This window comes from Paenarthrobacter sp. TRD_SC_7, assembly GCF_056156245.1.
Genome location: NZ_CM149587.1, coordinates 1921858 through 1978481, shown reverse-complemented (window position 1 = coordinate 1978481; position 56624 = coordinate 1921858). Strand labels below are relative to the sequence as shown.

The window sequence follows — 56624 nt, the reverse complement described above, 5'->3', positions numbered from 1 at the left end:
TCGTGGGTCCCCCGTCGGAGTTGGCCAACTGGCAGGCCTCGCTGGACGGATCAATTTGCGAGAACAGGCCGGGGAAAAGAGATACCACCACAACGGCCAGAATCATGATCGCCGAGATGATGAACAGTGGCTGCTTGCGCAGATTCTTCCATGCCTCGCCCCACAGACTTGAAGGGGCACTGTCTTCTTTGACCTTGTCCGTGGCCTGAAGCGGCGTCTCGTCAAGGTCGGCAACGAAGTGCTCGATGTGTCCCCGGGCGGTGTCCTGCCCGGTCAGATTACTTTCAGGAGTCATAACGGATCCTCGGGTCAAGCCAGGCGTATAGGAGGTCAACAAGCAAGTTGGAGAGGCAATAGATCAACACCAACACCGTGACAATGGAGACCACCGTGGGTCCCTCACCCGACAAGACGGCCCGATAAAGCCTGTTGCCCACGCCGGGAACGTTGAAGATACCTTCTGTGACAATCGCGCCACCCATGAGGGTCCCCAGGTCTGCGCCCAGGAATGTCACCACTGGAATAAGGGAGTTCCTCAGAATGTGGACGTTCACAACCCTGAAACGGGACAGTCCCTTAGCCGTCGCTGTCCGGACATAGTCGGCGTTCATGTTCTCGATGACGCTGGTTCGGGTCAAGCGCAGAACGTACGCGAAGGAAGCCAAACCAAGAACGATTGCCGGCAGGATCAAATCCTGCACGGTCGCAGCCGCACTGACAGTCGGTTTCGCCCAGCCCAGCTGCACACCAATGAAGAACTGAAGAATGAAGCCAAGGACAAAGATCGGGATGCCGATGACGATCAGCGAGGCGATCAAAACGGTTCCGTCGAAGAACTTGCCCTTGCGAAGACCTGCGATGAGCCCGAAAGCAATGCCGAAGACAGCTTCAAAGATTAGAGCCATCACTGCAAGCCGGGCCGTGACAGGGAAAACCTCGCCTAGAACGGCGGCAATGGGCCGGCCGGAGAAGTCCTGGCCGAGGTCAAAAGTGAAGATGCTCTTGAGGTAGAGCAAGTACTGGATGATGAAGGGCTGGTCCAGGTTGTACTGAGCCCTCAGCTTCGCAGCAACAGCTTCGTTAACAGGCTTATCGCCAAACAGAGCGGCAATGGGGTCGCCGGGAAGACTGAAAACCAGGAAATAGACCAGCAGTGTAGCTCCCAGGAAAACGGGAATCAGCTGGAGGAATCGCTTAAGGATGTATGTGGCCATCAGCGCATCACACCCCGATCAGCAGGCACCCGGTCCAAGGGTGCAGCGGAGTTGTTCATTGAAGAACCTTTTCGTCTGATGTGCAAACGTTCCCTGCCAAGGCAAAGTAAGCCTGCACAAGGACGCCCAACCGGAGTTGGGCGTCATTGATTTGCAACGTGATACGGCGACGAAGGCACTCAACTGAGCACCCTCGCCGCCGTTTCGCTTACTTGCCTGTGATGTTGTAGTACAGCGGGACGCCGTCCCAGCCGTAGTCAACGTTCGTGACACCGTCGCTCCAGCCACCCTGGGATACCTGGTACCACAGCGGAATAGCCGGCAGGTCCTGCAAGAGGATTTCCTGGGCCTTGTTCATGGCCTTGTTGCCTTCAGCCACAGAAGGTGCAGACAGTCCATCGGAAATGGCCTTGTCAAAGGTCGGGTTCTCATAGCGGGCATCGTTCGAGCCAGCACCGGTCTTGTAGATCGGGCCGAGGAAGTTGTACAGCGACGGGTAGTCTGCCTGCCAACCAGCACGGATGGAACCGGTCAACGTACCGGTCGTGGCGAGGTCGCGGGCTTCCTTGAAGGTAGCGAACGGCAGTCCCTCAGCCTTGATACCCAAGTTGTTCTTCAGCTGGTTGGTAACAGCCTCAACCCAAGCCTTGTGGCCACCCTTGTCGGCGTTGTACGCGATGGTGAAGACCGTGTTCGGGTCCCACCTCTGGATAGCGTCTGCCTTGGCCCAGAGTTCCTTGGCCTTGGTGGCGTCAAACTTCAGGTTTTCAGAGCCGGGGATGCTGTCGCTGTAGCCATCCAGCACGGGAGCAGTGAAGTCCTTTGCGGGCTGGCGGCCACCACTGAAGATCACCTTGGTAATCTCTTCGCGGTCCATTGCCATGGAAATAGCCTGGCGACGGAGCTTGCCGGCCTCTCCGCTCCACTCCGGAAGGTATTCCGGAATAGCGATGGTCTGGTTGCCGGCGTAAGGCTTCTCAATGAAGCGGTCACCCAGATCCGACTTAAAGTTCTTCAGCGCGCTCGTGGGAATGACCTGCAGGATGTCCAGGTTGTTGGACAGGAGATCCTGGTATGCGGCGTCGTCGTTCTGGAAGATCTTGAACGTCACACCGCCGTTCTTTGCCTTACGAGGACCGTTGTAGTCGGGGTTCGGGACCAGCTGGATCTGCACGTTGTGCTGCCAACCGTTTTCCGCCATCTTGTACGGGCCGTTGCCTACCGGCTTTTCGCCGTAGGTCTTGGGGTCGGCAAGTGCCGCTGCCGGAACAGGCATGAACGCGGTGTAACCGAGACGCAGCGGCCAGTCAGATTCAGGTTGCTTAAGTTCTACCGTGAAGGTGGTGTCGTCCACGACCTTGAGGCCGGACAGTGTGTCCACCGTGGAACCCTCTGCACTGGCTTCGTCGTAACCCTTGATGCTCTCAAAGAAGGTAGCGCTCAGGTTCCCGTTCTTTGCTGCTGCTCCGTAGTTCCAAGAGTCAACGAACGTCTTAGCCGTGATGGTGTCACCGTTGGTGAACTTCTGATCCTTCTTGATCTTGATGGTGAAGTTCTGGGCGTCCGGTGCCTCGATGGACTCCGCCAGCTCGTTAACCGGCTTACCCGATGGGTCGTAGCTAACAAGGCCGGAGAAGATCAGCGTGGCAATCTTGCCGCCGCCGACCTCGTTAATGTCTGCCGGCATGAGCGGGCGCTGAGGTTCTGAACCGTCAGCAATGATGACCTTGTTCGGGTCGCCCGCGGATGTACCGGAGTCGTTGCTGCCGCCGCCACCGCAACCGGTAGCTGCGAGGGCGATGATCGCCGCTACGCCTAGAGCTTTGGAAGTGCGCGAGAAACGCATTCCGCCTCCTATGAGTCGTGGAGTTGAGCAGGGAAAATTCGTGATCTCCCCCAGGCAAAGGCACAGTTTCCTACTGTGACGTTGCCTACATGTGGGTGTAAGCCTACCCACATTGTGTCCGGATGTTGGGACTTGCTGGCCAAACTGTAACCGTTCCGCAACCTCCAGATGCCTAAATTGTCAGGGATTTCAAGTCAAACCCTACTCGGTGGTAATATTCGCTGTCTGACAGCAGGACAGGACGTTTTTTGCGCAAAAAAGGCCCCTGATTCACTGACTGAATGTTGTTCTTGAAGAAGGTGCGGCTGTACCATCCAACGTCAAGGCCATAGGTCGCACCGATGGTGAAGTTTGAGGCCACTTGGTACCGGCTATTGAAGCTGACTCCCGGGATATCCCCAACGTCCCGCAATTCGATGTCTTCAAAAGGACTGAGGCTGTAGAGGCTCCCCCTCGTAGCCAAGCCCACAACCGATCCATTTTAGAAAGGTTCTTTTGCGGCGAAGGCGTCAGAGCATCTTGGGACTGCACAGGGGCTAGCCCGCGCTCACGTAGGCGTGAATCGCCTGAGGGCGGCAGCTTTTTGCTTCTGGGCCGAGTATGCGACCCGGCATTGCGTCGTCGCCCATCCGGCGTCCCGGTAGGCGCCCCACTGTCGACGGGCAGGTGTGGCAACGATGAAAAGGATCAAGGCCACAACGAACGCAACGATCTGGCCAAGGCCTGCAAACAGGAGACCGAAGCCAGCAATGTTGGCCACCATCTCCGGATCCGTATGTAGTTGGCAGCCGTGCTGAGGCGCCAAGCCATCCTCTTATGAGGGTTGCTGCATCGGCGAGGTCGTCAATGCGTGGGCCATTGGACGATCCATTCCATGTCCGTCTCTCATAGCCGAGCTTGCCGAGGGCGACGTCCTCCAGGTGCTGTTCGGATGCTTTGCCAAGCTGCGCGTCAAGGGCCCATTGGATCTTCTCTGGGTCGCGGACAGCTAGCCGTCGGGCCAGTTCCAGAGTGTCATCGAGAGGGACTATCAATGCTCCGTCGTGCTCGAAGCATAAGCTACCGATGAACTCTTGAAAGCGAATCGAGTGCCGCACCTCGAATGAGGGTGGGCAAGCTCAACCACTTCGGCCTGTACGTCGGAAGCATGAGCAGAAGCGTCTGCTACGGCCGCCCACTTCGCTTCGATTTCCTTGAAGTGTTTGACGTCCTCCCATCGGCATTTGAGCCTGCCGATAGGAGTCCATGCCTCTTCGCCGTCTTCTTCGATGACGAAATTGGGATCCGCGATCGGGGTGCAGGATGCAGCCAGCCACCTCACTGCGTCGGGCCACCGCACTGTTGAGCGCTGCCACGGCCAGGCGGGACTTCATCGGTGAGTCGATCGAATAGCCGACGATCCTGTTGGAATGAACATCCATGACCGCGCACAGGTAGAGCTTGCCTTCGGCGGTGGGGTGATCAATGATGTCCGAGAGCCACAACCGGTTCGGGGCGCTGGCGGTGAACTCGTGCCGGGTCCGGCCTGTGCTGTCGGTCACCGCGCACAGGTCATCGTCGACCGGCGGGCCGGGCTTCTTGGACTTGCCGCGTTTCTTCCCAAAGACCGACCACCAGCCGTTATCCGGGCAGATCCGCCACGCGGTCCGCTCAGACATCGGCTCACCCGAGGCGCGAGCTTCATCGACCAGAAACCGGTACCCGAACTCGGGGTCCTCCCGGTGGGCATCAAACAAAGCATTGGCCCGATAGGCCTGCTCATACTCGGCAACGGTAACCGGGTTGGCCAGCCAGCGGTAGTAAAGCGGACGGGCGGTCTTCAGCACCTGGCACGTCACCGTGACAGGCAATACCGTCAGCGGCAAGGTCCTGAACGAGCGGGTAGCTCATTTGGTTCGATTAGCATGCTATGTGGGCATGTTTTATGAAAGTGTGATGACATCCTCATGCAGCATGGACACCAAGCTGAATGCCAACGCCAATGCCGCCTTGGCTCCGTCAATAGACACGTGCTGGTAGGTGTCCGATCCGTGCCTTTCGCCACCCTCCCAGAGTGTCCTCATCATCGAGATGATGACCTTCTCGTGAGGAACGTTCTTGGCCAGAAGGGGGAGGCTGACAGTTTTCTGTTCGATGTGGCCGATGATTGCCCCGAGCGTTGCGCGCCCACTGTTTGGCAGGAGGCGAGGGCAGCCGATGGTCTCAACCGCTTTGACGCTCAACCCGTAGGACTCGTTGGGGCTGGGGTGCGCTCCGTAGATTGCGTTGAAAGCCTCTGCCAATAGTCCGCCAGCGGCTTCGGTCTTCGCCACGACGTCGCGGTAGGCAACGTCAACGCCTTCCGGGATTCGGCGGGTCATTCGAGGTTTACCCGGTTCAAGCTCGGTTACGGTCCATTCGGACCTGCCGAGGTCAAGCATGTTCTTCAGTTCGAAGTGCTTTGCTGCTACCTGACTGACTTTGTGATACATAAGCCAGTCGATTACGGAGACAAGCACATCGTCTTCCAGGTGTTCAATTTCCTGTATGAAGTTATAGCCATATTCGGAGAACTGTTGCTTGAATACGAGGGTCAAAGAGCGGGCGATACTGCCGTTCAAGTACGACGTCCCACCGCATTGGTCGGTTATCCACTGGGCGAGTTGCGGGCGCATGTATTCAGGGATGCCGGGTTCGATCGCGGTCATTTCCGCGAATTCGTCCTCGTCCAGCGCTGGTGAAACCCATCCGGTCATTTTTGCTCCTGCCGCCTTTGAATTAGTACGGCAATTTTACTAGGCGGGTACCCTGTGGATGGCAACATTCCGGCGACACTGAGGGTTGTTCGCTATAGGCCTAACGTGTTGGGCCCTCGCAGCCACATTTACTTGCACCTTCCGTTATCGGATGGTGTGTGATTGCTGTGCAGCGGTCGCTATGGTGGTGGCCGCATGCGGCGCAGTGGAAGGTGCGGGCGCTGGTCGACTCGCCAGCGCGTTACTATTTCGCATGCACATCACTCCTGAATTCGCCGGGCTCATCGCGCAGGTTTTCCCGGCACTATTGATCGCTCTCCTCGTTGAAGGCCGTGTGTCACCAATGAGCCGAGAAGCCCGCTGGACACTACTGCTCGTCTACTGCGTTCGGTACGTCGCCGTAATCGGGGCTACCTTATCCACCTTCTTGTGCCTTCATGCTGCTGGGACGAAGACGGAGTCCGGAAGCAATGACTGGGTTGTCTCGATAAGCGGCGTGTTCTTGTTTCTGTCGCTTTCATTCATGAATGGAACGGTCATGGGAAGCGAGCAGTCCGGCGTGATGTCGCTGTTCAAGAAGCCGAGTAAGGAACCACAGCCAGAGCTAACCCGCTGAGTCCTGATGCACTGATCCGTGCTTCTCACAGTCTGGATTGGTTGGTTTGGGGTGGGCTGGGTTGTACCGCCATGCGGGGCAAGAACAGCCCGGGTATGTGTTGGTCCGCCTCGCCCACGCGTCCGGGGCGCCCATGCCCGGGAGGATGTCAGCCATTGGAGCAGCGGCAGGAGCTATGCAGGCACCGCCCCCAAGCTTTGGCTTGTTCGCGCCGGTACGCCCGTTCTTCAAGGCGCCCGTCCAGCAGGAATGACTTGGCGAGGCCGTGCCAGTCAAGGAACTTCCCTTGATCGATGGTCAAGCGTCGGCTTTCGTGGCGCTCACGGGCCAGTAGGATCGCATAACGGAGGCGGAGCGCGTGGCGTGCCTTCATTATTCCTGCCCGCCTGCGTACCGATTCTCGATTTCGTCGGCCTGCTTGTTGAGTTTGGTGGCGCGTTCCTTGCACCATTGGGCGAACTCGCGGCGTGCGTCGTCGTCCAGGATGATTTCCTCTTCGGGACGATCGTGGCTGGGGTTTCGCCGGAACCAGCGGCCCTTCTTGACCTTGATTTCGCTTACGGTGCCTGGGTACTCACACTCAAGCAGGATCCCAAGCCCATCAGCGGCGCGGGCCTGCTTGCGGTAGTGGTCCGCGTACCGCAGGTCCGCACGCATCCTTTCAGCAGCGCTCACTGTTCCTCCTTGACGGCGGCAGCCAGCACGGCACGGACGATGGCGCGATCCTCGTCGTCAACCTTCAGTGTCTTGTCGTCATAGAAGGCATCCAGCAAAGCTTGTGCGCCCCGTTCAACGGCGGCTTCGGAGAACACCACGCGCCTGGCAGGTCTTCCAGCGTTGCGATCAACCTGGCTGCTTCTCTGCGGGTGTTGTCGCTCATAGCTGCAGCTCCATCTGGTTAGGGTCAGGTTCCGGCGTTAGTTCCCAGTCGTCGGTTTTCCCGGCAGATGAGACTGGGCGAAATACGCCGCTGCCCGACGCAGAATCTCAACCTCATGCTCCAACGTCCTTATTCGCCGCTTCGCGGCCGCGAGCTCCGCGGCCTGCTCACCCGTGATCCCAGGACGGTCCCCCCGCCTCACCCTCGGCCTTCTTCATCCACCCCTACAACGTCGCGAAATGGACCCCGAAATCCTTCGGGATCTGGGCCAGCTCAACCCCCGGCTCGCTTGGTCATAGTAGGCATCCTTCCAACCCAGTCCTGTTGACTAGGCACAACAGATGTCACCTATCCCTGCAGCAGTCCCGCCACCACTGGCCCGGATATCTGTGATTTCGTCGGATACCCGCGGTGCGTTCAGGGTTTCACTTTGCGCCGCTTGGCCTGTCATTAAGGGAAGCGTTAGTTAGCGCGGCGGCATGCGGAGTGCTCCGTCCATGCGGATGGTTTCCCCGTTGAGGTAGTCGTTGTCGATGATCGCCAGTGCGAGCAGGGCGAATTCCTCGGGCCGGGCCAGTCGCTTGGGGAAGGGAACGCCAGCAGCAAGGCCGGCTCGGAAGTCGTCCCTGACGGAAGCCATCATTGGTGTTTCCACCACGCCTGGAGCGATTGAATTTACCCGTATTCCATGCTGAGCCAGATCTCTGGCCGCAGGAAGGGTCATTCCGACGACGCCGGCTTTGGACGCAGCATAGGCAATCTGGCCGATTTGTCCTTCAAAGGCAGCCACAGAGGCGGTGTTGATGATGACTCCCCGCTGTCCGTGGGTATCGGCCTCGGTCTGGGCTATCGCTTCCGCGGCGCAGGCGAGGACGTTGAACGATCCTATGAGGTTTATGTCGAGGACTTTGGCGAATAGTGCAAGATCATGCACACCCTCTCCACTGAGGATCCGCGCAGTGGGCAGGATACCGGCGCAGTTGATGATAGTGCGGAGCGGCAGCTTGTAGGCCGTTGCAGCTGCTACCGCAGCGCGGACGGCATCGGCATTTGTGACGTCGGCCTCGAAATAGGTTATTCCGTCCATTTTTTCGGCTTTTCCAATGGCATCTTTGAGATCGACTGCGAGAACCTGAGTTCCGTGTTTGGCGAGGGCACGGGCGGTGGCCGAGCCGAGCCCTGACGCGCCGCCGGTTACTATCGCGGAGGTATTGCCCAGCTCCATGAAAATTTCCTTCTTTCCGGGCAGTACGCCCGTCCTAGCGTTCGGGCCGGGGCCTGCTCCAAGTCAGTTCAGCCGGTGGGCCTTGAAGCCCTGATTGCGTCAGGCAAACGCCGAGATTTCGGTCATCGCCGGCCCACCAGCAGGGTGTGATCTGGTGACTTCCTTCGTAGGCGGAGATAGCCCCGCATTGGGGACGATCTTGGTTTTTCGAAGTCGGTGCTGATGCCGTCGGCGCCAAGGAACGATCGTCGGGTGCACCTGATTCACGCATGCGCTCCGTGCAGTTCACTTTCGCCGGAGCACGACACTGCACGGAGCGCCTCGCTGAATCCGCCCACCGGGATACGGATCGCTTGATCGCAGATTGATCCCATGCCTCAGGGCAGAATCACCGCTTAGACGCCTCACCACCAACGTCGAAATGCGCCATCATCCAGCGATCAATCCGGGCGGCCGCGAGCGAATTTCCCGTGGGTGCGCCCGGCTCGATGGCTCCGCCAAAGTGCGTACCCGCGACCGCCTCCACCGTGAGGTCTGGGGAACCCAGGGCCTCGCTCATTCGGACGATGTCCCCAGGGAAGCAAGCCTGATCTCCGGTGTACTCGAGTAATAGTGTCGGTGCCGTTACGCCTGGGGCGCAACGGATGAAGTCGGCATTCGTGGACAGACCGGACCAGGTCGAAAGCCAGGCTTCGGCCGTCGACAGTCGGCCGAAGCCGACCAAGCCGTAATTTGTGAGGTCCGGTCGGCGTCCGAACACCGAGCCATAAGGCCTCGCGTTGGGGTCCAGGGATAGGTCGACAGTGCGGAGATCGGCATCAGTGCGGAATACCGTCACAACCCGGGGTGCCAAGGCGAGCCGGCGATCCTCCGGCTTGCCGGAGGCCTTGAACTCGCGATTAGCCGTCTGCGACCCGGTCACCCAGCCCCGTGCCAGCTCGTCGATTCGGCGAACCCGGGCGAGCTGCGCCTCACGGTAGCGGGTGATGAATGCCTGCTCGTAGCGGCTGTGCTCGGGCGCTGGTATGAAACCGTTGTCCGGATTGAACGGATCCAGCTCGGGGTCCACGGAGAGGGGATCGGACTCGTCGGTGACGGACGGGTCGATCACCCGTAAGAGCAAGGCTCCCTGGCCCGGGTGGGGGGCTAGGAAGATGCAGCCATCCGGAAGCGGCATCTCTGTATCCGCCAGCGGCACCTGGCGACCTGATGGTGCCCGGGACAGACGATCATATGCGGGCAGACCGGCCTGCTCGCAGTAGAAAGCGGCCAGAGTGCCGCCACCGGAGTGCCCCAAGGAGACGCGGTAGTCGAAGCCGAGGTTCTCAAGTAGCACCTGCCCTGCGGCGTAATCAATGATCGCCTGCTCGTGGATAAGCGTGAGGTCATTGTTCGGCGAGCGTGAACCCTGGGTCCAGACGGCGTACCCGGAGGCCAGCAGGTACGGCACCATGGCGTGGTGGGTGACGTCCGCGCGAGGGTGCATGATGGTGACCACTGCCCGCGCTCCGCGTGGTTTACGAAGCACCCCACTGACCTTGGCGCCGTCGCTCGTCGTAAGCTCGTGAACGCGTTCGGCGATGCCTTCAGGGGCGTCGATGGTTGCGGCGTAGCGGCCTGCACCTAGCTTGTTGGCGATGCCGGTCATCGTGCCTCCAGGCGAAGGGCGTTCTTGTCCCACTGAACAATCCGGCAGCCAGCCAGCCCGGCCACATAGCTGTACCAAACAGAATGACGGACGCCCGTCGCACGGCGGTCGATGACGATCGGCCCATCGGATTCGATCGCAAAGTAAGGTCCCACCCTGCCGATCCGCACGCCTTCAACCTTGGAGGCCACTTCGGCTACGGTCGTATTTTCGGGCACATCGAGGACGAATAGTGTATGTGTCATGCCCGCACCGGGCCTTCCGGAGACTCGGCATAGGCGGGATCCGAAGGCTGGGGCCCAAAGGCCTCGGCCCGTTCGATGATGAGCTCGGCCTTGCGCACCAAGAGATCGTCCATGGTGTGGCCGGGGCGCTGAGCTATGTCGACCAGGGCGTCGATCGTCAGGTTCGCGTCCAGATCTTCCTGCGGGGTCACCGGCCGCAGAGCACGGGTAATCTCGAACATGTAACCGTTGGGGTCGTGAGTGTAGATCGACTCGATCGTCTCGTGTTGGATCTGCATCTCGACCGGCCACTCGCTCTGATCAAGCCGCCTCCTGTACTCCAGCAGTGACGCTTCCGAGTCCACATGGAGCGCAAGGTGGCGGGACTTGACGAAGAATTCTGGCGTATCCTCCGGGAATCGAGCGTGGACATCGCCCTTACCCTCAGCGCTCGGCCCGGCAAGCCCGAAGTAATAGAAAAACGCGATCCGGTCGTTGTTTCCGATATCGAAAAAGAAATGGATAAAGTCCGGGTGGTCCTCGGGACCCCAACCCGCTGCGCAGATTGAATGGACCGCCGGGAAACCAAGGACGTCTCGATAGAAACGCACCGTTGCGACCGGATCGAAGGTGGGGAAGGCGACATGGTCGACTCCACGGACGAGATGCCTGCGGCTCAGTGAACTCGAGGGCGTGATGTGGGCTGCTGATTCAATCAACGCACTGTCCTTTCTGTGGTAGTTCCTATGAATCGGTTACGGTTCCTGCAATGCGGAACTTACCCATCGACTCGCCGCGAAGCAGCGAGCCTCCCGTGCCCAGGGTTAGTGGCAATTGTGCGGCGAGCAAGATACTGTGCGCACTGGCTGAAGCAGGGGAGATCATGGGAATCCCGAGCTCGCATTCGGCGGCGTCGAGGAAACCTGAGTCAAGAGGCAGGCTCGGGAGCGACACGACGCCGGCGTCAATCGGACCACCTGCAGTCCGGAGGAGGGCCTGGGCGTCGCTAAGGAGCCGCGAGCCGAGGTGGTCCCCGGCAGCGAGCTGTTCGGGGAGCGTGAGCCTTTTAACCGCAGCGACCTCGAAGGCCGCGGCCTCAAGGCAGGCGATCAGTGCCTCATCGACCGGACCCGCGTGCCCGGTGAGCAGCATTATGCGCTGTGCGCCCACGGCCTGGATGGCACCGACGAGCGCACCAACGGTGGATCGGACCAGCGCCTCGCTGCCGCCGGTGGCTAGTTGTTCCGCGATGAGCGACTCGGTGTAGCGGTATTCTTCTGGCCCTGTTGCCACCATAGCGGCGAAGCAGCCATGGAGAATCATGTGCGGTTTCGCGTCACCTAATTCGAGGATGGAGCGCACTTGCTGCACCCGGGCCGCCGAGAGATGCGCGGGCGAGAGCCCGGTGAGCCGTATCCGGCTGCTGTGGAAAGAGAACCCAACCTGTGGGTGGGAGGACAAGAATCTGGGCAGCTCCGTCTCCAACACGATGTCATTGCTCGGCACAATCAGTCCGATCCGAACGCCTTTCATGGACACTCCCTTTCCTCAATCTCATTGTTTGACGACTGTGACGAAAAGTCAACGCGTGTGTTGATGTGTTGTTCTGGGTCACGGATGCGGCGGAAGCGTCCTGGACCAGTTTTTTCGACATGAATGACGAACTATTGACGCTTGCGTTGTTAGTTGGTAATACTCTCCTATGACTTCTCGATCCATCAACGTGATCGGAGGCGGACCCGCAGGACTCTTCTCCGCCCAGCTGATCAAAACTGCTCATCCTGACTGGACGATTGATCTCTACGAGAACCTTCCCAGCACAGAAACCTTCGGATTCGGAATAGGCCTGACGGGCGCGCTCCTCGAAGCCATTCAGCAGGCTGACGAGACCACCCACGCCGAGCTTCTCGAGGCGGGTCTGGAATTCTCCACGGCTGCCTTCGTCTTGCCCACTGAGTCGGTTGAGATCTCGGGCTTCCACCGTGGCGTGAGCATCCAGCGCAAGCGTCTGGTGCAGGTACTCCAGGACGGGGCGGTGCGGGCGGGGGTCCGGGTGCACCAGGAATTCGCACCACCCCTGAGTGAACTCCTCGAAGCAGACTTGGTGATCGCGGCAGACGGTGTCTCGAGCGGGACCCGCTCCGCACTCGCCAAGGAACTCGGGGCCACGACTGTGCACGGCCGCGGCCTGTTCATTTGGTGTGGCAGCAACGTTGAGCTTTCGGGTACCGAATTCGTTCCCGTGACCACGGAGCACGGGACCTTCGTGGCCCACGCCTACCCCTATGCTCCGGGCAAATCGACCCTCGTGATCGAGACGGATCGTGAGACTTGGAAGCGCGCCGGGCTCGATCAGTGGACCCCCGACAGTCCCAGCAGCTCGGACAAAACGGGCCTCGCGTACTTGTCCCGCGCCTTCGAATCGCTCCTCCGCGGCACCGCTCTGGTGGGGAACAAGTCGCGGTGGTCGAGTTTTCGTACCGTGCAGTGCGAACGCTGGTCTCACGAGAATGTTGTCTTGATTGGTGACGCCGCAGCCTCCGCCCACCCATCGCTGGGTTCTGGCACGAAGTTGGCCCTGGAATCCGCGATCGCACTGGCCAGGTCACTTGATGATCCGGGCCTGACGATTCACGAGGCACTGGCGCACTTTGAGAAGGTACGCCGGCCTTATGTTGACAGGCTTCAGCAGCGGGCCATACGCAGCCAACTGTGGTGGGAGTCCTTCCCAAGCCGCCTAGACTTGGCGCCGAGCCGGCTTGCCGTGGCGTACCTGACCAGGGCCGGCGCCGTAACGATGGAGGATCTGAACACGTCGGCGCCTAAATTGGTCGGCGATGCCCTGAGGGAATATCTGGGTGCGGCACTTGGGTCAGCACAAAACGATATCCCAGCGCAGGATGGCCAGTTGCAGGCCTGGATCTTGTCTCGGCCATTCGCGTCCTCCGCCTTCAACTCTCCGGGCAGAGTGATCGACCGGGAGAGTATCCCCGCCGATGCCTGTGTCGTCCACGTCGCGGATGGGGATGCTTGGGGGCCAGACGGTGACCGAGTTCGACGGCAGGTGGAGGAGCGTTCAGAGGAACGTTTCACGCTCTTGACCGGCCAGCCGGGCTGCGACGCCGTAATGGACCGGGTGACCGTTGCCGAGCGGATCCGCCGTGAGTGCCGCTCGGTCGTGGCGGTGACGGCGAGGGAGCAGGATCTCCCGGCAATCGCAGACGCCTTGGTAGCCGGGCGGATCGACTTAGCGGTAATGGAGGCCGACCTGTGACCGTGAAACGACCTGGCCCAGGCCACTGATGCAACGTCCCCTTTATTCGTAAATTCCTATCTCTCACTTTCATTTGTGATTCACCCCCATATCTGCATAGCCCAGAGCAATAATCTCAAGGAGGAGATCATGCCATTTGTCATTGGCATCGACGTTGGCGGCACGTTCACCGACGCGGTGGCGGCCGATGATGGAGGGACGGTGGTCGGCGCTAAGTCCCCATCTACCCCGGAGAACTACGGCGAGGGGGTGATGAATGCGGTCCGTGGCTTGGCCGAGACCCTGGGACAGACCCCGGAACAACTTCTCCAGGACACGGAATACATCGCCCACGGCACCACCGCGAGTATCAACGCCTTGGTAACCGGAAATGTGGAGCAGGTCGGCTTTTTGACCACCCGCGGACACGGCGACTCCATCGCCATCATGAATGCCGAAGGCCGTTATCTCGGCCTCTCCCCGGAAGAGGTCCAGGACCTCGTCAAGACAGGTAAACCCCGGGCCTTGGTTGCTAAGAACTTCGTGGAGGAGATCACCGAACGCATTGGCAGCTCGGGGGAAGTCATCGTTTCCGTCGCCGAGGATGAGGTTCGGGCCGCGGTCGAGCGCTTCAAGGCACGAGGCGTCGGGGCAATTGCTGTGTCCTTGCTGTGGTCCTTCAAGAATCCCGCACACGAGCAGCGCATCCGTGAGTTGATACGGGAGATCGCCCCGGAGATGTTCGTCTCTCTCTCCAGCGACGTCTCTCCTCGCATCCGAGAATTCTCACGGAATGTCACCACCATCATGAACGCCCAGCTTGGGCCGCCCCTTGAGCGCTACCTGCGGCCCCTCGGACAGGAACTCGATGACCTTGGCCTCGCGGGTCCGCTGCTGATCATGCAGAGCTCCGGCGGAACGATCTCCGCGGAAGAGGCACCGGCTTCAGCAATCACCACGGTTGGATCGGTCCTGAGCGGAGGGGTGGTCGGCGCGGCCCGCCTCGCGGAGCAGTTGGGACACTCCAATGTGATCACTGCGGACATCGGGGGGACCACGTTCCTTGTTGGTCTGATTATCGACGGTGAGCCCGTACGGGCATCCACCACCGTAATCAACCAGAATCCGGTGAACGTTTCGGCGGTCAAGGTGACGGCGATCGGCTCCGGAGGCGGGGCGATCGCCTGGCTCGACGCCGGGGGCAATCTTCGCGTTGGCCCCAAGAGCGCTCAGGCGGTTCCCGGACCAGCGGCATACGGGACCGGCGGGACTCTGCCAACAGTCACCGACGCCGACCTGGTCCTCGGAATCATCGATCCCGATTTCTTTATGGGGGGCCGGCGGAAGTTGTCCAGGGAACTGGCGGAGGCTGCACTCCTGACGCATGTTGGCAAGCCCCTCGGGCTGACCACCCAAGAAGCGGCGGCCGCCGTCTATGAGGTACAGAATTCGCAGACGGCTGACCTTGCCCGCAAGGTGGTGGTCGAATCCGGTCATGACCCTCGTGGCTTCGCGGTGTATGCCTTCGGCGGGGCTGGTCCCATCCATGCCTCGTCGTTCACGAATCGGTTGGGCGCCACGGAATTGGTCGTTCCGCTGGGGGCGGCAGCCTCTGGCTTCTCCGCCTACGGCTTGGCCGCTTCAGACCTCATGTCGGTGGCCGAAATCTCCGAACCGGCGCCGTTCCCGCTCGATCCGAGGAGGGTTCAGGAAATCTACGATCGGCTCGAGCTGCAGGTTCGGGACGCCCTGGAACGCCAAGGGATTGGCCTGGGCTCACTAGAGATCGAGCGTGAGTTCGACGCGCGTTTCTCTGCACAGATGTTTGAAGTCACGACGCCGGCGCCCAAGGGGCCGGTCGATGCCCGGGCCATCGGTGGGATGGCTGAAGCATTCGAGCGTCGCTATGCAGAGATCTACGGGGAGGGCGCCGGCTTCAGCGCAGCAGGCATCCAGGTGATCTCCTACCGGGTCCGCGGCGTGGGCAAGCTGCCCTTCCAGCCTAAGTTGCCGTTGCACCCCATGGCGGCAAGCCATAACCCTGCAGCGGCGATCAAGAGTCGCCGCCCGGTACTTCTCGACGTGGCGCGCGGCTTTGCCGAGACCACAATTTACGATTACGAACTACTCCAGTCCGGGCACGTCGTCTCCGGGCCTGCAGTCATCGAAGTGCCGACGACGACAGTCACGGTCCCCCTAGGCGTCGACGCGCGCGTCGACGCCTGGGGCAACGTCCACATGGAAATCGGATAGGAGCCACGTCATGGCTGACTTCACCCCGCTCATGGCCGTGCCCGGCTCGGAGGTCTTCTCCAGCCGCGCACTCCCCATGGATGAGCTGCGCGCCAAGATTTCGCCGAAGGTTCGGCTTCACGAGCCGAGCGGAAGCGAAACGATCGATCCACTGACCTACGAAGTGGTCCGGCACCGAGTATGGTCGGTCACCGATGAGATGGGCGAGACCCTGAAGAAGATGTCCGGCTCGCCGGGTGTCACGGAGTCCAATGACTTCGACTTCGCGGTCTGCGACGAGCTCGGACAGGAGGTGCAGGTGGGTCTATACAACACGGGCCTCGTGGCCAGCATCGACCTCGCCATCTACTGGATTTTGCAGCACCGCAGTGACAACCCGGGCATCAAACCGGGGGATATGTTCATCAACAACGACCCCTGGGTGGGTGGTGGGCTTCACCAGAACGACACAGCCATCCTTGCCCCCTTCTTCTGGGATGGCGAACTCTTCGGATGGACCAGCGCTGTCTGCCACCTCATCGACGTCGGCGGCGCAAAGCCCGGCTCCTCGGACTTGGCCGCGACGAGTGCCTTCACCGAAGGGCCCTGCACGCCACCGACGAAGATCGTCAGGGACGGTGAACTGCAGGCGGACGTCCTCGAGGCCTTTACCCGCGGTTCGCGAATGCCAACGCTGATCAACTTCGACATCAGGGCCATGATTGCGGCCAACAACGTCGGCCACGCGAGATTGCGCCGGCTAATCGAGGAATACGGGCCAGATGTGGTCAAACGCGTCATGAAGAACATGATGGACGATGCGGAGAAGCGGCTCCGCAACCGGCTGGCCGGAATTCCCGACGGAAGCTGGAGCAGCACCGGGTACATGGAACAGGCCTCGATCGGTGACCGAGGGATCCACAAGATCGAACTGACCATGACCAAGATCGAGGACCGGCTCGTCTTTGATTTCACCGGCACGGACCCGCAAGTCGGCATGATCAATTGCCCCTACGCAGGAATGCGCGCCGGCGTTACCTTCGCGATGCTCCCCTTGCTCTGCGGAGACATTCCGTGGTCAGCGGGCGGATTGATGCGGTGCTTTGAGCTCATCAGCGAAGAAGGCACCATCAACAACGCGAGCTACCCGGCCGCCGTCGGATGGGCGCCGGTCACGGCGGGGTGGGCCACGTCAAATCTGGTCTCTCAATGCCTGAGCCAGATGTTGGATACCACCGTGGAGACGCGCGAACGGGTCCAGTCATGTTGCACCGGTTCCTTCGACGTCGTGACCCTCGCCGGCCTGGATCAGCACGGCAACCCATCTGTATCCTTGATGATCGACTGCATGGCCGGTGGTTACGGTGCTCGGCCGAACAACGACGGAGCAGACACCGCGGGCATCCTCCCAATCCAGATGGGCCGCTCGCCCGACGTCGAGATGCAGGAGCTTGTTGCCCCGCTGCTAATCCTCTGGCGACGCGAGGAGATCGATTCCGGCGGCCCCGGACGGCAGCGCGGTGGGCTCTCCATCTCCGATTGCGTGATCCCCTACGGGACCCCCGCCCCGCTCGCGGGGGCCTTCAACAGCAACGGCAAGGCCCGCGCCGAAGCCGGAGGTCTGGCTGGCGGCTATCCGGGCGGCGCGGGGCGGGACTACATCGTTCGCGGCTCGTCCGCGAAGCGACTGCTCGAAGCGGGCAGCATCCCGCAATCACTGGAGCAACTCGAGGGGCAGGTCGAGATCGTGGGCAACCGGGTCGAGACCCTCATCGGGCTCGACGATGCGATCATCATCCACCCAGGCGGCGGGGGTGGCTACGGCGACCCGCTGCTGCGGGAACCGGAGGCCGTGGCCCTCGATCTGGGCATTGGGCGGGTCTCCCCAGGTGTAGCCCGGTCGATCTACGGTGTCGTGGTGGATCAGAATTGTGTCGTCGACATCGATGGCACAAAGAAGCGCCGCGAGGAGATCCGGCGTGAGCGGGGCGCTTCTGGTAGTTCCGACCTTCTGGTGAACGTCCTCGATACGGCGAACGGGACACCGATCGACGACAATCTGATTGTCGTGAGAGACGGCCAATCTTCGACGGTCTTATGCCGTCAGTGCGGCAGTAAGGTCGGGGACGATGTCTCCGATTACCATTCCGGCCTCACCTCGCGCGAGACAGACATTCGAGACTGCGGTAACCCGGCCTACAACGACCCAGTGGACTATGTAGATTCCGCCATGGTGCTGCGCCAGCTGAGTTGTCCACAATGCGGAACAGCAATGTGGACCGAGGTCGGTCCCCCGCAGCCCCTTCCGGCGGCGGGAGTTGCGTCACTCGACTTGATCGATGCAGTCCGTGTCGGTGTGGGCGAATAGCCGTCGGAGAGAGTAGCGTCGGGCCGTGACCAAAAGATCTTCCAAGGCTCCCGAAGCTGCCCGCACGACGGAGGGCCCGGGGCCCGGAGCTGAGCAGGCTCCGGGCCCCGAGCCTCGCGGCCGCTCGGGGATGCGCCGTGAGTTGGTTGAAAGCGAGATCTTCGAGACTGCCGCGCGCCTCTTCGCGAAGAAAGGCTACGGCGGGACCACGCTGCAAGACATCGCCGCCGCGATGGGCATGAGCCGGTCCGCACTCTATTACTACGTTCCGAGCAAGGAGGCGCTTCTTCACCAACTGGTTCACGAATTGACCGAGAAGGGCCTCGCCGTCGTCCTCGAACAAGCCGGAGAAACACCCCAGGACCGCCTTGCGCACATCGTGCGCAGCATGGTTCGGCTCGTTGGAAATCATCCGGCGCGGTTTCAGCTGCTCCTCCAAAGCGAGGCGGCGATGCCGCCCGAGCTCGCCGCGCAGCACCGGATCATGCGGCGCAAGACGTTAGATGGCCTCGTCGGAGCAATCGAGGAAGGACAGCGCACGGGAGTGTTCCGGCCAGTCGATCCGCGAGCGACCGCCCTGGCATTCCTCGGCATGTGGAACTGGACGGCCTTCTGGCTCCGCCCGGGCGACGCAGTCGATGAAATTGCCGATGCTTACGCGGACATTGCCGTCCGTGGAATCCTCCTCAGTGGCCGGGATGATCAGCCAGAACGCTCGCCAGCCTCGATCTTTGCCAGCATTTATGAGGGATTGAAGGCACTTGAGCTCATGAACGAGAAGCCGGAGAAGACCGCTCAGCCGGAGTAAATGCTTACCACCTATGCTCCAGCCGAGTTGCTCGGCAGTTGGACAATATGAACGAGTCCCAGGCTCGGGTTGGAACCCACGGTTCAAATAGATTCGCGGGTTGCTGTTCCCCACCGCCGGCCACCCGGTTTCCTAGGCAGCAACCGCACGGGAGACAACGAAATCCGGCAAACCAGAGACGGCGACCCATACGCCAAGGGCGCCCTGGGAATCGCAGCCTTGGCCTTGTCGAGCTCAAAGAATACGTATTTCGGTGCAAAGAACAGGCGACTCGCAGCCAGACGAGGCGCGATGAAAGCCTCGTGGCCGTTGAACACGTGATCCTCATTGCGAACTCTACAACGACCCCGGCCCGACTACTTCACCCGGCTGCAACCAGCCCAGACACGCTCCCGGGCCATCAGCCCGCTCCAAGGCATGGGCTACACAGTCACCCTGGAACCGGCACAACAAACCGGTTAGCACCGATGCCGGTCCGTTCCGACCCCACCAAAGCGGGTCCCACCACACGTGCCCACCTTAGTTTTCGTGAGAGAGTGACCACGCACATCGCAACAACACGCTAGACACTTCCATGAAGGACATGCCGGCCCACACAGGGTGAGCACCAAGGCATCCCAGCCCTGGCCCCTCACCAAAGGAAGCGGCACCCAGTGCAACTGGTCGGGACCGCTTCTCCACGCACTATTAACAATCACGCGCACATCTCAGTCGTGGTCGCGGGTCAGGACGATCTTGCCCGCCGTCGCCCCGTGAAGCATGAGGTCAAAGGCGTCGGCGGCGTCCAGCATCGGAAATTCAGCGCCGATCTGCGGGCGAGTTCCGGTCGCCGTGCAGAAGGCGAGAAGATCAGCAAGCTCGTCCCTGGTGCCCATGGTGGATCCGATGATCCGGTGCTGGAGGAGGAAGATTCGCTGAAGCTCAGTAGCCGTGGGGTCCCCGCTTGTAGCCCCACAACTGACGAGGACCCCACCCGGCTTGAGGGAACGCACGGAATGTGACCAGGTGGCTCGGCCGACGCTGTCGAACACCCCGTCCACCCGGTCTGGGAGCCGGGCACCGGGTTCTACGACGAGGTCGGCCCCGAGGCGCGCCGCCAGAGCGCGCTTCTCCTCGGTGCGGCTCGAAGCCCAGACACGGAATCCGGCGGCCGCGGCGAGCTGGATCAGGGCCGTGGAGACGCCGCCGGACGCACCCTGGACCAGGATCGTCTGACCCGGACGGAGACCGGACCTCGTGAACAACATGCGGTACGCGGTGAGCCACGCGGTGCCCATGCAGGCCGCCTCGGCGAACGACAGGCTGAGGGGCTTCGGCAGCACGTTCGCCTCCGGCACGACTACCCGGTCGGCAAACGTGCCCTGCAGTTCCTCGCTCAGGCACCGGTGGTGGGGATCTAGGGTTTCATCGCCCCGCCATTGCGGGGAAGCGATCACCGGATAGATGATCACCTCGCTCCCATCATCCAAGGTCCCGGCGCCATCCATCCCGAGGATCATGGGGAACTGCTCGGGACGGAGACCAAATCCACGCAGGGTCCATAGATCGTGCATGTTCAGGCTGGCGGCCTTGACGTGGACTGATACGAAGCCCTCCGGAACATTTGGGCTCGGCCGCTCACCGACCCGAAGCGCGGTGAGCGGATCGCTGGATGCGGGAGCGACGGCGTAGACCGCGAACATCGATGGCTCCTCGGCTACTTCTCGATGCCGATCACCTGCGAGGCCACGCATGTGAGCGCATCATGCTGGTTACGGATCTCCAGCTCCGCGTAGACCCGCGGAGCATCGGGCTGAGCCCCTATGCAGACGAAGTCCACCGAGAGCAGTTCGTCCACGAATACGGGCCGAATGTAGCAGACCCGGTCGTAGCCGACGGAGAGAATCTGCAAGCCCTCCCGCATAGCCCAGTTCGCGGCAGCCGCGGACATCAATCCCATCAGCAGGGAGCCGTGGGCAATCTGACGGCCGAGGGGATGGCCGGCCGCAAGATCGGGGTCCACGTGGATCGGATAGTGATCGCCGGAGAGCTCGGCGAAGGCCAGCCTCCTCGGCGCGATCTGCCGGGACAGTGTGACGCGCAACGGGTTCGAGGCGAGCCCGTCACTCATAGGGTTTCCGGGTGGACGATCGCCGTGTGCCGAGCTGCTCATGAGACGAGTTCGATCAGCGTGCCCGTGGCAAGGCCTCCACCACAGCACATCGTGGCGAAGCCGCGCCGCTGGTCAAGGTCTTCCATGGTGTGGAGAAGCGTGGTCACCAGCCTGGCGCCGGTTGCCCCCAAGGGGTGTCCCAGCGCCATCGCGCCCCCGCGCGGGTTGACCCGTCCCAGTGGCGCCCCCGTCTCGGCGAGCCAGGCCGCGACAACGGCTGCGAAAGCCTCGTTGATCTCGATCACATCGATATCCTCGATACTCAGGCCGTTACGCCCCAGCATCTGTGCGGTCAGTGGGATGGGCGCAGTCAGCATCAGCCGAGGGTCGTCGCCGGTGGCGCCCACGTCGCGGATCCGGGCCCGGATGGGCAGGCCCAATTCTTTGGCCCGCTGCGCCGTCGTTACCAGCAGGGCAGCGGCGCCGTCGGAGACCTGTGAGGAGGTAGCCGCAGTCGTGAGACCGCCCTCCCCGAAGGCGGGTTTCAGCACGGCCAGGCTCTCATTGGTGACCTGGGCGCGGATACTCTGGTCTTTGGACACCAGGCTTCCCTGGACCTCGAGCGGCAGGATCTCCCGGGAGAATTTTCCCGTTTCCGAAGCATCCAGGGCTAGAGCGTGGGAGCGGACCGCCAGATCCTCCAACTCCGTACGGCTGATGCCCCAACGCCTCGCAATCTCGTCGGCGGCACCCCCTTGACCCAGGAGATTATGCCGGGGAAGCAGGCCATAGGCCGAGATGAGTTCGTCGTTGATCGCGTCGCCGAACTCGTCATGGGCGCGGACGCCGTCGGCAAACGCCACTCGACTCATCTGCTCGACCCCGCCCACGGCAACGATGTCGTTGACACCTGAGCCCACCAGCGCGGCGGCGATCGTGAGGGCCTGCTGCGAGGAACCGCATTGGTTGTCCACCGTGCAGGCGGGCACCGTTTGAGGCAGCTTCGCCTGCAGCCAGGCATTCCGGCCGATGTTCGCCGCCTGAGGCCCGAGTTGCTGTACGCACCCGGTGACCACCTGCCCGATGAGGGACGGATCTACGCCGGTCTGGTCGACGAGTCCCGTGAACGCCGCCGCCAAGAGCTCATTGGGGTGCAGGGATGCGAGGACCCCGCGCTCGGGATGTCCCTTGCCGATCGGCGTGCGAATGGCGCCGGCAATCACGACGTTGGCATTCATGAGTGTGCTCACTTGGCTGCTCCTTGGGTTGCCTGTTGCTCTACAACGCGGCGACGCAGCTTTACTTTGTTGATCTTCCCGACCGAGGTGAGCGGCAGCACCGGAAAGTCCACGATCAGCTCGGGCCATTTGAATCGTGCAACCCCCAGTTTAGAAAGATGCGCGCGCAACTCATCGATCGTCAGGGGCTCTCGCCCGGGCTCAAGTTCCACGCATAGGCAGCCCTTCTCGCCGAGCCGCTCGTCGGGCACGGGGATGAGTGCGGAGCGGATCAGCCCGGGGATGGAGGAAACGAGGTTCTCGATCTCCGGAGCGCTCACCTTTTCCCCCCCACGGGAGACCACGTCTTTGATGCGTCCCTCGAAGAAATAGCTCGTCACTCCGGAGAGGTCCGCCTTCCGAACGAGGTCACCGCTGCGAAGAAACCCGCCCGGGAGGATGGTCTCGGCATTGCAATCAGGGGTACCGAGGTAGCCGTGGATTGTCGTCGGACCGCGGTACGTCAGTTCGCCGACGGTGCCCTCGGGGACTTCCTCCAGCGTCTCCGGATCGATGATCCTGATCTCGTCCCACGGCGATACCGGAGTGCCGATCGAATGGTTTCGGATCTCGGCCGGATCGTCGGGAGAGGTCAGGCAGATGAGACCTTCTCCGGCGCCGTAGAGGCCGAGGACTGTGATGCCCCGGCGTTCCAGTGTGGAGAAAAATTCTCCCGGCACGGTGGAGCCGGCCAGAATGATGCGCCGCAGTGACGCGACGGCGCTATCGAAGGCTGGATGGCTCTGCCAAGAAGACATCAAGCCTGGGGGCATCAGGGTATCCGTTACGCCCGCGCGCGCCATCAGCGGGAGGGTGCGGTCCGGCTCTGGGGTGCCGAGCACCACAGCGCCTCCCTGGCTATGGGCGGCCAGAACCGCGCAGACCATCCCGGCATTGTGGATGACGGGGATGGCATGCATCACCCGAACCGTGGAATCCCATTGTGCGCGTTCGGCATGGCTGCGGGCATTATACCAGTATTCGGCGTGCATCCGCGGGATGACCTTCGGCGTGCCAGTGGTCCCCCCGGAGAGCTGGAATATTGCGACGTCGTCGCAATCCACGGCGGATTCGGCGGCATCGAGAAGTGCCTTGATCCGGACAGCGCTAAGATCTTTTCCCAGGTCCTCGAATCGGCCGGGGATGCCGGGCTCGGCGCAGCTCGTGAAGACGCAGCGTTTGTTCTCGGAGAGTGCGGCCTGCTCCAATGCGAAGGTCCGCAGATCGAATTTCGCGTGGTCGCCCTGCACGAGGTGCCCGGTTGCCTTGGTGAGTTTTCCGATGGCGCCGATCTCGTGACCGCGGTGGGGCATCAATGTTGCAACTGGCAGGAGGCACGCCTTGAAGAGTGCATAGAGGGCCACCACCGTCTCAACGCGGTTCTCGACCTGAAGTAGGATCGCGTCGCCCGGAGTGAAACCCCGGTCCAGGAGTCCCGCGCCGATGCGATCGGTGACCTGGTTGAGCTCGCCGTATGTGAGGGTGCGGGCGTCGTCCTGAACGGCCAGGGCGTCGGAATGCTTCTCTGCGCGGAGGCGTAGCTGTTGGCTGATCAGGAGATCCTCCCATGCCCCGCTGTCCAGATATCGCTCGCGCTCTTCAGAAGACCATGCAGAGACCTCGCTCTGCCAGCGTCGTAGCTTCACCAACTGCTCCTCTTCTCGATGGACGCCAGTGTCCATCGGCACATATGGACATCATCCCGCAATTCGACTTAAGCGTCAAGTATTCGACACGTTGGAAAAATAGCGTACGTAGATTCAAGTACCCCCAAGCCATGGCACTCCCTGGCTGGTGATGCGCTGCAGGACGATTACAGAAACCAGACTGGATGCTGCAGAAATCCTGAATGGACGGACAGCGACTATCGCCATAGAGGAGCCGATTGGCCGCAAGGATTGATTCGGCTGTCAGGGCTTCATCAACGCCTGTCACGGTGACGTGCCGGGTGCTGAAGACCGCCCGTCCGCTTTACTACCGCTGGCTGGCCAACCCGGTTACCGATGCCGAGTATGAGCAGGCCTATCGGCCAATGCTTTGTTTGATGCCCACCGGCAAGTCCAAGAAGCCCGGCCCGCCGGTCGACGATGACCTGTGCGCGGTGACCGACAGCACAGGCCGGACCCGGCACGAGTTCACCGCCAGCGCCCCGAACCGGTTGTGGCTCTCGGACATCATTGATCACCCCACCGCCGAAGGCAAGCTCTACCTGTGCGCGGTCATGGATGTTCATTCCAACAGGATCGTCGGCTATTCGATCGACTCACCGATGAAGTCCCGCCTGGCCGTGGCAGCGCTCAACAGTGCGGTGGCCCGACGCAGTGAGGTGGCTGGCTGCATCCTGCACCCCGATCGCGGATCCCAATTTCGGTGCCGGAAACTCGTCCATGCCCTGAACCGTCATGGCATGACCGGGTTGATGGGCAGGGTCGGGGCGTGCGGGGACAACGCAGCGATGGAATCGTTCTTTGCCCTGCTGCAAAAGAATGTCCCGGTCCGGCGCTCCTGGGCCACCCGGGAGGACCTAAGGACCACGATCGTGACCTGGATCGAACGCACCTACCACCGCCGAAGACGCCAAGCCACGCTCGGCCGTTTGACCCCCATCGAATACGAGTCCATCGTGACTGTCACCTATCCCTGCAGCAGTCCCTTTTTATCCCGGCTGGTTGCCGCTACATGATCCACGTCCTGAGGGCTGATAGATCAATCCCTAGGACCTTCATAGCTGGACCACAGGGGGTTAGTTGTAGACCGTTATGACATAGTTCCAGCCCCAGTTTACGTTGGTCCTAAAGCAGCCACTGGCACTAATCGACTTGTTGGGCCAGAGCCGCTGGGCCCGCACGTACCGGGTCCAATGATCATTCTTGCAATTCTCCAGGCTGTGCAAATAAGGGCCACCAACCTCCTGGTAGCAGATCGAACCGGACCAACAATCGGCGGCCGAGGCCGGCGAAGCGGGAGCTGCCGCCACGCCAAACGTTGCTAAAACCATTGCGGCGGCGATGAGCAATCCAGATTTCTTTACGATTTTCACTACTGGCACCTTTCCCCTGACGAGAACCTGTGAGCACTTCGCTCGATAACAAAGGCATTGTTCACGTCAGCAGTTAAGTTGCCGATCTTCACGGATCGTGACGCAAGAAATGCCTTCCATCTTGATCTCTCCAAACAGCCGCAACAAGAGATCCATCAGTACGAATGTTGTAGCTAAGCCCTCAAAACAGTCGGCCTCCGCTAATACGACGACTTGAGGCGTAGCGTGACAGCACGGTGAGGAATCCCTCACCGTGCTGCTCCACTAGATCCCGGGTACGCCCAGACGTGTGGTGGGGGAACTTACTACCCTCCCAACTGGGTTCTTTAAGAAGGAAAAATGCGAAAAAACCTTGTCCTAGCGGGATCGGATCGAAAACTGTCAGGACCCCTCGGGTTCAGACTGCTGCTGATCACTGGGCTGGCCGCCAAGTACATCGCTCAAGGCATCTACGCCCTGACTGATCTGCTCCTCGAACCGGCCTCCGGTGAGCTTGTTAGCCGCTTCTTCAACCTGATCCAGTGCATTCTTCTTCAGGTCCTGACCTTCACTGGTTCCCAGGAAGTCTTTGGCCATCTCTTCTAGTCCCACGATGTTCTCCTATTGGTTGTGTCCCGGCGGTAGCCGCGACACAATCCCTGTCCTGGGGCCGATGGATCAACACTTCGCATCAGACACCCAGGTCGAGAGGAAACGCTCAGCGACAAGACGTCCCTAACGCGCCAGCGCATGATCTACCATGCGTCGTTACCAATATGTGCAGGTTCTCTCGGAGTCATGTCGCGAATCACGACAACTATCCGATATCGCCGGTGTCCTGAAAAACGTTGCCGCCAAGTCCCGCAATATGGAGCACTGGATTGCGGATCGGTTGGTTGAAAGCAACGGTGATAGTGCCAAGACCCGAACACCATCCACTGGCTGGGCCGTTGTTCGTGGCGTCCGTCCAGAAATCGACAGCGCGTGTAATGCCGGAGAAACCGTGCGAATAGTCAGAAGCGACATACCCACGGCTATCCAGCGTCGTCCTGAACGGCCAGCCCAGTAAACCCCGACTAGTCATAGATTGCGGTCATGCCTGAGCCCGACATCGTCAGCACGGGACCTCCGCCAGCAGTGTTCGCCGGCGCTGTGGCCATTTCGAGGCCTGTGCCGGCCGGAGAGCACCACCAAGACCGCAGCGGCGCCAATGACGCTTTCCGTCAAGCCCGTTTCTTAGAGTCTCCTCCATGAAGACCAACGCCTCAGGAGCTTCCCGCAAATCGCCAAACCAATCGAGGGCATCGTCATATCCGAAGCTACTGGTAAACCATGCACCCATCTCAAACTCCTGTAGTGGTTGTGTTCATCGTGCCGGCGAATCTCTCACAGTGCCGGAGCCTTGAAATCGGCAGAGAAGCTCCGATTTCTGTGGACGGGTTGTCCTGCATCGACTCTGACAGCCTCCGCACCCCCACCTGCGGCAGGCTCCGAATGCTAGGGACAGCCCGCGCCCGTCCCAGGACAGACGTACGGGGTGCAGCCAATTCGTTCTGCGAGAAAGGCCATGTTTAGCCCCTTCCGGGTTGATCCATCGTCCGATACACAAGATGGAAACCGAGGATGCACCGGCAAGGCGCAGTGCCATGGCCAGAGGACCACGTGTCGTCGATGAGCAAAACGTGAGCTTCGGCTGGCACGTCCCCCACGTGCACAAAGTGGGCCGGGTCGGCGTTCCGTAGCGCCTGCACAGTAGCAGCATTCCTCAGGTTAAGTTCTTGGCCCGGTGCGTGCGATTCGCGTGTTCGTGATCCTCTTGAGCGGATGGGCAAGGAAGGAACAGTCGACCCGTGAGCCAACTTGTTGCCGGTAAGCTTCAGGACGAATTTCCTGTAGCAAGGCCTCTCGTTTGGGTCAGTCCTGACATGATCTTCGTGTGCGAGGGGCCCGGGATGGTGTTCTCATATTTGATGAGGAGAGTGCCGCTTTGCTCTCCGCCGATCCCATAAGTCATGAATCCGACGCGGCTGCTGGGCAGATTTCCCCACTGAGCACGATGCCTTTGCAGGCGAAACATATGAACTCCCCGGATAGTCCAAGGGTGTCGAGCAGACGTCACAGGTGATGCCTGAAAATTTGGGCAACATTCTTGGCGTAGCCGCCAGCATTTTCATATAGGAAGTAAGACGTGGTTTTGAGTACTTGTTCCAATTCCTCATCCGGGTTTGTATCTGTCACGCGTTACGCCAGCACGAGAGGTCGAAGTACCGTGTCCATCTCTTTGCCCTCCGCCAGCCTCTACCTGTAGAGACCCAAGGACGTCAGAACAAGACCGAAGAGCATTCCAGCCCTTACGAGGTGCTGCGGAGTCCGGCCAGCCGGGTCCGGGACGCACCCCCAGCACCCACAGAAGCCCCAAGCCCACCACGCTGATAAAAGGGCATGAAGGAACGCACGGCTCTTGGTCACGGGTTTGGGCCGGGCGAAGCGGGATTGCCGGATCTTCCTTGGTGTCAGCCGGTGGACGAGTTGCTTGACTGGTTCCTTCTGGATCCGGTTGGCCAGGTCCTCGTCGTCTTTATCCGGGCCAAGGGTGTTGATACTGAAAGTCTTCCAGCACGCTGGACTCGCCGGCTCCGCAACGGCCGGGTGAGGCTGCGCAGCTTGATCGGCTGCCTCGGTGCCTCCAGCTGGCCCGGACGTTCCTCGGCCACGGTTTCTCTTCGCCAAAAAACGCTAGACGTGATCAGTGTCCAGATTCAGAGGGCCGGTCCCTCTGGAGCTGGACATACAGTGGGTCTTGACCTACTCCTTGCCCTGCTTTGCCGAACTAGACGTTGAAGCGGAACTCCACCACGTCGCCGTCGGCCATCACGTACTCTTTGCCTTCGATACGGACCTTGCCACGGGACTTTGCCTCAGCCATGGAACCGGCATCGATGAGGTCGTCGAAGGAGACAACCTCGGCCTTGATGAAGCCGCGCTGGAAGTCAGAGTGGATCACGCCGGCGGCCTGGGGAGCAGTGTCTCCCTGGCGGATGGTCCACGCACGGGTTTCCTTGGGACCTGCCGTGAGGTACGTCTGCAGGCCAAGGGTGTGGAAACCAACGCGCGCCAACTGGTCCAGGCCGGATTCGCTCTGGCCGTTCATTTCCAGCATCTCGCGGGCTTCTTCCTCGTCCAATTCAACAAGGTCGGCTTCGAGCTTGGCATCAAGGAAGACGGCATCGGCGGGGGCAACCAGGGCACGCAGTTCGTCTTGCTTTTCCTGGTCGCCGAGGATGCCTTCATCGGCGTTGAAGACGTAGATAAAGGGCTTGGCAGTGAGAAGTCCGAGCTCCTTGAGGTGCCCCATCTCCAACTTGTCGCTCTTGATCGAGGAGAAGATGGTGTCGCCGCGTTCCAGAACAGCCTGGGCTGCCTTGATAGCGGCCAGTTCGGCTGCTTCGCGCTTCTTGATCTTGACTTCTTTTTCGATACGCGGGATGGCGTTTTCGATGGTCTGAAGGTCTGCCAGAATCAGCTCGGTGTTGATGGTCTCCATATCGGAGCGCGGGTCAACCTTGCCGTCCACGTGGATGACATCGGGATCGTCAAATACGCGAACGACCTGCGCAATGGCCTCTGCCTCGCGGATGTTGGCAAGGAACTTGTTGCCCAGGCCTTCGCCCTCGGAGGCGCCCTTCACGATGCCGGCGATGTCCACGAAGGACACGGGAGCGGGAAGCAACTTCTGCGAACCGAAGATCTCCGCCAGCTTCGCCAGGCGGGGATCCGGGAGGTTGACCACTCCGACGTTCGGTTCAATCGTTGCGAACGGATAGTTCGCAGCGAGCACCTGATTGCGGGTCAGTGCGTTGAAAAGAGTTGATTTGCCGACGTTGGGCAGTCCGACGATGCCAATAGTAAGAGCCACGAGCATTGATTCTACCCGTTGGAACCATGTCCCCGGTTGTCCCCTCCCCCAAATCGACGCCCACGGCTGCAGCCTCGGTAAAACTGTCGTACCCCTGTGACAGGGTTGCCACATGGATGGATTTGGATTGGTATTGGCCCTGCTCATGCTGCTGATTGGCGCCGCTGTTGGCCTCGCGGCTGGCTATGTTGTCTTCCGACGCCGGGGCGCCGGCTTGGAAGAAGACTTCGACGCCGTTTCGTCGCGGCTCTCAGAGGTGACGGCACAGCTGGCAGCGGCCGACGCCGAACGCCGGCTCTTGTTTACACAGAACCGTGAGCTGAACGCAGCAAGGAACTCTGACGGCAGCGTCCTGCGCGCGCTCGCTCCCGTGGCTGAAAAGCTGACAGCAGTCCAGCAACAGGTTTCGCTCCTTGAACGGGACAGGGTAGAGCAATACGGCCAACTTGCCCAGCAGCTGCAGGATGCGCGTTCGTCCGACGAGCAGCTCTTGCGGTCAACGCACGCCTTGGCTTCAGCACTCCGTTCCAATAGCGCCCGCGGTCAGTGGGGCGAGGTTCAGCTCCGCAGGGTAGTGGAGGCCTCGGGAATGCTCCGGCATGTGGATTTCCATGAGCAGGTCCATTCCGGACGTAGCGACAACACGCTGCGACCGGACTTGGTGGTCCAGCTTCCCGGTGGTAAGCAACTGGTGGTGGATGCCAAAGTCCCGCTGGCTTCCTACCTCTCCGCGCAGGAACAACTCCACGGAGACGGTTCCTTCGGTGAGTCGGTGGGACCCGCAGTCAACCATGACTCCAAGACACTGCTGGCACAGCACGCAAAGGCGCTCAAGGCCCACATCGATGCTCTGGCGGCCAAGAAATACTGGGACATTCCAGGGAACTCCCCCGAGCTGGTGATCTGCTTCCTTCCGGCGGAGTCCATCCTGGCGTCAGCCCTCGAAGCCGATCCTGCCTTGCTGGAGCACGCCTTGTCCAGGAACGTGGTTCTGGCGTCGCCCGGCACCTTGCTGGCGGTCCTCAAGTCGGTTGCCTTCACTTGGCGTCAGGACGTCCTCACGGACAGCGCCCACGAACTCTTCGAGCTCGCCAAGCAACTGTACGAGCGCATGGGCACGCTAGGTGAGAACGTCGGCAAGCTGGGAAGCTCCTTGAAGACATCCGTGGATCGCTACAACGCGATGGTGGGCACGCTTGAGGCACGGGTACTCCCGACCGCACGAAAGCTCAACACCATGGACGATGCTGGTCTTGCCGCGCCGATGTCCGTTGAGGCTGTCCCCCGCGCTTTGGCAGCCCCGGAACTTCTTGCCGTCGACACCCATGGCCAAGAGGATTCAACCCGTGACCACGAGGACAGCGAAGACCAGGAGTCAGCCGCCTAAAGACATGCCGCTTAACGGATCTGGCCCGCGGTAGAAGCTTTCCTGAAGGAAGGCAACCACTGCGGGCCATCTTTAAGGAGTAAGGGCTACGACGCAGGCCGGCTTCCACGGCCACCAAGGGCACGTGTCACGTCGCCGGCCTTCTTCAAGGTGGCCCGCAGTTCCTTTGGAAGCGAGAAAAGCAGGTCTTCCTCTGCTGTCACCACTTCCTGGACCTCGCCGTAACCGTAGTCAGACAGAAGCCGCAGAACATCTTTGACGAGCACCTCAGGGACAGAAGCGCCGGAAGTCACGCCCACGGTGGCAACGCCCTCGAACCAGGCCTCATCCACCTCATTGGCGAAGTCCACACGGTACGAGCTCTTGGCGCCGTATTCCAGGGCTACCTCAACCAAGCGCACGGAGTTTGATGAGTTGGCCGAACCCACAACGATCACGAGGTCAGCCTGCGGTGCGATTTTCTTGATGGCCACCTGACGGTTGGTGGTGGCGTAGCAAATGTCGTCGCTGGGCGGATCCTGCAGCGTGGGGAACCGGTCCTTGAGGAGGCGAACCGTCTCCATCGTTTCGTCCACGCTGAGCGTGGTCTGCGAAAGCCAGATGGTCTTCTCCGGATCACGGACGGTGACCTTGTCTACCTCGTGCGGTCCGTTGATGATCTGGATGTGTTCCGGGGCTTCGCCGGCTGTTCCTTCGACTTCCTCATGACCCTCGTGGCCGATGAGCAGGATGTCGTAGTCTTCCTTGGCGAAGCGAACAGCTTCTTTGTGCACTTTGGTCACCAGAGGGCACGTGGCGTCGATGGTGCGCAAACCACGGTCCTCGGCTGATTGGACCACCGCGGGAGAGACACCGTGTGCGGAGAAAATCACCAAAGCGCCTTCGGGCACCTCGTCTGTTTCTTCGACGAAGATAGCTCCTTGTTCTTCCAGGGAGCTGACCACGTGCACGTTGTGGACGATCTGCTTGCGAACATAAACCGGCGGGCCGTAGTGTTCCAGGGCCTTCTCCACAGCAATGACAGCCCGGTCCACGCCAGCGCAATAACCTCGGGGAGCCGCCAGCAGAACCTTCTTGGGACCCGTGACGGGCGCCGCTGCCTGAACCTCTTCCGGAGAACGGCGTCTGCGGGGCACCGTGGGCATAGGAATGGAAACTGCTGTGCTGGTCATCTCTCCATGCTACCGGCCCGAACTTTAGCTGGGGGCCGAACGTGACCGTCGTCGCCCTGCCACAACGGAAGCTATGACGCCTGCCACAAAGACTGCACTGGAGACCATCGCCGCGATCACGATCCATTCCCCAAAGCCCGCCCTGGCTGCCGTGAGGAACTCCTGTTTGAACAGCTCAGCCACCCCGTTGGAGCTGGACAGGTTGCCAACCACTCCCCCGGCAAGGTCAGCACCGGCCGTCCAGAGCGCAGCAAGCGCCAAGCCTCCCAGTCCGAGGAAAACCAACACCAGGGAACGCCGGCGCGCGGCAACAAGCGCTAAGAGCACGGATATCAGGGCACCGAGTGCGGCCACCCACCACAGGGGAGCGAATGCCGCCACCCGCTCAACCAGTTGGCGGTGGGAGGGCTCCCCCAGGGACACCAAACTTTCCGCGGGAACATCAATCCGGATTCGGGTGGCCTCGGCGAAGTGATCGCGAATGAGCCTGACCAGAGGACTGATATCAAGGACCAGGGCAGTGGTGGTTGCGGCCTCCTCGGTTTGGTTCGCCGCGCCGAAGTTCAGCCTGTGGCTGTTGCGTACTGTCTCTTCCCACGCTTGAGGGTAGTCATCCCACGATTGCATGCCCGATGCAGCGCTGCGGAGTGCGTCCGCCGCCAAGGACTGGATAGGTCCTGGAAGTTCCACGGAGGACTCAAAGGTTCCAACAGCGGCAGTGGCCAGGCGGCTTTGGAATTCAGGATCATTGCCCAGTGCACCTGCTATGCGGACAAAGCCCTCTTCGTTGACGATGTTCCGGTCGACCCACGCGGTAGGAACGGCTACGGCTGTGAGAAGTAAGGCGAGGATCACGCCCAATGCTGAAACAAAAGTACGCAAGGTCATCCTTGGGCTCGGGGGCTACGCCACCATCCTAGGTCTGTCCACATGACAGAAAAAATGTCGGAGGCGTCGCCCAAGCTATGGATAGAGTTGGAAGGCCGGTTGGCTTCCACAGCCGCACCCCTGAGCGAGGACAATGACAATGCAGGTACAAACACGGCGACTGAACCAGGCACGGACCACCCATGTCCGCTGAAGCAACACCGGAATCCACGCTGCCGGGGACCGCCGCCGAAACGAGCCCGGATAACCCCTGGCCCCTGCAGTTGCTGTCCCGCAAGCTCAAGGCACACATTGAGCGGGCGCCTGCCGCATGGATCGAGGGTCAGGTCATTGAACTGAACCGCCGGGGTGGCAACGCGTTTCTGACACTGCGGGATGTTGACGCGGAAATTTCCCTACCGGCATCAGTCTGGTCAACGGTACTTGACCGTCAGAAGATACCCCTGGAACGAGGCTCCCGCGTTGTCGCTTTGGTGAAGGCTGACTTCTGGGTGAAGACGGGGCGACTGAACATGTCCGTGAAAGACATCCGTCCGGTGGGCCTCGGTGACCTGTTGGCAAGGATCGAACGGCTACGCCAAGCGTTGGCAGCCGAGGGCCTGTTCGCAGATTCCCGTAAGCGCAAGCTCCCTCTTCTCCCCCACCGTATCGGCCTCATCACCGGCCGGGATTCCGACGCCAAGAAGGACGTCATGCGCAACGCTGCCTTGCGTTGGCCAGCAGTTGAGTTCGACGTCCGGGAAGTCGCTGTCCAAGGCAACACCGCCGTTTCACAGATCATCGCGGCCTTGAAAAAACTGGATGCCGACCCGCACGTGGATGTCATTGTCCTCGCGCGTGGTGGCGGCGCGCTGGAAGATCTCCTGCCATTCAGCAACGAGGACCTCATCCGCGCCGTATCGGCAGCTACCACCCCGATCGTTAGTGCGATCGGTCACGAAGCCGACAGACCGATCCTGGACGACGTAGCGGACCTCCGGGCATCTACGCCCACGGATGCGGCCAAGCGCATAGTTCCGGACGTGGCCGAGGAACTGGCCATGGTCCGACAGGCCAGGGACCATCTGCGCCGAAGTATCAGCCGCATGGTGGACCGCGAGACAGATCGACTCCACGCGCTAAGGTCCCGGCCTGTATTGGCCGCGCCCGATTCAATGGTGGATGCGCGTTCCGAAGACATCCACCGCCTGCAGCGCAGGACCCATTCTGCTGTCAGTACCGCGGTCCTTAGGGCCTTGGACCAAGTCCACCACTTGCGTGCGCAGGTCCGCGCCCTGTCACCACAAAAGACCTTGGACCGCGGCTATGCCGTTGTTCAGCTCGTCGGGGAGGACCAAGCGGGGCACCACGTCGTCAGCAGCCCCGAAGAAGCGCCGGACGGGACACCATTGAGCATCCGCGTAGCTGAGGGCCGTTTCAGGGCTGTCTCCGCTGGTACAGGTCAACTCATCGAACACTGACAGCTCGTCGAACACCGACACTTCAACGAACACTGACCGCTGGTCGAACTATGATTTTGCCGGCTGGATCGTCATCACAAGCACAAAGGACCATCATGACCGAGAACAACCAGCCAGCATCGACTCCCGAGACAACACCGACGCCTGAATCCTTTGACGGCCTGAGCTACGAGGAAGCCCGCGAACAGCTCGTGGCGGTAGTGGGACGTTTGGAGGCGGGCGGAGCCAGCTTGGAGGAATCACTGGCGCTCTGGGAGCGTGGCGAAGCACTGGCCAAACGCTGCGAAGACTGGCTTGAGGGCGCCCGTAGGCGTCTGGCTACCGCCCGCGATGCAAGCAACGACGGCGGAGCTGCCGCCGGGACAAACTAGCAAGCGGCAGCATGCAGCTGCCGGCAACCAGACGGCCTACGATTCCACGACAAGGGCCCGCTCGGCGGCGACATCGAAGTCAGCTTTTGGCCAGTCCAGTTGCAACCCGCCGAGGGCATCCAGCAGCAGCTGCTGGACTGCGATGCGCGCGTACCACTTCTTGTTGGCCGGTACCACGTGCCACGGAGCAATCTCCGTTGAGGTCTTCTCAAATGCTGTGCTGTAGGCGTCCATGTAGTCGTCCCAGTACGCACGTTCCGCGAGGTCACCCCGGCTGTATTTCCAGTGCTTGCCGGGATCGTCCAAGCGAGCAATAAGACGCTTTTTCTGTTCGTCCTTGCTGATGTTGAGCATGACCTTGACGATGGTGGTCCCCTGCTCGTGCAGGCGCGACTCGAAGTCGTTGATCGCGGCATAGCGCCGCTCCAGCTCGGAAGGTTCAGCCCAACCATGGACGCGGTGAATCAGGACGTCCTCGTACTGTGAGCGGTCAAAAACCCCCACCATTCCTTCGGCAGGTGCCTGTTTCTCGATCCTCCAAAGGAAGTCGTGAGACTTTTCCTCGTCTGTGGGCGCTTTGAAGGCTGTCAGCTGAACACCCTGCGGGTCCATGGCACCCACCACATGGCTGACAATGCCGCCTTTGCCCGCAGTATCCATGGCCTGCAGGATCAGTAGGAGCCGTTTGGGGCTGCCAAATTTTCCTTCGGCGAAGAGCTTCTCCTGCAGTTCCGCAAGGCGCTCGTCCTGGGCGGCCAGCAGCGCCTTGCCGTCAGCTTTCAGGCCGGAATAGCCGGGGGTGGATTCGGGATCCACGCCTGCCAGCGAAAACCCCGGCCCCACCCTCAGCACTTCGGCCGGACTCTTGGCGAACTCAACTGCAACTGCCATCGGAGGCCTTTCTGCCCGGCCGCGCCCTCATGGCGCGGCTATGGACCTCAGGCTAGTTGCCCGGGTACCTCGACAGGAAGTCCGCCATGCGGCCAATGGCTTCTTCGATGTCCTTCACGTTGGGCAGGGTCACCATACGGAAATGGTCAGGGCGGACCCAGTTGAACGCACGCCCATGGGACACCAGGATTTTCTGTTCCTTCAGCAGGTCAAGCACAAACTTCTCGTCATCCCGGATGTGGTAAACCTCGGGGTCCAACTTCGGGAACAGATAAAGGGCGCCCCTGGCCTGCTGGGTGCTGACACCGGGAATGGCGTTCAGGAGGTCGTAGGCCTTGTTGCGCTGCTCCAGGAGCCTGCCGCCGGGAAGGATGAGATCGTTGATGCTCTGGTAGCCGCCGAGCGCGGTTTGGATGGCGTGCTGTGCCGGTACGTTTGCACACAAGCGCATGTTGGCCAGCAGGTTGATGCCCTCAAGGTAATCAGCGGCATCCTTCTTTGGTCCGGAAATCGCCATCCAGCCCGCGCGGTAGCCGCAGACGCGGTACGCCTTGGACAGCCCACTGAACGTCAGGCAGAGGACGTCATCACCGGTAAGCCCGGCGAGGTTAACGTGAACGGCGTCTTCGTAGAGTATTTTCTCGTAGATCTCGTCAGCGAAAAGAACCAGTCCGTGCTTCTCTGCCAATGCAACGATCTTCTTGAGGGTCTCCTCCGGGTAGACAGCGCCGGTGGGATTGTTGGGATTGATAACCACAATGCCCTTGGTCCGCGGCGTGATCTTGGACTCCATGTCCTCAAGATCGGGCTGCCAACCGGACTCTTCGTCACAGAGGTAGTGCACTGGACGGCCACCGGCCAGTGCGACTGAAGCAGTCCACAGCGGGTAGTCCGGAGTGGGGATCAGCACTTCGTCGCCGTCGTCGAGGAGCGCCATGAGAGACATGGTAATCAGCTCGCTGACCCCGTTGCCCAGGTAGATGTCATCAACGTGGATGTTCTGGATCCCACGCGTCTGGTAATACTGCGAGACCGCGGTCCTGGCCGAAAAAATGCCTCGGGAATCGCTGTAGCCCTGGGCGTTGGGCAGGTGGCGGATCATGTCCACCAAGATGGCGTCAGGCGCTTCGAAACCGAAAGGGGCCGGGTTTCCGATGTTCAGTTTGAGGATCCGGTGACCCTCCGCTTCCATTTGCTGGGCGGCCTGAAGGATCGGTCCACGGATGTCGTAGAGGACATTATGAAGCTTGGTGGACTGCTTGAAATTCGCCATCCCTCAAATATGCCACACGGGTGATGGAGTTCAGTTGAGACTTAACTCACACATACGACGACGGCGGTGACGGTCCCGCGCGGGTCCGTCACCGCCGTCGTACGCGGTTCGGTTCAGGTGTTACTTGACGATGCCCTTGTCCTTCAGCCAAGCGGCTGCGGCATCCTTGGGGCTCTGCTTCTGATCCCCGCTGACTGCGCGGTTCAGGTTGATCAGGTCATCCGTGGTGAGGATCTTGGAGACATTGTTAAGCGCCTCTTTGGCCTTGTCCGTCATCTTGGCTTCTTTGACGAGCGGCAGGACCTGCTGGGCCTTGAAGTTGTTCTTCGGGTCTTCCAGCACCACGAGGTCATTGTCCGCGATGGAGGGCGTGGTGGTGTAGATGTCGGCAACCTGTACCTTGTCCTCCAAGAGGGCCTGGAGCGTCAGGTTGCCGCCGCCGTCGTTGAAGGGTTGAAGGCCCTTGAGCTCGCAACCGTAGTTGGCCTTCAGTCCCGGGAAGCCGTAGGCGCGGGTCTCAAAGGTGGCCGGAGCAGCCATGGTGAAGTCCTTGCAGACCTTGGCCAGGTCCTCGATGGACTTCAGCTGGTACTTCTCGGCCGTGGCCTTGGTGACTACCATGGCGTCCTTGGACTCGGCCTTGGCCGGTTCCAGGACTGCGAGGCCGTCCGGAAGCTTGCCCGGGAGCGCCTTGTAGACGTCTTCGGCAGAAACCTCGGTGGCTTCCGTGTCCACATAGGACAGGAGATTCCCGGAGTAGTCCGGGACGAGGTCGATGGAGCCGTCCTGGACAGCCTTGAAGTAAATCTCACGCGAACCGATGTTCGGCTTGGACGTAGCCGTAAGACCTGCAGCGTTGAGGGCTCCCACATAGATCTCGGCGACGACCTGGCTTTCCGGGAAGTCTGCCGAACCAACTACCAACGAGCCACCGGCGGCAGATCCGCTGGGTGCCGAGGTGGAAGGCGTGGCCAGAGGGCTGCCGCCACACGCGCTCAACGCGAGGGCCACACCCAGTCCAGCGGCGAGGCCGCCGAGACCACGGCGCGTAAGGGTCATGGGAACGGGGTTTTTCATGGTGTACCTCCTTGAACGGCAGCCCCGGCGGTAGCAGTGGCTGTGAGATCGTCGGCCGCCTTCTGGCGGCCGCTTGAATCGAGGGTCAGGCCGGGCGAGATCACAAGCCTCTGCACACCGGCAAGGATCAGGTCCACGGCAATGGCGAGCCCGGCAATAAGCAGCGAGCCGCCCAGCATCCTCGGGAAATCCTGCAGGACGAGGCCGTCGAACAGGTAACGGCCCAGCCCACCAAGCGGAAGGTAGGCAACCACCGAGACAGTTGCGATGACCTGCAGCACCGCGGTGCGGATGCCGCCAAACATGACTTGGAGGCCGTTGGGCAATTCCACTCGGAAGAGGATCTGGAGTTCCGTCATTCCCATGGCCCGGGCAGCATCCACCACGTTGCCATCCACGCTGGAAATTCCGGCGTAAGTACCGGCGAGAAGCGGCGGAACCGTGAGGATGACAAGCGCCCACACAGGTGGCATCAGGCCGCTGCCGGCGAGCAACGCGAAGAGGACAAGCAAACCGAGTGTCGGAAGGGCACGCAATGCTCCGGCGACAGCCACCGCAACCACCCGGCCACGGCCGGTGTGCCCGATGTAGAAACCGATGGGCACTGCGATGGCGGCAGCGATCAGAAGCACCAGCGCGCTGTACTGCAGGTGCTCCAGCAAACGGGTAGGGATCCCCCCGCTTCCAGTCCAATTCCTGGGGTTCGTCAGCCAGGCGATGGTCTCGGCAAAGATGTTCATCCGGACGCTCCTGGATCGGGGCGAAGGGCCGCATGCGGCGTTGCCGGACCGGCCTTCGGCTCGGTGAGCAGGGCGTTGGCGTCAGGACGCGAGGATTTCCCGCCTGCGGCCCGCGTCCAAGGAGTCAACAGCCTCTCAAGAATCACGAGCACTGCGTCCATCAACAATGCCAGCACCAAAATCGCGATGATACCCACCACGACTTCGGTGATGAACGTCCGCTGCAGGCCATCCGTGAACAGGACTCCCAGGTTGCCTACCCCCAGGAGAGCCGCGACACTCACCAAGGAGATATTGCTGACGGAAACCACACGAAGTCCGGCGAACAGCACCGGCAGAGAAAGCGGAAGGTCCACTTGGAAGAAGCGCGCCAAGGGCTTGAAACCCATAGCAACGGCTGCGTTTCGGAGGTCATCATCCACGGAGTCGAAGGCGTCCATTGCGGCACGGACCAACAGGGCCACGGCATAGATGGTCAGTGCCACCACCACATTCAGCGGATCCAGAATCCGGGTGCCAAGGATGGTGGGAAGAATGATGAACAGTGCCAGTGAAGGAATGGTGTAGAGCAGCGACGTAACGGTAGCCACCACTGACCTGAGCGTGCTGTTGAGCCTGGCCAGCTGAGCCAAGGGGACGGAAATCAGCAGGCCCAGGATCATGGGGATGATGGCGAGCACCATGTGCTGCCCGGCCAACCCCAGGACCATGCCACTGTTGGCAAGGAACCACTCCATCAGGTGGCATCCTCCCTGTGGTGGCGAACATCTTCGATGAGTGCCAGGACTTCCGGCGCCTTCAGGACTCCGGCTACCCGGCCGTCGTCGTCCACCGCAACGCCAAGGCCCGACGGCGATGATAACGCCGCATCCAGCGCGCGGCGCAAGGTATCGCCTTTGCGGAAGAGCGAACCTCCGGGAATTAGTCCAGCGCCGTCACGCGGCGAGGACCATCCGAGCGGGCGTGAATCGTCATCTACTACCAAAGCCCACTCACCCGAGACGCGGCCGGCGTGGTGGCCGTCGGAAGGACTGACCATAGTCACCGGGTGGAGCGTCACGGCATCGGCAGGGTTGAAGGCAAGGTGCCGGAAGCCACGGTCGCGTCCCACGAAGGAGGCCACGAAGTCATTCGCAGGCGCCCGAAGAATCTCTTCCGGAGCCGCGTACTGCGCCAGTTTGCCCCCCACGGCGAAGACAGCCACTTTGTCGCCAAGAACAGTGGCTTCATCGATGTCGTGCGTAACGAACACGATGGTCTTGGCCAATTCCCGCTGCAGGCGCAGGAGCTCCTGCTGCAGTTCATCACGGACCACGGGATCCACGGCGCTGAAAGGTTCGTCCATCAGCAAGACCGGCGGATCAGCAGCGAGCGCCCGGGCAACCCCGACGCGCTGCTGCTGACCACCCGAGAGTTGTGACGGGTACCGCTTGCCGAGGACGGAAGCCAGCCCGACGACGTCGAGCAGTTCCGCAGCGCGTTTCCGCGCAGCTGCCTTGGGAACGCCGTTGAGCCGCGGGACGGTGGCGATGTTGTCCAGAACAGAACGGTGCGGAAGAAGGCCCGATGACTGCATGACGTAGCCCATGGATCGGCGCAGCTGGGCCGCAGGAACCTGCGAGACGTCCTCGCCCGCAACGGTAATGGTGCCGCTGGTAGGCTCCACCATCCGGTTGATCATGCGCAGGGATGTGGTCTTGCCGCAGCCCGAAGGGCCAACGAACACGGTGATGGAGCCTTTGTCGATGGACATGCTGAGAGCGTCCACCGCCGGTTGCCCGCCTTGGTATTGCTTGGTTACGCTCTTGAACTCAATCATGGCTTCGGCCATACCCGGGCTTACCTGTCTGTGGTCGAGAAAATCGGCAGAGCCACACGATCATATGCACTCTTATTACTTGGCTGCAAAGCAATCTTCACCCAGCGTAGCCAGCACCACCGACGATGTCAGCGAAGCCACGTATTCCGTAATGAATCGGCAATGTTCAGCGTTTCCGTCGCTTTCCACCCTTCCCTGCCCTCTCCTCGGCTTGATCGTGCCTGTATCGTTCCGCTGCACGCTGGCCCCTGTCAGCTGACATCACCTTTTGGTGCCATTCCCGCTGGTAGGCACGGCGGGCCGCTGCATCATGTTTCCTGGCGAGGGCTGCCAGCTCGCGTTGCAGTTTCAGATAGCTGGCCCAGCGCCGGGGATCGAGGGTTTCACCCGCGAGCGCCTCTTGAACCGCGCATCCCGGTTCTTCTTGATGGGCACAGTCCGTGAAGCGGCACTGGGAGAAGAGTTCGTCAAGATCTCCAAACATCTCCTCCATCCCCTCGTCTGCGTCGAAGAGCCCGAACCCGCGGACTCCCGGAGTGTCCATCAGGACGGCACCGCCTGACAGGGGCACCAACTCCCGCGAGGTGGTGGTGTGTTTACCTTTGCCATCGCCAGCACGGACTGCACCGGTCTGCTGGACTTCGCGTCCGGCGAGGGCATTGATGAGCGTTGATTTGCCGGCACCGGAGGGACCCAGCAGGACCAAGGTGGCGCCTTCAGGAATGTGCTGCATCAGTTCATCGAGTCCGTCGCCCTGCTCCGCGGAGGTGGTGACGACGTCCACGCCTGCGGCCTGCAGGAACACTTCCCCCACCACATCGTCTGCCACATGGGCAAGGTCGGCTTTGGTGATGACAACAAGTGGCGTGGCACCGGAATCCCATGCAGCCACAAGCGTCCGCTCGAGACGGTTATGGGTGAGTGGACGATCCACGGGGACCACCACCGCGACGATGTCGATGTTGCTTCCCAGGATTTGTTCCTCGGAGGATGCCTCAAAGGCCCGCTTGCGGCTCAGCGCCGAATGCCGCGGGAGGACCTCAACGACGGCTGGCTCGCCTGCGCTGTTGTGGCCAAGCCATACCCAGTCCCCTGTGGCCGGAACCAGTCCATGTGCTGGATAGGGCAAGTGCAGGAGTCCGTCGGCCGATGCTACGAGCACGCGGTTGCGATCAAGTCGGACCACGCGGCCCGGGCTGGCGGCGCTTCCGGTTCCGGGCACTGTGTTGGAACGGAAAAGCTCCGCTGTTTTGGCTGTGTAGCCGTACTCCACAGGTCCGCGGAATTGCTTGGTGGAAATACGTGAAGGGTCGCTTGAAGAAGCGTAAGTGTTCAATGAGATGCCTCTGCTGAGGCCCGGCCGCCTACTTCTGGCAGGCTGATGCCGGGACAGGAATGGTGGGCTGATGACGGCGCACCGCTGCTGAGTGCGGGGCGCGCAAGATCGTGGCAATCATCAAATCCACCTCCTCGGCATCCTGGCCGGCAGCTTCTGTGCCGGCAACGAAATTCAGCGTAGCCAACCTTGTGCGACTTTGGCTAGGCCCTAGGGCGGTTTTTAGCTCAGCTTTCCGTCCGCCGGCCGTTCCATGCGCAGGCGAAGGGCCGTGTCCACCAAGGACACGCGGTTGAGTTTCTCAACATCCTTCAGGGGGATCCATGCGGCGTGCGTAGTGCTGCCATCCACCTCGTGCGTCAGTTCGCCACCCACCACCGTGGCCTCGTACACCAGCCGAAGTGCTTGGAAGTCCTTCACTGAGCCGTCCCGCCGCGTCTCTCCCGGCCAGTGGCCGACGTCGATCCCCAACATGCGTTCGATTCTGGCGTCATAACCGGTTTCCTCGAAAACTTCACGCCTGCAGCCGTCCACCGGATGCTCGGCCAGGTCAAGGCCTCCGCCCGGCAGGGTCCACCCTTCCTTGCCATCCTGCTTCCAGTACGCCAACAGGATCTTCTCTTCCTGGACAATCACTGCATAGGCGGCTGGGCGTGTATCGAACTGCAGGCTCATGCAGCCAGCATAAATCCTTGGGGCGGATCCCTACGGAAGCTCGGCCGCGGCGATCGGACCCGCTTCTTCGGGACCAAGCTCAGGAGCCTCGCGAAGTTCGACGACGGTTCCCGGCTTCCCGAGCTCAAGCACCTTAATGGTGTTGCGGCCGGCTTTCAGCAAAGGCGCCGGGGCATACAGGGTCACCTGCGGCCCTTTCTCCCAGTATCTGCCCAGGAGGAAGCCGTTGAGCCAGACGAAGCCCTTGCCGGAGTCGGGCAAGGCAATGTAGGTGTCGGCCGGTTCGCCAATCTCAAAGTCAGCTCCCGCCAGGCCCGCCAGGTCTTGCTGGGCCCATTCTGTGAGTGCCACAGGAGCCTGCGTCCAGTGGAAGGTATAGCGCTGGTTGATGAGGACGCCGCCCAAAATGCCCTTGCCATGGCCGGTGAGTGGTCCGTAGTTGATGCGGCCGAGGTTCTCCACCAGGATCTCGAGCTTGGCTGGAACGCCGGTGCCGGTGACGCTCAGTCCTTCAGCGCCGGTCACATCGTCCAGGACACCGGCGAAGTTGCCGTTCACCCACACATAGGCTCGGTCGTTCAGGCCCGTGATCTTCAGCCGGCTCTCCGTGGGAGCATCCGAACGGCCTGGCAGTATGGCGTCGGCGGCGTAGAGAACCATCCCGGCGTCGAGCCCCAGCTGCTCAAAGCTGAGGGGCTTGACGCTGCTGACAGGCTTCCCGGAATCCCGCACAAGCTCGAGCAGGTCCGGTCCGGCGGTCAAAGGCAGGGACTGCGCCGGAAGTACCGGCGCGTCAGCCAGCAACTCAACGGGGAGTTCGGGCAGGTCTTCGACGCCCTGCGACCGGAAGAACTCCTGGCGGAAGGCATGGAACTTGGGCGTCAGTGCACCGTTCTCGGCGATGGGTGCGTCGGAGTCGTAGCTGGTAACAGTCGGCTGCAGCATCGTGCCGTCGTGATTGCTGCCGGAGGTGAGGCCAAAGTTGGTCCCGCCATGGGCCATGTAGGCACAAAGCGAGCCCCCGAGATCGAGCATCTTGCGTGCTTCCAACGCTGCGTCCTCGGCGTCCCGGCGGTGATGGTGTTCGCCCCAATGGTCGAACCAACCGCCCCAGAACTCGACGTTGAAGAACGGCTCGCCAGGGCGGCGTCGCTGCCAAGTAGCTACCGCCTCGTCACCCCGGCTTCCCAGCGTTGCCGTCGCCCAGGTTCCCTCGATGGAACCGCCGTCAAGGAAGTAGTCCGTGCCGCCGTCCGCCGTGAACAGGAGCTCAGTGATGCCGCGATCCTCCAGAACGCGTCGATTCCAGCGGATGTACTCGTGATCGTCGCCGTAGCTGCCGTATTCGTTTTCAATCTGCACGGCCACCACAGGACCGCCCGCTGACGCCTGCCGTGAGGCGACGATCGGAAGCAGCTGATCAAACCACTCCTCGATGGCACTGGTGAACACCGGGTCCATGCACCGAAGGCCGATGCCCGGGATACCTGTCAGCCACGATGGGAAGCCACCGTTGTCCCACTCCGCACAGATGTAGGGGCCGGGCCGGACGATGACGTCCAGCCCTTCCTCGGCAGCGAAGTCGATGAAGCGCCCCAAGTCCCGCCAGCCACTGAAGTCCGGAGCCTCATCGCCCTTAGGCTGGTGGAAGTTCCAAGCGACGTACGTGTCCACCGTGTTGGCGCCCATCGCTTTAAGTCGACGCAGCCGGTCCTGCCACAGGTCCGGGTGAACACGGAAGTAGTGGATGGCTCCGGCGAGGATGCGATACGGTTCACCCGAACGGTAAAGGACGGCGTCGTGGTAGCTCAGCAGGGCGTTGTTCACGTGGAACAGATTAGCTCAATTTCCAACATTTATGCACAGGCGATGATCACATGACCAATCTTGATACTTCCCCAGCACAGGAAGTATGCCCCGCGGCGCCGGAAGGTCAAGGTCCATGCGTTCAGCTGTGGCCCGAACGTGAAGTTCCTTTGGGTGGCGTACGGGCCATGAACGTCATGAGGACGCTGCCCCAGCGGGGACTGCCGACCGTGGGTGCCTGGTGTTTCCTGGACAGCTTCGGGCCGGACCGGGTGGCCATGAGTGTCCTCCCCCATCCGCATTGCGGGCTCCAAACGGTCACTTGGCCCATGGAAGGCGCCGTGCGGCACCGCGACAGTGTGGGCAGCGATGTGGTGGTCCGGCCGGGTGAGCTGAACATCATGACCGCGGGCCACGGGATTTCCCACTCGGAGTTCTCCGTCCTCCCTGCCACCACCGAGGCTGGGTCAAGTCCACTGGTGGCGGAAATTCCCGTCTCACGCGGACTCCAATTGTGGGTAGCCCTGCCCGAGGAGCACCGTCACCGCGCGCCGTCATTCGAACAGATCCGGGACCTGCCGGTGGCAGTGGGCGAGGGCTTTACCGCAACGGTGATGGTGGGAGAATTCGCCGGGCAGCGCTCCCCCGCCACGATGTTCAGCCCGATTGTTGGAGCCGATATCACCGGCACCGGCTTGCTTGAGTTGCCGCTGCGCCCGGACTATGAACATGCCGTGCTGGTCCTGGATGGCCACGTTGTCATCGACGGCCAGGACATCGACGCCGGGCCTCTGGCCTACTTGGGCGCCGGCAGGTCCAGCCTTGCCGTCGACGCGCAGCCGGACACCCGTTTCATGCTCCTTGGGGGCGAACCGTTCGGCGAAGACCTGCTCATGTGGTGGAACTTCGTAGGCCGGACACACGAGGACGTGGAAAAGGCGCGCGAGGAATGGGAAGCCGAAGGATTGCTCGACGACGACGCTGCCGCCACCTCGCGCTTCGGCTTTGTCCCCGGCCATGGGCCCGATGCAGGGCCGGAAGCTGGCCGCATTCCCGCTCCGCCGCTTCCGGGCGTCAAACTGCGCCCCCGCACGCGCGGCTAGGCACACTCTGTACTGCTAGGCCCGCTGCTCCGCTACGAGCCGTGGGACGCCGAACACCGGATCCTGCTGAAGAATGCGCACATCAGTGATGCCACTTTCGGCCAGCTTGGATTTGAACGCTTCCTGAAGCCGCGGGACGTTCATGCCGAGCCCGCTGCCGAGGATCACCGGACCGTCGAGGCCCAGCTGACGAACCGCTTGTTCGGCGAGGTCCGCCAGGTCGCGGCCCGCTTGCTCCACTAATGCCCTGCTTGTTTCGTCACCTGCGTCGGCAGCCTCCACTACCAGCCGGGCCTGCTGCGCCCAGTAGCGGCGGCCGGTGTCCGGCGAGTGGAACAGGGCAATCAGCTTCCCTGGTTCCTCCACACCGCACGAGGCCAACAGTGCACGGCTGAGCTGATCGGGCTGCAGCCCTTGATTCATCCGGCGCAGGCTGTGGCGGACTGCCTCGCGACCCAGCCAGTAGCCACTTCCTTCGTCACCCAGGAGATAGCCCCAGCCACCCGCCCGGGCTTCCTCGCCGGCGTCGTTCTTTCCCCACGCGGCTGAGCCGGTGCCGGCAATTACTGCGACGCCTGCGCTCGCTCCCCCGGCTGCCAGCAGCAGGCGGGAATCGTGAACCACCGTGATGCGCGCACCGGACGCATGGGGTGCTATGAGGTCGGCGAGCGCCTGGGCATCCTCATCGGTATCGATCCCACCTGCACCGGCGTACACCTCGTCAACGTGGCCGCCTCCGATCTTGCCGAACAACTCAGCAAGGTTGGCCGCGGCCACCTCACGGCTGACATTCTGGACGTTGGAGCTGCCGGCGGTCTCATCACGGACCGCCGCCCCGTTGTCGAATCGCACGCCACGGGTTTTCGTGCCGCCGATGTCGAGCCCGATGACGGTGCCGCTCACGGCTTCCGGATGGGCGTGGGAATGCTGGGCAGAGTCAGGATTGTTCACCGTGAAAGACTAGCTTGGAGCGCCCGGAGGAGAAACCGCACATGCCCGAACCCCTGTTTGCTACACCGTTTATTGCAGCCCCCATGGCCGGGGGAACGTCCACGCCAGAGTTGGTGCAAGCAGTTCATGAGGGTGGTGGGCTGGGTTTCATCGCAGCCGGCTACAAGAGCCCCGAAGCCATGACTGCCGAAATGGCCGCCACGCGGGTACTCAACGTCCCGTTTGGCATGAACTTGTTCGTACCGGACCCGGCTCAGCTCCCGCCTGGCCCTGAAGCACGGGCGCGTCTTGAGGCGTATCGGGCCGAGCTGGAGCCCGAGGCCGCCCGCTACGGCGTGACGCTACCTGGCCTTCGGCTCGATGACGACGACGCATGGCAGGACAAGATCGATGCCCTTTTGGCTGACCCCGTCGAGTTTGTGAGTTTTGCGTTTGGCCTTCCCGGAAGGTCGCTGGTCAAGGCGCTGCAAAAGGCCGGCACCACTGTTATCTCCAGCGTCACCAGTGTCGAGGAAGCTCTTGCTGCTGCGGAGGAGGGGCCGGACGCCATCGCTGTCCAGCACAGCTCGGCAGGCGGACACACTGCGGCGTTCCTGCCTGGCAGCCGGGGACCTGCAGCCCATACGACGGCGGAACTGGTCACCAAGGTGCGTGCCGCCGTCGGACTTCCGCTGATAGCGGCAGGCGCGATCATGGACAACGCAGCGCTTCGTGAAGTGCTGGCAGCCGGTGCGGTGGCCGCCCAAGTCGGCACGGCGTTGGTTCGCACCGACGAAAGCGGCGCCCGGAAGCCACACAAGGACGCCTTGGGTGATCCGGCATTTAGGGAAACGGCAATGACCCGGGCATTCACGGGACGATGGGCACGTTCGCTGGTGAACGAATTCGTCCGGGCTCATCGGGACGCGCCGGAGGGCTATCCGGCCATCCACCACCTCACCAGCCCCGTCCGGGCCGCGTCATCCGCAGCCGGAGATCCCCACCGCCTCAACCTGTGGGCAGGGACTGGCTGGCAGCAGGCCCGGGAAGGTTCCGCGAAGGACGTCGTCAGGGAGTTCCTGAACGGGCTCTGACAAGTTCGGCGAGCAACTCTCCGCCCTCGGAGACCACGAGTTCCCGGAACAGCCTGACAGCGTCCGGCTCGAAGCTTCGCTCCCGCCAGGTGATGCCGATCTGCCGGAACGCCAGGTCCGATTCGATGGCCACTTCCACGAGCCCAAGTTCAGCTTTCGGGAGGAACTGGCCTGTCCCTGAGCCGGGTCCCGCTGGCGGCAGGATGCTGAACCCCAACCCGGCGGAGACCAGTCCACGGGCGGAGGTGGACTCTTGGACTTCAAAAGCGATCCGGGGCCGGAATCCGGCTTCCCGCAGGAGCGCCTCCCCCAGCGCCCGCAGGCCCACCCCCTCCGGAAGCGTGATGTAGGGGTCGTGCCGTAGCTCGGAGAGGTGGACTCTGGACCGTCCAGCCAAGGGGTGCCGGTAGTGCAGCACTGCGCGCAACGGCTCGCGGTACAACGGCAGAGCGTGAATGCCCCGCCCCTCCGGCGCAATGGGTGCCGTCAACGCGAAGTCCATATCACCGCTGGCCAAGTGCTTCAGGCAATCGTCCCGCGGGCCCTGCCAGAGTTCGAACACCGTATGCGGGTGCCGGCCGCGAAACGCACTGATGAGCAACGGCAGCGTCGCTTCTCCAAACGTGTGCTGGAAGGAAATACCGATGCGCCCCCGGACCACGTCCGACTCGTGCCTGACCCTGTCCAGCCCGGCCTGAAAATCCTCCAACGCCGCCTCGATATAGGGCAGGAGGGTCCTCGCCGCGGGTGTCAGCCGGATGCCGCGACCGTCGCGGATCAGAAGGTCCATACCGACTATGGCACTGGCACGGGCCACAGCGCGGCTCACGGTGGACTGTGGAACGCCGAGGATCTCAGCGGTTTCCGTCATGTGTTCCGTGCGGCCGAGTTCAGCCAGAACTGGCAGAAGCGGAAGGAGTTGGACGAGCTGCTGATGATCCGGTTCCACGAGGCTCCTTCGCTGGCAAAGTCATTCATGCATTGGTGCATCAATAGTAAGCAACCTATGCATTGGAAAGCACAGTGGAGCGCGACCTAATCTGGCCGGGTGAGTAAAGCAATCACTATGGGCAGCGTTGAAATATGGGACGGGCACGTCAAAGGCTCCCGTGGCTACAGTCGCGTACTCGCCGCCCTGGCGCTGGCGGGCGTCGCCACCTTCGCCCAGCTGTACTCCACCCAGGCCGTGCTGCCTCTCATGGCTGCCGACCTTCAGATCACGGCAGCAGAAGCTGCCCTCAGCATCTCCCTCGCTACCGTTGGTCTAGCCGCCACAGTGCTGCCGTGGTCCTTCGTAGCCGACAGGATTGGCCGGGTGCGTGCCATGGCCATCGGCATCGCCGCCGCAACGGTGCTGGGCCTCTTGGTTCCCCTGGCCCCTACAGTTCCGCTCCTGCTGGGACTGCGGATGCTTGAAGGTATGGCGTTGGGCGGCATCCCCGCAATCGCTATTGCCTACCTGAACGAGGAAGTCACTAAAATCCACACGGCCCTGGCGGCCGGTAGCTACGTTGCCGGAACTACCTTGGGAGGACTCGCCGGACGCCTGGTAGCGGGCCCCGTTGGTGAACTGTGGGGATGGCGCGCCGCCGCCTTGGCTGTCTCCTTGCTCGCCACAGTAGCCGCCGTTTTGTTCGTGGTGCTTGTTCCCAAGCAACAGCGTTTTAGTCCGACCCCGGCCCTCGGCTTTCGCGGAGCCCTGCGGACCTTGGGCGGCCATTCCCGCAACCCGAAACTGTTGTCGTTGTACTTGCAGGCGTTCCTGCTGATGGGCGGCTTCGTTGCCGTTTACAACTACCTCGGCTTCCGATTGCATGCCGAGCCGTTCAGTCTCCCCGCCACCTTGGTCAGCCTCATCTTCCTGGCGTACTTGTCAGGGACCGTGAGCTCACGATGGGCCGCAGGACTGACCACCAGGTTTGGCAGGCGGAACGTGCTGGTGGCCGGCATCGGTGTCATGTCCGCCGGGCTGGCGCTAACTCTGATGGAGAACCTGGTAGCAACCTTGGCGGGCCTGGTGATCTTCACGGGCGGCTTCTTTGCCGCCCACAGCGTTGGTTCAGGATGGACAGGAGCCATCGCCACAACAGGACGCGCCCAAGCAGCATCGCTGTACAACCTGTCCTACTACCTGGGTTCCAGCATCATTGGCTGGGCCGGAGGACTCGCCTTTCAAGCGTTCGGCTGGCCTGTTTTGGCGTTGAGCGTCATTGCCCTATCAATCACGACGGCGGCAGTCACCTTGGTAGTGCACCGCCCCTCACGCCACTCGCGCTGATTTCAGCCGGGCTGCCCCTACAATCGGAGGCATGACACAGGTCACGAAAAGCCGGGAGCTGTCGTCGCCGGAGCGTTTGCAGGCGTTTACGGATGCCGTGGTGGCGATTGCGTTGACATTGTTGATCCTTCCGCTCATGGAAAGCGTGGGTGAACTGGCGGATCACCACGGGACCACGGCTGAGTGGTTGGCGGAGGAACAGTACGCCCTCCTCGGCTTTGTCCTGAGCTTCGTCCTCATCGCGGTTTTCTGGGTGCACCACCACAAGCTTTTCCGCAGCGTCAAGAGCGTTGACTCGGGCTTGTTGTGGTTGACGGTGGCTTGGATGTTCACCATTGTGGTGATGCCCGTAGCTACATCCCTGTCCACCCAGATGCAGTCTGACTGGGCCCAGCCCCTTGTCTACATAGGAACGCTGTTCGCCACCAGCCTGATGCTCTTGCTGGCGCGCATTTACCTGCGGTCCCATACCGACCTTCACGACTTGGCGGCAGTTGAGGTGAACTCCGGAATCAGGGCCGGTGCAATCGTTGCCGGACTCTTCCTTGCGGCCCTGGTTATGGCCCTTGCCATTCCGGGCGCGGGAAACCTGCCCCTGCTGTTGATGCTGCTCAGTGAGCCTCTCCAACGGCTGGACCGGCGAAGGGACCGCAGGACGCCCGGGAAACGATAGTCTCCTGAAGAATTCACGGATTAGGATGGACGAAAGGCAATTTCAGGAGGATCCGTGAGCAACCCCACGAAGAATGTTCGGTCAAGCACGGGCAGCGCAGAGCCGCTGGACGCGATCGATGAACGAATCCTCGCAGCGTTGGTGGACGATGCCCGTATCTCCAACAAGCAGTTGGCTGAGCTCGTGGGGATCGCCCCCTCCACGGCCCTGATGCGGACCAGGGCGTTGTCCGACCGCGGAATCATCGAGGGCTTCGAAGCGGTCCTGAGCCTGCCTGCTATCGGTCGGTCGGTGCAAGCCCTCATTGCTGTTCGCCTTCGAGCACACGACCGCGACCAGATCGATCGCTTCACAGCACGTGTTCCCAAGCTTCCGGCGGTCATCTCCACCTTCCACACCACCGGTTCAGTGGACTATCTGCTGCACATCGCCGTCGCCAATACTGATGACCTCCGCAACTGGCTCCTGGACAACCTCGCTACCGACCCCGTCGTCGGCCACACGGAAACCACAATGGTCTTCCAGCACATCCCGGGAAACCGCGGGCCGCTGCCGGACTGAGCGGCGAAGGTCAGGAACGCAGTGAGCTCCGAAGTGACACGCCCGCGAGCGTCAGCGCAGCCAGGCCGCACAGTGCGGTGAATCCCACGACGGCGGCCTGCAGGCCGAGTGCCGAGACAGCCAGTCCCAGCCCAATCACCGGAACAGCACTGCCCAGGTAGGTGATGACGTAGACCGTGCTGATGACTTGGGCATGGCGGGCGGCTTCCACCTTCCCGGCAACCTCGTTGAATACCTGCCGGAAAGCGATCCCTTGGCCCACTCCTGCAGTGAGGCTGGCAGCCACCAGCAGCCAAGGGCTGGACCACGCTGCGGCCGCCCCCACAAGAACCACCGAGACACCCAGCACAGCAAGTGCCACAGGGACAACGAAGCGTCCGCGCGCACCCAACAGCTGGCTCAGGGCTGAGGCACCCAAAGTGACGCCGGCAAGCAATCCGATCAGGGGCCTGGAATCGGCGTGGACCACGCTGGCGAAATACCCAGGTGCCAAAGACAGGCAAAAGCCGAACACCGCGAAACTCAGGAACCCGGTGGCCGCCGCCATCCAGAACGCTCCGCGGGCCTCATGGGAGATAGACGGCTTCCTCGGGGCGAGGACCTTGAGTGGCTTCGGCCCTTCCGCCGGCGCGATGGCGGGCCTGGCTTTCAGCAGCCACAGGGGAATGAGCGCGGCAAGCAACACGGCTGAGTGGATGTAGTACGGGGTGCGTGTGGGGTCCGGCAAAAGCGACAAGAGGCCGCCGATTGCAGGGCCTGCGGCCACGCCTCCAGCAGAGGAAAGGAGCGTAAAGCGGGACGCCCAGTCGGGCCGCTGGGGCAACAGTTCGCGCAGGGCCGCGGAGCTGGCCCCGGTGGCGAGTCCAACAGCCACACCTTGCAGCGCCCGGCCCAGGGCCAACGAAACAAGCGAATCCGCATTCGCAAAGATCACGCCACCCGCCAAACCGACGAGGACGGCCAGCACCAGCGCAGCCCTTCGCCCGATGTGGTCCGACCAATGACCCGCCACCATGAGAACGGCTACGAGGGCAAGGACGTAACTCGAAAAGGCGACAGTCACGCCCAGCGAAGACATACCGAGCCTGGCTTGAAGCAAAGGATAAAGGGGCGTGGCGAGGTTGGCACCAACCAACAACGTAAAGATCACAACCCCGGCCAGGACGAGCCTGGCGGTGGTGGAGGCATCCCATCCCCAGCGTTCGGCGGTGGCCGGACGCATGCGGAGTTCGCTCAAGACAGTCATTTTCATGCCCTCGGACTCGGTTGCCGGCTCTTGGTTTCCTTGTGGGAAGTGCAACCCGGCTAAGTATTGATGGCAATAGAATGCAGTAGCGCTGATCTCAGAGAACCATATGAATGCAAAGATTGAGCAAAACACTCAAAGTAATACGAGCCAAGTGAGCTGGAGTGACCATTTGAACACCCTTGACCCCATGGACCTGAAGATCCTCCTGGAACTCATCAAGGATCCTCGCATCCAGATCGCCGAGTTGAGTGACGAATTGGGCATAGCGCGTAACACGGCCCAAAGCAGGGTCAAGCGCCTTCTCCGTTCCGGCGTGCTGCAGGCAGCCGGGCGGGAAGTGGACCTCGAAAAGGTGGGGTACGACGTCGTCGCTTTCGTCACCATTGAAGTCACCCACCGGGAACTCGACGGCGTCATTGGCGCCTTGCGCCTGATCCCCCAGGTGTTGGAGGTTCATGAAATTTCCGGACGCGGCGATCTGTGGTGCCGGGTGGTGGCGACGGATACGCACAACCTGCAGTCAGCCTTGCGCTCAGTGCTCCGCACCAAGGGAGTCATCAGGACCGAAACAGTGCTGGCCCTGCACACCCATATCCCATACCGCACTGAGCCGCTCATCGGGAGGATGGCAACAGCACCAACACGGTCAAGGCAGGAGGGCCGGAGCGCCGGGTCGGGGGTCTGAACGGACTAGGATCTAGGCATGGATTGGCTCTCACACATTTCCCAGATCAACTGGCTTGCCGTACTTCTGGCCTTCGTTTCAAGCATGGTGATCGGCTTCGTCTGGTACATGCCGGCTGTGCTTGGTCGCAGGTGGATGCAGGCTATCGGCAAGACCGAAGACGACCTCAAAAACATTGAAGGCGGCGCCGGCATTTGGGTTCCCATGATGGTGGCAGCGGCCCTGACCAGCATCCTCCTCGCTGTCCTCATCAGCGCACTGGACCTCAACACCTTCCTTGCCGGCGGTTTCTTCGCGCTGATCCTTGCCCTCATATTCCGTGCCGGCGGTCACGTCATTCACAACGGCTTTGCCGGGCGCCCATCCGCAGTGACCGTTATCGACTCCGGCCACGACATCGTGGCTATGACCATCGCGGGCGCCATCATCGGAGCCATGCAGTAGCGTTCAACCAGTGACCATTATTGACAACGCCGTATATGTAGACGGCGTCCGCACCGCCACCCCGCACAACCTCGAACAGACGTTTGAGACGCTCTCGGAACATGGCGGCATGGCCTGGATTGGGCTGTACCGCCCCACCAAGGACGAGATGGCAGCAGTCGCCCAGGAATTCGGACTCCATGAACTCGCTGTAGAGGACGCGGTCTCTGCGCACCAGCGGCCAAAACTGGAGCGCTACGACCACAATCTGTTTACGGTCCTGCGGCCGGCCCGGTACTTGGACGAAACCGAAACCGTTGAGTTCGGCGAACTCCACATCTTCACCGGACCGAACTTCGTGGTGACCATCCGGCATGCAGAAACCGGTGGCGTGGCCCGAGTGCGCAAGCGGCTCGAGGAACGCCCGGACCTCCTCCGGCATGGACCGGAGGCCGTGCTGTACGCCCTCCTGGACCAAGTAGTGGACGACTATGCCCCAGTGGTTGCAGGCCTGGAAAACGACATCGACGAAATTGAAGACCAGCTCTTCAGTGGTGACAGCGCCGTCTCACGCCGTATCTATGAGCTCGCCCGCGAAGTCATCCAGTTCCAGCGGGCCATCCATCCCCTGCCGGACATGATGGTACTGCTGGAGAAGGGCTTCGAAAAGTACGGCGTGGACATTGAGCTGCAGCGCTCCCTCCGTGACGTCGAGGACCACGTCCAGCGGGTGATCTCCAGGGCAAACTCGTTCAGGGACCTCCTTCAGAACGCCCTCACCCTCGATGGCACGCTGACCGCCAATCGCCAGAACGAGGCCAGCGCCGCCCAAAACGAGCAGGTCAAGAAGATCTCGTCCTGGGCCGCCATCCTCTTCGCTCCATCTTTCGTGGCGGGCGTCTACGGAATGAACTTCGACCATATGCCGGAGCTGCATTGGGACTTCGGCTATCCCTTGGCAGTCGGCCTTATGTTCGGCGCCGCCTTGCTCATGTACGTCATCTTCAAACGCAAAGGCTGGTTGTGACGCCTACCCTCAGGAGGCCCCTTGCGATATGCGGCCTGAAGACGGCGGTTAGATGACGCCGCCGGCGGCGGATGGAGCGCTGGAGTCATGGCCGCCGTCTCCTACGGCTTCGCGGGCGACGTAGTTCTCGATGTCGAAGAGGTTCTCTGCCCGTTCGGTGATGTTCAGCAGGGTAGTCATGGAAGCGACTTCTTCAACCTGCTCCTTCAGGAACCACAGCATGAACTGCTCACCCAAGGCATCACCCTCTGCACGGGCAACCCGGAACATCTCCTCAATGTTCCGGGTGACTTCCTTTTCCTGCTCCAAGGCAAGCGCGATGGGTTCCTTGGCATTGGTGAAGTTGTTGCGTACCGGGGCGATGCCTGGGATGTCCACGTGGACATTGCGGTCCAGCATGTACTGGACCATCATCATGGCGTGGTTGCGCTCTTCCAGGGACTGGCGGTAGAAGTGACGGGCCAGCTGCGGCAGATCCTCGCCGTCAAAGTACACAGCTACTGCGATGTATTGCTGGGAGGCCGCAAACTCATTGGCGACCTGGGCGGACAACAGCTCATTGAAAGTCTTCTTAGCCATGGCTCGATCCTACAGCCGGGCCATGACACTCCGGCTGGTGAGGTTCGCCACTGTTCAAGGCAGCAAAAAGCTGATTCCTACCCCGGCCGCAGCGGAAAGAACGCTGGCCGCCATGGATCCCAATCCGTTGATAAGTGCCAGGCCCGTCCTTCCACTTTGGACCAGCCGGATGGTTTCCAGGCTGGCCGTGCTGAAGGTGGTGTATCCGCCCAAAAAGCCTGTCCCCAGGATCATGAACACGGACTCGGGCGCTTGGCCACGCATCACCAGTCCGGCAAGGAACCCGAGCGCCAAGGAACCTGAAACATTGATCAGGATGGTTCCCCACGGGAGGGCAGTCTTGAGGCGTTGCCTGATCAAACCGTCCACAACGAACCTGACCGCTGCGCCGGCTCCACCCGCGAGCGCGAGGAGTATGACCGTCACGCCTGACGTCCAGTTACGCGGCGATGATGCCAGGCCCCCAACCATATGCCCGCAGTAGTGGCCGCTGCTCCACCGAGCAAGCTCGCGGCAAGGTACCCGGCGGCTCCAGGTGCCTCATCCGCCGTGAACAGGTGAACTGCGTCCAAAGCCAAGGTACTGTACGTCGTGTAGGCGCCCAGGAACCCCGTACCCAACGCGAGCCGCAGAACCCGGCGACTGCCGACGTCGGGCCCTCTGCGGGAGAGTCCTTCCAGTAAGGCGCCTAGCGCCAGCGCGCCGGAAAGATTGATCACCAAGATAGGAAGCGGCCACGCCCCCGGCGCCGGTATCACCTGTCCGAGGCCGTACCGCGCGAGCGCTCCGAACACCCCGCCGGCCGCCACCATGCCGATGAAACCCCACTGAAGATGAACTGGACGTTTTGCCTCAGTCGTCGTCATCGTCGTCCGGGACCCGGGGGTTCACGGGAACAACGAGCACAGGCACGTCTTGGCGATGGAAAAGATGCCGGGCCACGGAACCCGCCGTCAACTCTTTGAGCGCGGCAGTCAGTTTATGCTCACGCGTGCCCACCACGATCATGGAAGCGCCAATATCCCCGGCCTCACGTGCCAAGGCGCGCGCGGGCTCACCCGCCAGCGGCACAATGGACCACTCGACGTCCCGGCCAGCCAGTTGTTCGGCGATGGTCGCCTTCAGTGATTCAGGGATCCCTTGGACGTCGTCAACGCCATCCGGATCAATCGGGGCTGCCGGCCCGCCGGTAGTTCCGTCCACGGGATACACAGTGACATCCGCATATGCGCAGACCAGCGGAAGGCCCGCGGTGGCGGCAACCTGTGCTGCCTGCTCCACGACGACGTGGTGTTGCCCGGGCATCACGCCAACCAGGATGGGGCCGGACATGTTGCCGGTGGCCTCGGGACGCGGGGCGGGGGTCTCAGTCACAGGGCAATTCTACGACGGCTCTATCACCAGTTCCGGCGCCCCGACCACAAGCCATACAGCAGAGGAACCGCCGACGCGATCATCAGCACGTTGCCCAGCACCAAGTCGTCCGCTCGAATCACAGAACCAGCCACCAACATTGCTCCGAAGATCAGGGCACCTACTGCTCGCCTGGCCAAGACGATAAGCCGGGTCATTTGTCGTTCCAGGCGGCGGTTGGATACCTGCAGAGAGCCGTCTTCGAGTTTGGTGACCAGCCCGTCCAGCCGTTTCGGCAGGCGCAAGGCGACCGCGGCGGCGTCGAACGCCTGAGCTGCAAGGTCATTGACGAGGTTGCCACGCTCATCGCGCAGCAACTGCGCCGCGTATGGTTCCACTGAGTCCCACAGGTTGAAGCGTG

General features: G+C 61.6%; 55 protein-coding genes and 3 pseudogenes (2 of these 58 only partly in view). 18 read left to right on the top strand and 40 right to left on the bottom strand.

Annotation, left to right across the window (positions count from 1 at the left end; genetic code table 11):
• The 6 genes and pseudogenes from AC0J5Z_RS09610 to AC0J5Z_RS09585 form a co-directional block, all read right to left on the bottom strand.
• Positions 1-295, bottom strand: partial view of an ABC transporter permease gene (locus AC0J5Z_RS09610; RefSeq protein WP_475038853.1) — the start only. Its footprint begins 689 nt before the window's first position; only the first 295 of its 984 coding nucleotides appear in the window; it begins with the start codon at positions 293-295; its stop codon lies beyond the left edge, outside the window.
• Positions 285-1214 (bottom strand): ABC transporter permease, encoded by a 930-nt coding sequence (locus tag AC0J5Z_RS09605; protein ID WP_159733645.1) that lies wholly within the window; start codon positions 1212-1214, stop codon positions 285-287. Before AC0J5Z_RS09605 ends, AC0J5Z_RS09610 begins: the two co-directional genes overlap by 11 nt.
• Before the next feature lie 208 nt (positions 1215-1422).
• Positions 1423-3060 carry a peptide ABC transporter substrate-binding protein gene (locus AC0J5Z_RS09600; RefSeq protein WP_475038852.1) on the bottom strand — a complete coding sequence of 546 codons (1638 nt, stop codon included), beginning with the start codon at positions 3058-3060 and terminating at the stop codon, positions 1423-1425.
• Between the two features lie 547 nt (positions 3061-3607).
• Positions 3608-3823 (bottom strand): hypothetical protein, encoded by a 216-nt coding sequence (locus tag AC0J5Z_RS09595; RefSeq protein WP_475038851.1) that lies wholly within the window; start codon positions 3821-3823, stop codon positions 3608-3610.
• Positions 3824-4304: 481 nt separating this feature from the next.
• Positions 4305-4953: pseudogene (locus AC0J5Z_RS09590) on the bottom strand (DDE-type integrase/transposase/recombinase); the annotation flags it as partial.
• 29 nt (positions 4954-4982) lie between these two features.
• Positions 4983-5795: a hypothetical protein gene (locus AC0J5Z_RS09585; protein ID WP_475038850.1), complete on the bottom strand. Its 813-nt coding sequence runs from the start codon at positions 5793-5795 to the stop codon at positions 4983-4985.
• Between the two features lie 253 nt (positions 5796-6048).
• Here AC0J5Z_RS09585 and AC0J5Z_RS09580 point away from each other — a divergent pair, with 253 nt between their 5' ends.
• Entirely contained in the window at positions 6049-6411 is a 363-nt protein-coding gene (locus tag AC0J5Z_RS09580) for a hypothetical protein (RefSeq protein ID WP_475038849.1), read from the top strand.
• Between the two features lie 372 nt (positions 6412-6783).
• Here the strand turns inward: AC0J5Z_RS09580 and AC0J5Z_RS09575 are convergent, their stop codons facing one another.
• From AC0J5Z_RS09575 to AC0J5Z_RS09545, 7 genes are all read right to left on the bottom strand, one after another.
• Positions 6784-7086, bottom strand: a complete 303-nt coding sequence (locus AC0J5Z_RS09575; RefSeq protein ID WP_475038848.1) for a hypothetical protein — start codon at positions 7084-7086, stop codon at positions 6784-6786.
• On the bottom strand, positions 7083-7226 hold the full coding sequence (locus tag AC0J5Z_RS09570; protein ID WP_475038847.1) for a hypothetical protein: 144 nt from the start codon (positions 7224-7226) through the stop codon (positions 7083-7085). Before AC0J5Z_RS09570 ends, AC0J5Z_RS09575 begins: the two co-directional genes overlap by 4 nt.
• A gap of 531 nt (positions 7227-7757) precedes the next feature.
• On the bottom strand, positions 7758-8516 hold the full coding sequence (locus AC0J5Z_RS09565) for an SDR family NAD(P)-dependent oxidoreductase (RefSeq protein WP_475038846.1): 759 nt from the start codon (positions 8514-8516) through the stop codon (positions 7758-7760).
• 388 nt (positions 8517-8904) lie between these two features.
• On the bottom strand, positions 8905-10164 hold the full coding sequence (locus tag AC0J5Z_RS09560; RefSeq protein ID WP_475038845.1) for an alpha/beta fold hydrolase: 1260 nt from the start codon (positions 10162-10164) through the stop codon (positions 8905-8907).
• Positions 10161-10409 (bottom strand): hypothetical protein, encoded by a 249-nt coding sequence (locus AC0J5Z_RS09555; protein WP_475038844.1) that lies wholly within the window; start codon positions 10407-10409, stop codon positions 10161-10163. The genes AC0J5Z_RS09560 and AC0J5Z_RS09555 overlap by 4 nt, the downstream gene beginning before the upstream one ends.
• Positions 10406-11107 (bottom strand): VOC family protein, encoded by a 702-nt coding sequence (locus tag AC0J5Z_RS09550; RefSeq protein WP_475038843.1) that lies wholly within the window; start codon positions 11105-11107, stop codon positions 10406-10408. The genes AC0J5Z_RS09555 and AC0J5Z_RS09550 overlap by 4 nt, the downstream gene beginning before the upstream one ends.
• Positions 11108-11132: 25 nt before the next feature.
• The gene (locus AC0J5Z_RS09545; RefSeq protein WP_475038842.1) at positions 11133-11921 is read right to left on the bottom strand and encodes a hypothetical protein; all 789 of its coding nucleotides are present in this window, start codon (positions 11919-11921) and stop codon (positions 11133-11135) included.
• Positions 11922-12090: 169 nt separating this feature from the next.
• Here AC0J5Z_RS09545 and AC0J5Z_RS09540 point away from each other — a divergent pair, with 169 nt between their 5' ends.
• The 5 genes and pseudogenes from AC0J5Z_RS09540 to AC0J5Z_RS09520 form a co-directional block, all read left to right on the top strand.
• Positions 12091-13662, top strand: a complete 1572-nt coding sequence (locus tag AC0J5Z_RS09540) for an FAD-dependent monooxygenase (RefSeq protein ID WP_475038841.1) — start codon at positions 12091-12093, stop codon at positions 13660-13662.
• Between the two features lie 129 nt (positions 13663-13791).
• Entirely contained in the window at positions 13792-15894 is a 2103-nt protein-coding gene (locus AC0J5Z_RS09535; RefSeq protein ID WP_475038840.1) for a hydantoinase/oxoprolinase family protein, read from the top strand.
• Positions 15895-15904: 10 nt separating this feature from the next.
• Complete coding sequence (locus AC0J5Z_RS09530; RefSeq protein WP_475038839.1) at positions 15905-18241, top strand: hydantoinase B/oxoprolinase family protein; 2337 nt, start codon at positions 15905-15907, stop codon at positions 18239-18241.
• A 25-nt stretch (positions 18242-18266) separates the two neighbouring features.
• The gene (locus AC0J5Z_RS09525) at positions 18267-19049 is read left to right on the top strand and encodes a TetR/AcrR family transcriptional regulator (protein ID WP_475038838.1); all 783 of its coding nucleotides are present in this window, start codon (positions 18267-18269) and stop codon (positions 19047-19049) included.
• A gap of 135 nt (positions 19050-19184) precedes the next feature.
• Positions 19185-19511: pseudogene (locus AC0J5Z_RS09520) on the top strand (IS110 family transposase); the annotation flags it as partial.
• 245 nt (positions 19512-19756) lie between these two features.
• On the opposite strand, the gene AC0J5Z_RS09515 reads toward AC0J5Z_RS09520, so the two are convergent.
• The 4 genes from AC0J5Z_RS09515 to AC0J5Z_RS09500 are packed head-to-tail and all read right to left on the bottom strand — an operon-like array spanning position 19757 to position 24064.
• Complete coding sequence (locus AC0J5Z_RS09515) at positions 19757-20731, bottom strand: zinc-binding dehydrogenase (protein ID WP_475038837.1); 975 nt, start codon at positions 20729-20731, stop codon at positions 19757-19759.
• Between the two features lie 14 nt (positions 20732-20745).
• Positions 20746-21201: a MaoC family dehydratase gene (locus AC0J5Z_RS09510; protein ID WP_475038836.1), complete on the bottom strand. Its 456-nt coding sequence runs from the start codon at positions 21199-21201 to the stop codon at positions 20746-20748.
• Positions 21198-22391, bottom strand: coding sequence for a thiolase family protein (locus AC0J5Z_RS09505; RefSeq protein WP_475038835.1), 1194 nt, complete (start codon positions 22389-22391; stop codon positions 21198-21200). The genes AC0J5Z_RS09510 and AC0J5Z_RS09505 overlap by 4 nt, the downstream gene beginning before the upstream one ends.
• Positions 22388-24064, bottom strand: a complete 1677-nt coding sequence (locus tag AC0J5Z_RS09500) for an AMP-binding protein (protein WP_475038834.1) — start codon at positions 24062-24064, stop codon at positions 22388-22390. Before AC0J5Z_RS09500 ends, AC0J5Z_RS09505 begins: the two co-directional genes overlap by 4 nt.
• Before the next feature lie 407 nt (positions 24065-24471).
• Here AC0J5Z_RS09500 and AC0J5Z_RS09495 point away from each other — a divergent pair.
• A pseudogene (locus AC0J5Z_RS09495) lies at positions 24472-25101 on the top strand (IS3 family transposase); the annotation flags it as partial.
• 738 nt (positions 25102-25839) lie between these two features.
• On the opposite strand, the gene AC0J5Z_RS09490 reads toward AC0J5Z_RS09495, so the two are convergent.
• From AC0J5Z_RS09490 to ychF, 3 genes are all read right to left on the bottom strand, one after another.
• A complete protein-coding gene (locus AC0J5Z_RS09490; RefSeq protein ID WP_475038833.1) occupies positions 25840-26049 on the bottom strand; it encodes an antitoxin in 210 nt (69 codons plus the stop codon).
• A 1686-nt stretch (positions 26050-27735) separates the two neighbouring features.
• On the bottom strand, positions 27736-28167 hold the full coding sequence (locus tag AC0J5Z_RS09485; RefSeq protein ID WP_475038832.1) for a YobI family P-loop NTPase: 432 nt from the start codon (positions 28165-28167) through the stop codon (positions 27736-27738).
• A gap of 100 nt (positions 28168-28267) precedes the next feature.
• Positions 28268-29353, bottom strand: a complete 1086-nt coding sequence (gene ychF / locus AC0J5Z_RS09480; RefSeq protein WP_026005753.1) for a redox-regulated ATPase YchF — start codon at positions 29351-29353, stop codon at positions 28268-28270.
• 112 nt (positions 29354-29465) lie between these two features.
• Here ychF and AC0J5Z_RS09475 point away from each other — a divergent pair, with 112 nt between their 5' ends.
• Positions 29466-30740, top strand: a complete 1275-nt coding sequence (locus AC0J5Z_RS09475; protein ID WP_475038831.1) for a DNA recombination protein RmuC — start codon at positions 29466-29468, stop codon at positions 30738-30740.
• Positions 30741-30826: 86 nt separating this feature from the next.
• On the opposite strand, the gene AC0J5Z_RS09470 is transcribed toward AC0J5Z_RS09475, so the two are convergent.
• The gene (locus tag AC0J5Z_RS09470) at positions 30827-31912 is read right to left on the bottom strand and encodes a 4-hydroxy-3-methylbut-2-enyl diphosphate reductase (protein WP_475038830.1); all 1086 of its coding nucleotides are present in this window, start codon (positions 31910-31912) and stop codon (positions 30827-30829) included.
• Positions 31913-31936: 24 nt separating this feature from the next.
• On the bottom strand, positions 31937-32800 hold the full coding sequence (locus tag AC0J5Z_RS09465) for a hypothetical protein (RefSeq protein WP_475038829.1): 864 nt from the start codon (positions 32798-32800) through the stop codon (positions 31937-31939).
• A 182-nt stretch (positions 32801-32982) separates the two neighbouring features.
• Between AC0J5Z_RS09465 and xseA the strand changes: the two genes are divergently transcribed.
• The gene (gene xseA / locus AC0J5Z_RS09460; protein WP_475038828.1) at positions 32983-34260 is read left to right on the top strand and encodes an exodeoxyribonuclease VII large subunit; all 1278 of its coding nucleotides are present in this window, start codon (positions 32983-32985) and stop codon (positions 34258-34260) included.
• Positions 34261-34355: 95 nt separating this feature from the next.
• Positions 34356-34631 carry an exodeoxyribonuclease VII small subunit gene (locus AC0J5Z_RS09455; RefSeq protein WP_475038827.1) on the top strand — a complete coding sequence of 92 codons (276 nt, stop codon included), beginning with the start codon at positions 34356-34358 and terminating at the stop codon, positions 34629-34631.
• A gap of 36 nt (positions 34632-34667) precedes the next feature.
• On the opposite strand, the gene AC0J5Z_RS09450 is transcribed toward AC0J5Z_RS09455, so the two are convergent.
• The 10 genes from AC0J5Z_RS09450 to AC0J5Z_RS09405 all read right to left on the bottom strand — a co-directional run bounded on the left by AC0J5Z_RS09450 (position 34668) and on the right by AC0J5Z_RS09405 (position 44269).
• Positions 34668-35522, bottom strand: a complete 855-nt coding sequence (locus AC0J5Z_RS09450) for a polyphosphate kinase 2 family protein (protein WP_475038826.1) — start codon at positions 35520-35522, stop codon at positions 34668-34670.
• Between the two features lie 52 nt (positions 35523-35574).
• Positions 35575-36795: a pyridoxal phosphate-dependent aminotransferase gene (locus AC0J5Z_RS09445; protein WP_017200378.1), complete on the bottom strand. Its 1221-nt coding sequence runs from the start codon at positions 36793-36795 to the stop codon at positions 35575-35577.
• Positions 36796-36915: 120 nt separating this feature from the next.
• Positions 36916-37872: an ABC transporter substrate-binding protein gene (locus tag AC0J5Z_RS09440; RefSeq protein WP_475038825.1), complete on the bottom strand. Its 957-nt coding sequence runs from the start codon at positions 37870-37872 to the stop codon at positions 36916-36918.
• The gene (locus AC0J5Z_RS09435; RefSeq protein WP_475038824.1) at positions 37869-38612 is read right to left on the bottom strand and encodes an ABC transporter permease; all 744 of its coding nucleotides are present in this window, start codon (positions 38610-38612) and stop codon (positions 37869-37871) included. Before AC0J5Z_RS09435 ends, AC0J5Z_RS09440 begins: the two co-directional genes overlap by 4 nt.
• Entirely contained in the window at positions 38609-39349 is a 741-nt protein-coding gene (locus AC0J5Z_RS09430; protein ID WP_475038823.1) for an ABC transporter permease, read from the bottom strand. Before AC0J5Z_RS09430 ends, AC0J5Z_RS09435 begins: the two co-directional genes overlap by 4 nt.
• Positions 39349-40443, bottom strand: coding sequence for an ABC transporter ATP-binding protein (locus AC0J5Z_RS09425; protein ID WP_475038822.1), 1095 nt, complete (start codon positions 40441-40443; stop codon positions 39349-39351). Before AC0J5Z_RS09425 ends, AC0J5Z_RS09430 begins: the two co-directional genes overlap by 1 nt.
• A 154-nt stretch (positions 40444-40597) precedes the next feature.
• Positions 40598-41767, bottom strand: a complete 1170-nt coding sequence (rsgA, locus tag AC0J5Z_RS09420) for a ribosome small subunit-dependent GTPase A (RefSeq protein WP_475038821.1) — start codon at positions 41765-41767, stop codon at positions 40598-40600.
• Between the two features lie 28 nt (positions 41768-41795).
• The gene (locus AC0J5Z_RS09415; protein ID WP_475038820.1) at positions 41796-41954 is read right to left on the bottom strand and encodes a hypothetical protein; all 159 of its coding nucleotides are present in this window, start codon (positions 41952-41954) and stop codon (positions 41796-41798) included.
• Positions 41955-41989: 35 nt separating this feature from the next.
• Complete coding sequence (locus AC0J5Z_RS09410) at positions 41990-42442, bottom strand: NUDIX hydrolase (RefSeq protein ID WP_475038819.1); 453 nt, start codon at positions 42440-42442, stop codon at positions 41990-41992.
• 30 nt (positions 42443-42472) lie between these two features.
• The gene (locus tag AC0J5Z_RS09405; RefSeq protein ID WP_475038818.1) at positions 42473-44269 is read right to left on the bottom strand and encodes a glycoside hydrolase family 35 protein; all 1797 of its coding nucleotides are present in this window, start codon (positions 44267-44269) and stop codon (positions 42473-42475) included.
• A 50-nt stretch (positions 44270-44319) separates the two neighbouring features.
• Here AC0J5Z_RS09405 and AC0J5Z_RS09400 point away from each other — a divergent pair, with 50 nt between their 5' ends.
• Positions 44320-45351 carry a pirin family protein gene (locus AC0J5Z_RS09400; protein WP_475038817.1) on the top strand — a complete coding sequence of 344 codons (1032 nt, stop codon included), beginning with the start codon at positions 44320-44322 and terminating at the stop codon, positions 45349-45351.
• 15 nt (positions 45352-45366) lie between these two features.
• Here the strand turns inward: AC0J5Z_RS09400 and AC0J5Z_RS09395 are convergent, their stop codons facing one another.
• Positions 45367-46302, bottom strand: a complete 936-nt coding sequence (locus AC0J5Z_RS09395; protein ID WP_475038816.1) for an N-acetylglucosamine kinase — start codon at positions 46300-46302, stop codon at positions 45367-45369.
• Between the two features lie 41 nt (positions 46303-46343).
• Here AC0J5Z_RS09395 and AC0J5Z_RS09390 point away from each other — a divergent pair, with 41 nt between their 5' ends.
• Positions 46344-47375 carry a nitronate monooxygenase gene (locus AC0J5Z_RS09390; protein ID WP_475038815.1) on the top strand — a complete coding sequence of 344 codons (1032 nt, stop codon included), beginning with the start codon at positions 46344-46346 and terminating at the stop codon, positions 47373-47375.
• Here AC0J5Z_RS09390 and AC0J5Z_RS09385 read toward each other — a convergent pair.
• Complete coding sequence (locus AC0J5Z_RS09385) at positions 47350-48324, bottom strand: LysR family transcriptional regulator (RefSeq protein ID WP_475038814.1); 975 nt, start codon at positions 48322-48324, stop codon at positions 47350-47352. The two genes, AC0J5Z_RS09390 and AC0J5Z_RS09385, sit on opposite strands and share 26 nt — an antisense overlap.
• A gap of 117 nt (positions 48325-48441) precedes the next feature.
• Here AC0J5Z_RS09385 and AC0J5Z_RS09380 point away from each other — a divergent pair, with 117 nt between their 5' ends.
• Genes AC0J5Z_RS09380 through AC0J5Z_RS09370 form a run of 3 tightly spaced genes read left to right on the top strand, consistent with a single transcriptional unit; the run spans position 48442 to position 50887 of the window.
• Positions 48442-49653 (top strand): MFS transporter, encoded by a 1212-nt coding sequence (locus tag AC0J5Z_RS09380; RefSeq protein ID WP_475039643.1) that lies wholly within the window; start codon positions 48442-48444, stop codon positions 49651-49653.
• Between the two features lie 31 nt (positions 49654-49684).
• Complete coding sequence (locus AC0J5Z_RS09375) at positions 49685-50326, top strand: TMEM175 family protein (protein WP_475038813.1); 642 nt, start codon at positions 49685-49687, stop codon at positions 50324-50326.
• Between the two features lie 54 nt (positions 50327-50380).
• Positions 50381-50887 (top strand): Lrp/AsnC family transcriptional regulator, encoded by a 507-nt coding sequence (locus AC0J5Z_RS09370; RefSeq protein WP_475038812.1) that lies wholly within the window; start codon positions 50381-50383, stop codon positions 50885-50887.
• Positions 50888-50897: 10 nt separating this feature from the next.
• Here the strand turns inward: AC0J5Z_RS09370 and AC0J5Z_RS09365 are convergent, their stop codons facing one another.
• Entirely contained in the window at positions 50898-52133 is a 1236-nt protein-coding gene (locus tag AC0J5Z_RS09365; RefSeq protein ID WP_475038811.1) for an MFS transporter, read from the bottom strand.
• A 172-nt stretch (positions 52134-52305) separates the two neighbouring features.
• Here AC0J5Z_RS09365 and AC0J5Z_RS09360 point away from each other — a divergent pair, with 172 nt between their 5' ends.
• Genes AC0J5Z_RS09360 through corA form a run of 3 tightly spaced genes read left to right on the top strand, consistent with a single transcriptional unit; the run spans position 52306 to position 54271 of the window.
• Positions 52306-52821, top strand: a complete 516-nt coding sequence (locus tag AC0J5Z_RS09360) for an Lrp/AsnC family transcriptional regulator (RefSeq protein ID WP_475038810.1) — start codon at positions 52306-52308, stop codon at positions 52819-52821.
• An 18-nt stretch (positions 52822-52839) separates the two neighbouring features.
• The gene (locus tag AC0J5Z_RS09355) at positions 52840-53265 is read left to right on the top strand and encodes a DUF1761 domain-containing protein (protein ID WP_475038809.1); all 426 of its coding nucleotides are present in this window, start codon (positions 52840-52842) and stop codon (positions 53263-53265) included.
• A gap of 10 nt (positions 53266-53275) precedes the next feature.
• Positions 53276-54271 (top strand): magnesium/cobalt transporter CorA, encoded by a 996-nt coding sequence (gene corA / locus AC0J5Z_RS09350; RefSeq protein ID WP_475038808.1) that lies wholly within the window; start codon positions 53276-53278, stop codon positions 54269-54271.
• A gap of 48 nt (positions 54272-54319) precedes the next feature.
• Here the strand turns inward: corA and AC0J5Z_RS09345 are convergent, their stop codons facing one another.
• The 5 genes in view from AC0J5Z_RS09345 to AC0J5Z_RS09325 are tightly spaced (at most 54 nt apart) and all read right to left on the bottom strand, a layout consistent with a single transcriptional unit that may run on beyond the window.
• A complete protein-coding gene (locus tag AC0J5Z_RS09345; RefSeq protein WP_475038807.1) occupies positions 54320-54850 on the bottom strand; it encodes a ferritin in 531 nt (176 codons plus the stop codon).
• A 54-nt stretch (positions 54851-54904) separates the two neighbouring features.
• Positions 54905-55276, bottom strand: a complete 372-nt coding sequence (crcB, locus tag AC0J5Z_RS09340) for a fluoride efflux transporter CrcB (RefSeq protein ID WP_475038806.1) — start codon at positions 55274-55276, stop codon at positions 54905-54907.
• Entirely contained in the window at positions 55273-55716 is a 444-nt protein-coding gene (locus AC0J5Z_RS09335; RefSeq protein WP_475038805.1) for a fluoride efflux transporter FluC, read from the bottom strand. The genes crcB and AC0J5Z_RS09335 overlap by 4 nt, the downstream gene beginning before the upstream one ends.
• Positions 55703-56224, bottom strand: a complete 522-nt coding sequence (locus tag AC0J5Z_RS09330) for a universal stress protein (RefSeq protein ID WP_475038804.1) — start codon at positions 56222-56224, stop codon at positions 55703-55705. Before AC0J5Z_RS09330 ends, AC0J5Z_RS09335 begins: the two co-directional genes overlap by 14 nt.
• Before the next feature lie 23 nt (positions 56225-56247).
• Positions 56248-56624, bottom strand: partial view of an ABC1 kinase family protein gene (locus AC0J5Z_RS09325; protein WP_475038803.1) — the end only. It continues 1333 nt past the right edge of the window; only the last 377 of its 1710 coding nucleotides appear in the window; its start codon lies off the right edge, out of view — the gene reads right to left on this strand; its stop codon occupies positions 56248-56250.

Bases quoted from the DNA above. Each gene is read 5' to 3' on its own strand.
- AC0J5Z_RS09605 (WP_159733645.1), bottom strand. From the start codon at position 1,214: ATGGCCACATACATCCTTAAGCGATTCCTCCAGCTGATTCCCGTTTTC.
- AC0J5Z_RS09600 (WP_475038852.1), bottom strand. From the start codon at position 3,060: ATGCGTTTCTCGCGCACTTCCAAAGCTCTAGGCGTAGCGGCGATCATC.
- AC0J5Z_RS09595 (WP_475038851.1), bottom strand. From the start codon at position 3,823: ATGGTGGCCAACATTGCTGGCTTCGGTCTCCTGTTTGCAGGCCTTGGC.
- AC0J5Z_RS09585 (WP_475038850.1), bottom strand. From the start codon at position 5,795: ATGACCGGATGGGTTTCACCAGCGCTGGACGAGGACGAATTCGCGGAA.
- AC0J5Z_RS09580 (WP_475038849.1), top strand. From the start codon at position 6,049: ATGCACATCACTCCTGAATTCGCCGGGCTCATCGCGCAGGTTTTCCCG.
- AC0J5Z_RS09565 (WP_475038846.1), bottom strand. From the start codon at position 8,516: ATGGAGCTGGGCAATACCTCCGCGATAGTAACCGGCGGCGCGTCAGGG.
- AC0J5Z_RS09560 (WP_475038845.1), bottom strand. From the start codon at position 10,164: ATGACCGGCATCGCCAACAAGCTAGGTGCAGGCCGCTACGCCGCAACC.
- AC0J5Z_RS09555 (WP_475038844.1), bottom strand. From the start codon at position 10,409: ATGACACATACACTATTCGTCCTCGATGTGCCCGAAAATACGACCGTA.
- AC0J5Z_RS09545 (WP_475038842.1), bottom strand. From the start codon at position 11,921: ATGAAAGGCGTTCGGATCGGACTGATTGTGCCGAGCAATGACATCGTG.
- AC0J5Z_RS09540 (WP_475038841.1), top strand. From the start codon at position 12,091: ATGACTTCTCGATCCATCAACGTGATCGGAGGCGGACCCGCAGGACTC.
- AC0J5Z_RS09535 (WP_475038840.1), top strand. From the start codon at position 13,792: ATGCCATTTGTCATTGGCATCGACGTTGGCGGCACGTTCACCGACGCG.
- AC0J5Z_RS09530 (WP_475038839.1), top strand. From the start codon at position 15,905: ATGGCTGACTTCACCCCGCTCATGGCCGTGCCCGGCTCGGAGGTCTTC.
- AC0J5Z_RS09515 (WP_475038837.1), bottom strand. From the start codon at position 20,731: ATGTTCGCGGTCTACGCCGTCGCTCCCGCATCCAGCGATCCGCTCACC.
- AC0J5Z_RS09510 (WP_475038836.1), bottom strand. From the start codon at position 21,201: ATGAGCAGCTCGGCACACGGCGATCGTCCACCCGGAAACCCTATGAGT.
- AC0J5Z_RS09475 (WP_475038831.1), top strand. From the start codon at position 29,466: ATGGATGGATTTGGATTGGTATTGGCCCTGCTCATGCTGCTGATTGGC.
- AC0J5Z_RS09470 (WP_475038830.1), bottom strand. From the start codon at position 31,912: ATGACCAGCACAGCAGTTTCCATTCCTATGCCCACGGTGCCCCGCAGA.
- AC0J5Z_RS09465 (WP_475038829.1), bottom strand. From the start codon at position 32,800: ATGACCTTGCGTACTTTTGTTTCAGCATTGGGCGTGATCCTCGCCTTA.
- xseA (WP_475038828.1), top strand. From the start codon at position 32,983: ATGTCCGCTGAAGCAACACCGGAATCCACGCTGCCGGGGACCGCCGCC.
- AC0J5Z_RS09455 (WP_475038827.1), top strand. From the start codon at position 34,356: ATGACCGAGAACAACCAGCCAGCATCGACTCCCGAGACAACACCGACG.
- AC0J5Z_RS09450 (WP_475038826.1), bottom strand. From the start codon at position 35,522: ATGGCAGTTGCAGTTGAGTTCGCCAAGAGTCCGGCCGAAGTGCTGAGG.
- AC0J5Z_RS09445 (WP_017200378.1), bottom strand. From the start codon at position 36,795: ATGGCGAATTTCAAGCAGTCCACCAAGCTTCATAATGTCCTCTACGAC.
- AC0J5Z_RS09440 (WP_475038825.1), bottom strand. From the start codon at position 37,872: ATGAAAAACCCCGTTCCCATGACCCTTACGCGCCGTGGTCTCGGCGGC.
- AC0J5Z_RS09435 (WP_475038824.1), bottom strand. From the start codon at position 38,612: ATGAACATCTTTGCCGAGACCATCGCCTGGCTGACGAACCCCAGGAAT.
- AC0J5Z_RS09430 (WP_475038823.1), bottom strand. From the start codon at position 39,349: ATGGAGTGGTTCCTTGCCAACAGTGGCATGGTCCTGGGGTTGGCCGGG.
- AC0J5Z_RS09425 (WP_475038822.1), bottom strand. From the start codon at position 40,443: ATGGCCGAAGCCATGATTGAGTTCAAGAGCGTAACCAAGCAATACCAA.
- AC0J5Z_RS09410 (WP_475038819.1), bottom strand. From the start codon at position 42,442: ATGAGCCTGCAGTTCGATACACGCCCAGCCGCCTATGCAGTGATTGTC.
- AC0J5Z_RS09400 (WP_475038817.1), top strand. From the start codon at position 44,320: ATGACCAATCTTGATACTTCCCCAGCACAGGAAGTATGCCCCGCGGCG.
- AC0J5Z_RS09390 (WP_475038815.1), top strand. From the start codon at position 46,344: ATGCCCGAACCCCTGTTTGCTACACCGTTTATTGCAGCCCCCATGGCC.
- AC0J5Z_RS09380 (WP_475039643.1), top strand. From the start codon at position 48,442: ATGGGCAGCGTTGAAATATGGGACGGGCACGTCAAAGGCTCCCGTGGC.
- AC0J5Z_RS09375 (WP_475038813.1), top strand. From the start codon at position 49,685: ATGACACAGGTCACGAAAAGCCGGGAGCTGTCGTCGCCGGAGCGTTTG.
- AC0J5Z_RS09365 (WP_475038811.1), bottom strand. From the start codon at position 52,133: ATGACTGTCTTGAGCGAACTCCGCATGCGTCCGGCCACCGCCGAACGC.
- AC0J5Z_RS09355 (WP_475038809.1), top strand. From the start codon at position 52,840: ATGGATTGGCTCTCACACATTTCCCAGATCAACTGGCTTGCCGTACTT.
- AC0J5Z_RS09345 (WP_475038807.1), bottom strand. From the start codon at position 54,850: ATGGCTAAGAAGACTTTCAATGAGCTGTTGTCCGCCCAGGTCGCCAAT.
- AC0J5Z_RS09335 (WP_475038805.1), bottom strand. From the start codon at position 55,716: ATGACGACGACTGAGGCAAAACGTCCAGTTCATCTTCAGTGGGGTTTC.